Genomic DNA, 55,916 nt, shown 5'->3' with positions numbered 1-55,916 from the left:
GGCCTTGGCGGAGGGGTCGGCTGGACCGGTCAGCGCCCGGCCCTGGAGTCGCTCCCGGGCATATTTGACGGCGTTCTGATAGGCGATCTCACCCTGCGACAGGCCTTGCAGGCCAACACCCAGACGCGCCGCGTTCATCATGATGAACATGGCGGCCAGGCCCTTTTCGGCTTCGCCGATCAGATAGCCGGTGGCGCCGTCATAGTTCAGCACGCAGGTGGCGTTGCCGTGAATGCCCATCTTCTTCTCGATCGCGCCGCAGGTCACGCCGTTGCGCGCGCCCAGCGTGCCATCGTCGTTGACAAGAAACTTCGGCACGATGAACAGCGAGATGCCCTTCACGTTGTCGGGCGCGCCGGTGCGCTTGGCCAGCACCAGGTGGATGATGTTCTCCGCCAGATCATGCTCGCCGGCGGAGATGAAGATCTTGGTGCCAGTGATCCTGTAGCTGCCGTCCGGCTGTTCTTCCGCCTTGGTGCGCAGCAGGCCAAGGTCGGTGCCGCAATGCGGTTCGGTGAGATTCATGGTGCCGGTCCAGGTACCGGCGATCATGTTCGGGAGATACTTGCGCTTCTGCGCGTCCGACCCCACCACCTGGATGGCGGCGATGGCGCCATGGGTGAGGCCGGGATACATGGCGAACGCCATATTGGCGGAAATCATGTATTCCTCGAACGCGGTGGCGATGACATGGGGCATCCCCTGACCGCCATACTCGGTCGGCGCCGACAAGGTACCCCAGCCGCCCTCGACGAACTGGGCATAAGCGTCCCTGAACCCCGGCGGCGTCGTCACCGAACCATCATCGGCCCGCTTGCAGCCATGCTCGTCGCCCACCTGGTTCAACGGGTGCAGCACCTCCTGCACGAATGCCCCGCCCTGCTCCAGAATGGCCCCCACCATGTCCGGCGTGGCCTCGGTGAAGCCCGGCAGGTTGGCATAGCGATCCAGATGCAGCACGTCGTTGAGAACAAACAGCGTATCCCGCACAGGCGCTGTGTAGACAGGCATGTATTCCTCCTCTGTACGAGGGCGCACCCTCAGATTGTCTTTGAACCCGGCAAGACAAGTGTTTCGAGGGTAACGCAGAATTGTTCCAGTTCCTCGATCATGTGATCGATGTCCCGGCGCTGCTCCTCCAGCGCGGCAATCCGCGCCCGACACTTGGCCAACGTCACCTGACGCTGGGTGACCCGACCGTCGCCCAGGTCGTAAAGGTCGATCATCTCATGAATCTCGGCCAGACTGAAACCGACGCGCTTGCCCCTCAGTATCCAGGCCAGTCGGGCATGATCACGCTTGGAGTATACCCGGTTCTGACCGCGCCGCTCGGGGTTGATCAGGCCCTGATCCTCGTAGAAACGGATCGCCCGCGGCGTAACCCCGAACTCCATCGCCAGGTCGGTGATGGTGAATGCCTGCCCCGCCGCGCACGACGACTCAGGAGACGACAATTCGGCGAAGGCGGAATCGGACGGCGGCTTCATGGACGGGACTCTAGTTGACGTTTACGTAAACGTCAACGCGTCCGCGCGACGATGGCGGTGCATTCACCTAGCGCGACCGCCCCAGCAACAGCATGCCGGCCGAGGCGAGCGCCAGCCCCGCCGCATGCAGGGGACCAAAGGGCTCGCCCAGCACCGCCACCGCCACCAGACTGGTGGCGACCGGGCCGCTGCAGCCCACCACGCTGGCGACAGGCGCCCCCACCCGACCGATCGCCGCCGACACCAGGAACACCGGCAAGATCGTGGAAAACAGCGCCACCAGCGCCACCCACGCCAGCGGCGTCGCACCGATCACAAAGCCAGCCGGGCCATCGATCAGCGCGATATGGCCGATCATCATCACGCAGGCGGCACTCATGCCGACGGCGGTGAACAGCGCGCTGCCCAGGCGGGCAATCTGCCGCCCACTCAACATGAGGTAGATGGCGTAGGCCACGGCCGAGGCCAGCACCAGCAGCGTGCCGCGCACGACATCCCGGCTACCCTCGGCACGCACGTCGCCGCCGAACAGCACCAGCAGACCGCCGTAGGTCAGCAGCAGCGCCAGCAGCGTGCGGCCGGCGATCCGCTGTCGCCCCAGTGCCGCGCTCGCCAGCACCACGATGCCCGGATACGTAAACAGCGTCAGCCGTTCGAGCTGGGCGGAGACATATTGCAGCCCCACCACATCAAGGTAGGAGGCGACGTAATAGCCGACCACCCCGACCCCCATCGCCGGCACCAGATCGCGCACGGCCGGCTTGACCTCCAGTCGCCGCCAGGCATGCACGCCGACCAGCAGGAACACCGGCAACGACAGCAACATACGGTAGGCCAGCACGGCATCGGCACTGGCACCCTCGGCGAAGGCGATCTTGATCAGCACCGGCTTGAGCGACAGCATCAGCGTGCCCGCCATCGCCATCAGCAGACCCAGCCGGTAGGCGCGGCGACGTTCAGGCGACTCGACAAGCATCGACAACATTCCCCGCGAGGCCCACACCGGCCCCGCCCGCCGGTTACATCAACTTGATCTCGCGCAGCCGCTGCTCAAGGTAGGCCTGCGCCGTGATCGGTTCTGGGTACCGGTCTGGATTGTCGGCGGCAATGCAGCCCGGCAGGGTCTCGATCAGGAAGTCGGGATTGAAGTGGAGAAAGAACGGCATCGAATAACGGGCAAAACGCATCCGCTCCGGCGCCGGGTTGACCACCCTATGGGTGGTCGATGGCAGCACATGGTTGGACAGGCGTTGCAGCATGTCACCGATATTGACGACCAGACAGCCCTCGGGCGGCTGGATCGGCAGCCAGCGCCCCTCGCGATCCAGCACTTCAAGGCCGCCCTCGTCAGCACCGAGCAACAACGTGATGACATTGATGTCCTCATGCGCGCCGGCGCGGACGTGGCCGGCCACCGCGCCGTCGGGCTGGGGCGGGTAGTGCAGGATGCGCAGCACGCTGTTGCCAAGGTCCACCTTGTCGTCGAACCAGTCCAGCGGCAACCTGAGAAAGCAGGCGATCGCCCGCAGCAGCCGGCGGCCGAAGGCATCCATCGCCTGGTAAAGGCCGTAGGTGTTGGCGCGGAAACCGGGGATGTCGTCGACCCACAGGTTGTCCGGCATCCACTGGCGATAGGGGTGGCCGGCCGGCAGTTCCCGGCCGACATGCCAGAACTCCTTGAGATCATGGGCAGTGGCCCCCTTGGCGGTCTCGACGCCGAACGGCGTGTAGCCGCGCTGGCCATGCCCGCCCGGCACATGGTAGCGGCGCTTGGCCGCCTCCTCGCGCGCGAAGAACTGGCGGAAGCAGGCCAGCGTGCCGTCGATCAGCGCTGGCGGCAGGTCATGACCGGCCACGACCGCGAAGCCGCATTGCTGATAGGAACGGCCGAGCGCGGTCGCGAACGCCTCCAGGTCGGTATCCATCAATGCGAGATCGACAGGGGTAATGGTCATGCGGGCCTCCGGACACACTCCCTCTACGACAGGCTCCGGCGATGAAGCAATCGTGCCGGCGGTCGACAGCCACCCCCGGGAACGGCTATCCGGAACCCGACTGGCAATTGGGGCGTATGATGAGCGACGACGTTGAAATCCTGGGCACTGGCCGCTTCCTGCGGCTGATACGGCGTGGCAAATGGGAGATCGCCGAACGGACGGTGGGCACCGCCGTCGTTGGCGTCATCGCCGTCACCGACGCCGGCGAGCTGGTGCTGGTTGAGCAGTACCGCCCGGCGGTGGCCGCGCCGTGCATCGAACTGCCCGCCGGACTGGTCGGCGATGACGACGCCGCCGAGGGTCTTGAGGTCGCCGCGCGGCGGGAACTGGAGGAAGAGACCGGCTTCGAGGCCCGCCACTGGACCTACCTCTACGAGGGCGCTTCCTCGGCCGGCCTGACACCGGAGACCATCCACCTGTTCCTGGCGACCGGATTGCGCCGCGTCGGCCCCGGTGGCGGTGACGCCAGCGAGGACATCATGGTCCATGTGGTGCCGCTGGAGGGCATCGAGGCCTGGCTCGCCGGGCGCCAGCGAGCCGGCTGCTGCGTCGACATCAAACTCTTCGGGGCGTTGGGGCCGGCGCGGGCGGCCTTCACAACCCGCGCGTAACCCGCGCGGCGACCATGGCCGCCCCGGCCAGGAACAGCGCCGCCAGCAGGAACGCCGCCCCCGGCAGCGGGCCGATCAGGACCGAAAAGATGACAGTGAACAGTCCCGGCCCGATCAGCCCCGCGATGCCCGTGAGACTGCTCAGTGCGCCCTGCAGCCGCCCCTGCTCGTCCGCGTCGACCCGCCGTGACATCAGTCCCTGCACCGACGGCCCGGCCAGTCCCCACAACGCCATCAGGGGGATGCCGGCCCAGAACCACACCTCCGTCGCGGCAACACCATAAACGATGAAGCCCAGTATGCCGCACACCAGACCGGTGATCAGTGTCCGCCGCTCGCCGAACCGGGCAACGGCGACCCGCACCAGGCCTCCCTGCACCGCCATCATGCAGACACCCATCGCTGCCAGCGTCAGACCGACGGCCTTCTCGCTCCAGCCATAGCGATAGCTGGCGTAGAGAACCATGGTGCTGGGCAGCGCATGGTGCGCCAGATTGCCGAGGAAACTGATGCTGGAGAGCCCCAGCAAACGGCTGCGGGAACGCAGCAGCGCCAGTGCGCCGAGCGGATTGGCGCGACGCCAGCGAAACGGCGCCCGTTTGTCGACCGGCAGCGATTCGGGCAGGATGAACAGACCGTAACAGCCGTTGGCGAGGCTGAGACCCGCGGCCACCCAGAACGGCAGCCGCAGATCAATGGCGCCAAGCAGACCACCCACGGCCGGCCCCATCACGAAACCGACCCCGAAGGCGGCCCCCAGCATGCCGAAAGCACCCGCCCGCTTCTCCGGCGCCGTGACATCGGCGATATAGGCACTGGCGGTCGCCACGCTGGCGGCGGTGATACCGGAAATCACGCGGCCGGCGAACAGCCAGCCCAGCCCCGGCGCCAGTGCCATCAGGACATAATCGAGGCCGAGCCCGAAGTTGGAGAACAGCACGACCGGGCGACGGCCGAAGCGATCCGACAGCGCGCCCAGCACCGGCGAGAAGATGAGCTGCATCAGTGCCCAGGCAGTACCGAAGATGCCGAAAATGCGCGCGGCATGGGCCGTGTCATCCGCCACCATGCCAAGCACGATCTTCGGCAGCACGGGGATGATCATGCCCATCGCCAGCATGTCGAGCATGACGGTGATGAAAATGAACGCCACGGCGGCACGACGTGGTGTCCCCGTTGGGGCAGGCTCGGGGATGATCATGCCGTTGGCCGTCCGTCTGCTGGTATGGTCCGCGTTGCCCGTATACCCGTCAGCGGGCTCGCGTGCCGCGCGTCTGGTTCACATGATTGAGGACTTCACGCATCTTGAGCAATGTCCTCTCACGCTGCTGGTTATCCCGCATATGGCGCAGCCGGTCCTTGAGATCGACCATGATGGCGGCATATTCGTTCTGCCAGTCGTGCGCGGCCTCGGCCGGCGCGATGCGCATGCCGCCCAGCGACGTGGGTCGCTCGTTGGGCCGCAGACGGAAGCTCTCGCCAACCTGCGGACGGAACACCTGCGTGGGTTCAATGCCCTGCGCCGTGACCTTGGCCGCCAGGGCCGCAAGCGACTGTTCCTCGCCATGGCACAGGAACAGTCCTCCCCGGATCGGCTGGCGGGCATTGATCCAGGCGAGCAGTTCGCCCTGGTCGGCATGGGCGGAATAGGAATCGATACGACGGATACGGGCCCGCACCGCGACATCGGTGCCCGAAATGCGCACCCGCCGCGCACCCTCCAGGATGGTGCGCCCCAGCGTGCCCTGGGCCTGATAGCCGACGAACAGCACTGTCGACTCCGGCCGCCACAGATTGTGCTTGAGATGATGGCGCACACGCCCCGCCTCGCACATGCCTGACGCCGCGATGATGATCGCGCCCGACATGACGTTGAGCTGCATGCTGTGCTGGGCGGTCTCGACGAAATGGAAGGCCGGAAAGCCGAACACGTCGATGTCGCCCAGATCCTCAAGCTTGCCGGCATGCCGGCGGAACACGCTGGTCGCGTTGCTGGCCAGCGGCGAGTCAATGAACACCGGGGTACGGGCCAGCTTGCCCTGTGCCATCAGGATCGCCAGATCGAGCAGCAGTTCCTGGGTTCGCTCGATAGCGAAGGCCGGGATGATGAGGTTGCCCCCGCGCGCCAGCGCCGTCTCGACTTCCGCCAGCAGCAGCTGGCGACGGCCCTCCAGCGACAGTTCCGACTTCTCCCGATCACCATAGGTGCTCTCGCACACCACCACGTCGAACCCGGCCGGCGCGTTTGGCTCGGGGTGAAAAGCTTTCTCATCCGGCCCCAGGTCGCCCGAGAACAGCAGCCGCATCTCGTCGTTGAGGCATATCTCGACCGACGCGGAACCGAGGATATGACCAGCGTTCCACAGCCGGAAACGCCAGCCATGACCCAGCTCGCGCCACTGTTCCAGCGCGACCGGTTCGGTCTGTTCCAGCACGCGGCGGGCGTCGGCCTCGGTGTAGAGCGGTTCATAGGGCTCGCGACCTTCGCGGGCACGCCGGCGAGCACCGCGATCGGCCTCCGCTTCCTGGATCCGGCCGGCATCCGGCAGCGTGAAACCCAGCAGGTCGGCGGTCGGACGGGTGCAGTAGATCGGCCCCCGGAAGCCCTCCTTCACCAGACGCGGTAACAGGCCGCAATGATCGATGTGCGCATGGGTGAGCAACACGCCGTCGATGTCGCGCGGGTCGAAGGCGAACGGCGCCCGGTTGAGTTCCTCAAGACTGCGCGAGCCCTGGAACAGACCGCAGTCGATCATCCAGCGCTGGCCCGCCGCCTCCAGCACGGAGCATGATCCGGTCACGGTGCCAGCAGCGCCGTGGAATGTCAGCTTGGCGTCAAAGGTCATAATGCGTCCCCAGAATATCCCACGCCTCGTCGGCGGTCTCCACGAAACGGAACAGGTCGAGATCACCGGGGGATATCGTCCCCTCCTCGGCCAGTGCCTCGAAATTGACGATGCGATCCCAGAAGGTACGGCCGAACAGCAGCACCGGCACGGGCGCCATCTTGCCGGTCTGGATCAATGTCAGCGTCTCGAACAGTTCGTCCAGCGTCCCGAACCCGCCGGGGAACACCACCACCGCCCGTGCCCGCATCAGGAAGTGCATCTTGCGCAGGGCGAAATAGTGAAACTGGAAGCTGAGCGCGGGCGTGACGAACGGGTTGGGATATTGCTCGTGCTCCAGCACGATGTTGAGCCCCACCGATGGGGCACCCGCGTCCCACGCGCCACGATTGGCGGCCTCCATGAAGCTGGGGCCACCGCCCGACACCACGACGAAGTGCCGTTCGCCGTTGCGCTGCGGCAGGCTGGAACAGCGCCGTGCCAGTTCGCGCGCCTGACCATAGTAATGGGACTTCTCGACAATGCGTGCCGCCACCCGGCGCTCCCAGTCGGTGGTCGCGGCCGCCAGCTTCGCCTCGGCATCGCCGGGCTCCGGCACCCGCGCCGAGCCGTAGAACACCACGGTCGAGGCAATGCCGTGTTCCTGCAGCACCATCTCGGGCTTCAGCAGTTCGAGCTGCAGCCGCACCGGCCGCAGCTCCTCGCGCAGCATGAAGTCGTTGTCGAGGAACGCCAGCCGGTAACTCGGATGGCTGGTCTGCGCCGTCTCCTCCACCTGACAGGCGAACCCCGCGTCCTGACTGGCGGTGGGGAACACCCGGGACGGCTTGGACGGGCGATGAGGTGAATCGGTCATGGGCATCCCTGACGGACGAACGTGAACGGGCCTGCCTGCTTGCCGTCTATCCGGCAACGGCGCAAGGTCGAACCATGCCATGCGGCCGGATATCGGTCACCCGCTTGCCAATTTGCGGCAAGTCGTTCAAACCAATCGATATCTTGTCAGACGCCGCCCCTTGGATTTCCCTCACGATGCCCCCACCCGGCAACGCCTCCTCGTCCGTCCGTCTGGCCTTTGTTGGTGACATGGGTTTTACATGGCGGCTGGGAGAGGCAATCGACGCTCAGGGCATCGACTGGTTCCTGTCACCTTTGGGCAATGACCTGCGAGGATTCGATGCCATCGTCGGCAACCTGGAATGCGCGGTCATGCCGACCGGCACACAGACCCCGCCAAGCGGGCGGATTCAGACGCTTCCCTGCATTCTCCCCGCTCTCAAGGCCATGGGGATCGACGCCGTAACGCTGGCCAATAATCATGTGCTCGACGGCGGGCCGGACGGCCTGGCCTCGACCCGGGCGTTGCTCGCGCAGCACGGCATCGCGGCCTTTGGGGCCGGTGCGGACATCGACCAGGCCCGGGCGCCTCTGATGATGGAAGTCGGTGGTATCAAGCTGGCACTGCTGGGGGTCTGTGATGCCCCCTATGCCTACGCCACAGCCACCCGCGGCGGCGTCGCGCCGCTGGACCGCCGGTGGCTGCTCGAAGAAGTGGCCCGTCTGCGCGGCACGGGGGCGACAGTCATCGTCGTGCTGCATGCCGGCACCGAGTTTGTCTTTCACCCTGAGCCCGCGCGTATCCGTTTGTCTCGCGGCCTCATCGACGCCGGTGCCGCGCTGGTGATCCAGCACCACCCTCACGTCGTGCAGGGAATCGAACGCCATGGCGACGGCCTGATCGCCTACTCACTGGGCAATTTCATCTTCCGTCTCAGCGATAACCGCTATCAGCGCGATATCGCCGGTGTTCACGACGGCTATGTACTGGCAGTGTCATTATCGACGCTAGCGCCCCACCGGGTTGAAACGGTTGACCTGCTGCCAACCCGCATCGACCCCGAGGATCGCCCCGCCCTGCTCGCCGGTGACGCCCGCCTGAAGGCACAGTCCCGTCTCGACCAGCTATCCCGGGACATCGAGGACGATGCCCTGATCGCCCGGCGCTACAGGGCGACCTGCCGGCGGGAAGTCCGTGGCGGCCTGCTCGACAGCTACTACACGTTGCGGCGGCGCGGCCTCGCCGAGGGTTGGGCGCGCCTGAGGACCGAGATGATGCGCGGCGACCGGCGTCGCTACTATCTCGGCCTCATCGGCCTGAACGCCCTGTAGCCAATGCCTCTCTGTCAGGCGCGCCGCCGGCGCAGCCGCGCGGCGATGACCGACACCAGGGTTGCGTCCGGCCCCGACGGCCGGCCACCGAGCACCCACGCGGCCAGCGTGACCAGGGTGAACACTGCCGCGCCAATCACCGACTCGCCGAGCAGATGGGTGAGATCGTCAAGGCGGGCCCAGTCAGGACTGGCCTGCAACAGCCGCACGGCGGCAATCATGCCGACGCAGCCGAGCATCACACGCCAAAGGCGGGCAAACAGCGGCCGAACGACTGGCACCCCGATGTAGTTGAGGGCGTAGCAGGTGCCGCCGATACTGATCGTCGCCGCGAAAACCGATGCCCACGCCAGACCGTTGAGACCACCGTACATGTAGCCGAGGATGATCATCGGCAGCCGGGTGACAATGCCGAAAGTCGTCGTCTTGGTCAGCAGGTCAACCCGACCGGCGGCAATGAAGGCCGACCCGGAATTGGCGTTGATGACCCGCAGGATGCCGCGCAGCGCCAGAATCTCCAGAAGCGGTGCCATCGGCAGCCAGGCCAGGCCGAGCAGAACCGTCACCAGACTGTCCGCCACCAGCACCAGCCCGAGGCCGGCGGGCAGGGCGACCGTCAGCGCCAACGCCATGAAACTGATGAACATCTCATTACGCCGGAGCTGATCGTCGCCGGTCTTCATCATCCCCGGCAACACCGCGCGCACGATCGGCATGGCGATCTCGGTGGACGGCGTGCCACCGATTTCATTGGCGCGATTGTAGAAGGCGACTTCCGTCGGCGTCGCCATTTTCAGCAGGATCAGACCCTCCAGCTTGGACGAGAACGCCTGGATCGTCTCGTAGGCGAACATCCATTTGACGAAATGGAACAGATCCCGCCACGCGGCCAGCGTCAGGCGCGGACGCATCGGCGACATGAGAAAGCTCATCACCAGACCGACGACAGCGGCGGCCAGCGTCGCCATCACCATGGCCCAGGCCGTGCGCCAGATGAAGGCGATCGCCAGCGCCACCACGAACATGGTGATGCGCCGGTAGAGCAGAAAGCGGAATTCCTTGTCGAACTCCAGATCGCGCCGGAAATCGACCATGCCGATATTCTCGAAGCCCCGCAGCAGCGTCGCCAGCGCCAGCACCGCCAGCATGGCGCCCACGCCCGGCGCCTGGAACCAGGCATCGGCGAACGGCACCAGCGCGAGAATGGCCAGCGCCGTCACCAGTCCGCGCAGAATGTTCAGCGTCCAGGCGGTGTCGTAATGCACCTGCAAACGGTCACGCCGGCCAACCAGCGCCGTTTCCAGCCCCATGGCGGTCAACATGTCGAGGAAGCCGGTGATGATCACCGCCTTCTCGAACACACCGACCTCTTCCGGCCCCAGCAGGCGGGCGATGACAATGGAACTGACGATGCCCATCGACTGCAGCATCAGCCGGGTCATCACGGTCCAGACGGCGGAAATGCCGACACGGCGGTTCAGGGAAGGATCAGTCATGAATGTCGCATGTCGCCCGATCGTCGTTACGGTCGCGCCGGCGACCATAAAACGCCTTTAGCGGCAAGACCATGATGAGATGATTAACGCCCCCGGCCGGGCGGTCAGGCATGACGGAACCGTTCGGCGATGGCATCCACCGGACCAAGCTCGCGAATCTCGATCTGATGGGTGTCCCGCAGGTGGATAATGCCCTGGCGCTTCAGCTCGCTGATGGTGCGGCTCACCGTTTCCACCGTCAGCCCGAGGAAATCGGCAATGTCGGTGCGGGTCATCGGCACGTCGACGACCAGCGGCGCCTCATGCGCCCTGCCCTCGCGATCGGCCAGATGCAGCAGCAGATAGACCACGCGCTCCCGCGCCGTCATCCGTCCCAGCACGCACAACTGGTCGAGCACGGCGGCCAGCACCCGGTTCATGATGCGATGAATGGCGTCATCAACCTTGGGATGCTCGCGCACCACGTGACGCAGCTTCTCATAGGGGTAGCGCAGCACCCGGGTCGGTTTCAGCGCGACGGCCGACTGCATGTAGGCGCCATTGAGCGGAATCCCGAACATGTCTTCCGGAAACTCGAAGCCGACCACCTGGCGGGCGCCGTCGCTGGCCACCCGTTCCAGCATCACCAGACCGCTCTCGACGATGCACAGATGAAGACCGGGGTCGCCCTCGTCATAGATCGAGCGGCCGGCGTCCAAACTGGACCGCAACGCTATGGCATCCAGCGCCGCCCGCTCCTCTGGCCCCAGCAGGCCGCGCAAGCCTCCCCGGATAGGCGGAATCGAACGCGATACGAGCTTGATGACCTGTCCAACCATGCCCCTGTCCATGTCTCATGCGCGTGTCATTTGCAATCAAATCCCGCGAGCGTGCCGCACCCGCGAACAGGTTGTTCGCACCGCGGGACTCGACGGCCATGGGGTTGTTCTGCCAAAGGAGCCCAACGCAGATAGGCCACATCATGTCATCGCCCTCTCCCGCCGCCTCCGAAGCCCCGGCGCCCGCCGCGCCATCCGCCTTCGGATATCGTGATTTCCGCTTGTTCTGGTTTTCCCGCCTGACCGGTTCGCTGGCGGTCAACATGACGGCGGTGGCGGTCGGCTGGCAGGTCTACGAGATCGCCCGGCAAAGCCACAGCATCAAGGAAGCCTCGCTCTACCTGGGCCTCATCGGCCTGGTGCAGTTCGTCACCCTGGCCGGTTGCAGCCTGGTCGCCGGCTACATCAGCGACCGCTTCGACCGCCGCTGGATCGCGCGTGGCGCCCTGAGCGTCGACCTGCTGTCGATCGGCCTGCTGTTCGCCCACGCCCGGTGGGGCGACCAAAGCCTGCTGCCAATCTTCATGGCGGCCAGCCTGCTGGGCATCGGGCGCGCCTTCATGGCGCCCTCCATGCAGGCGCTGGCACCCAATCTCGTGCCGGTCACCATTCTGCCCTCGGCCATCGCCTGGAACTCCATCGCCTGGCAGATCGCCGCCATCGGCGGTCCGGCGGCCTGCGGCTACCTGATCGCGGGCGGTGCCGCCTGGGTTTACGGCACCTGCCTGGCGCTGCTTACCGTGTCGCTGACCTGCATCTCGTTCATCCGGCCGGTCGCGCAGACCCCGCGCACCGCCGGCCGGCCGCTGCGCGCCATTCTCGACGGCCTGTCCTACATCCGCACCAACCGGATGGTGCTGGGGGCGATCTCGCTCGACCTGTTCGCGGTGTTGCTGGGCGGCGCGACCGCCATGCTGCCGGTCTACGCCCGCGACATCCTTGCCGTCGGTCCGGAAGGTCTCGGCAACCTGCGCGCGGCCCCGGCGGTAGGCGCGGCGCTGGTGGCGCTGGTGCTCACCCGCTTCACCCTGCGCAACCGGGTGGGCCTGTGGATGTTCGCCTGTGTCGGCGTGTACGGACTGGCCACCGCCATCTTCGGCCTGTCGACTTCCTACACCTTGTCGCTGGCCATGCTGGGCGTGCTGGGTGCTGCCGACATGATCAGCGTCTACGTCCGCTCGTCGCTGATCCAGATCCATACCCCCGACGACATGCGCGGCCGCGTGGCATCGGTGAGCACGCTGTTCATCAGCGCCTCCAACGAGCTGGGCGAGTTCCAGTCCGGCATCGTCGCCCGCCTGATCGGCGCGGTGCCAGCGGTGGTGGTCGGCGGCGTTGGCGCCATCGTCGTCACCGTGTTGTGGGCGATGTGGTTCCCCGAGCTGCGCAAGGCCAACCGGCTGGCCACGGAAAGCAGCCGCAGCTAAGCTGCGTCTCGCGACAGAAATTCTATCTTGTCTACTTTTCGGGTGGGCATAACGTTCACTGTACGGACGAACCACCGGTATTGGAGGGGAACCATGAAGGCCGCGACGATTCTCGACACCATTGGCAATACGCCGCACATCCGTATCAACCGGCTGTTTGGCGCGGCCCATGAAGTCTGGGTGAAGTCGGAACGCGCCAACCCCGGCGGCTCGATCAAGGACCGCATTGCCCTGGCGATGGTTGAGGCGGCGGAAGCCTCGGGCGCGCTCGGGCCCGGCGGCACCATCATCGAGCCGACCTCGGGCAATACCGGCATCGGCCTCGCGATGGTGGCCGCGGTCAAGGGCTACAAGCTGATCCTGGTGATGCCGGAGAGCATGTCGGTGGAGCGTCGGCGCCTGATGTTGGCCTACGGCGCCAGCTTCGTGCTGACTCCGCGCGAGAAGGGCATGAAGGGCGCGGTCGAGAAGGCAGGCGAACTGGTGGCGACGACGTCCGGGGCCTGGATGCCGCAGCAGTTCGAGAACCCCGCCAACATCAAGGTTCACGTCGAGACCACGGCGCAGGAGATTCTCGCCGATTTCCCCGAGGGGCTGGACTATCTGGTCACCGGTGTCGGCACCGGCGGCCACATCACCGGCGTCGCCGAGGTCCTTAAGGACCGCTTCCCCGCCCTCAAGGTGTTCGCGGTCGAGCCCACCCTGTCACCGGTGATCTCCGGCGGCCAGCCCGGCCCGCACCCGATCCAGGGCATCGGCGCCGGCTTCATCCCCGCCAACCTGCACACCCGCCTGCTCGATGGCGTGATCCAGGTCGATCCCAACGACGCCAAGGACTATGCGCGCCGCGCCGCCCGCGAGGAGGGCCTGCTCGTCGGCATCTCTTCCGGCGCGACACTGGCCGCAATTGCCACCAAGTTGAGGGACGCTCCGGCCGGCAGCCGGGTGCTCGGCTTCAACTATGACACCGGCGAGCGCTACCTGTCGGTGCCGGACTTCCTGCCCGCCGAGGAGTGAGCACCAGCGTCAAGGAGCCGCCGGCACGGGCATAGCCCATTCGGGCTATGCGGCCGTCATTTCAAGGCGCTAAGCATAATTTAAATGCGCGAGCCTCATCATCGGGGACGCGCACCGGCTGGTGCTTGAGCATGGCTTGGGCTAAAATCCGGCCTATTGCGCTGATCGTTGACTGAGGGGAATAGTAGATGAACTGGATGCCCATGGCCCGCGCGGCCCTGACCTGCACGGCGTTGACCGCCGTCGCGCTGACCGCCACCGCGCCGGCTGCCGCCAAGACCGCGCAGGAAAAGCGGGCTGAGAAAACCGCCGAGATTCCGATCTGCGCCAAGAAAATCGGCTCGCTTGCCGTGATCGAGCCGGAAAGCCAGTGGTGGCGTCAGTACGAACTGGGCTCACCTGAAGCGCTCATCAAGATTTTCGTCAATAAATCCAAATGCTTCTCCCTTGTCGATCGGGGCAAGGGCATGGCCGCGCTGCAAGCGGAGCGGGCTTTGGCCTCCGGCGGCGAGCTGCGGGGTGGCTCCAACATCGGCAAGGGCCAGATCAAGGCTGCCGACTATGTGCTGGTGCCGGACCTGATCTCCTCCAACAGCAATTCGGGCGGGAACAATATCGGCGGCATGCTCGGTGGCATGCTCGGCGGCCGTACCGCCGGCGCACTGCTGGGCGGCATCAGCCTGAAGAAGAAGACCGCAGACGTGGTGCTCACCGTCACCGACGTTCGCTCCTCCGAGCAGGTGGCGATGGTCGAGGGCCACGCCAAGAAAACCGATCTGGGCTGGGGCGCCGGTGGCGGCCTGTTCTCGGGCGGCTTCCTGGGCGCCGGCGGCGCCAGCGGCTATGCGAACACCGAAATTGGCCAGGTCATCACGCTGGCCTATCTGCAGGCCTACACCGATCTGGTGGCCGAACTCGGCGGCCTGCCGGAAAATGCCTCGGCCGCCAACGCCACGCAGGCCGTCACCATGGCGAAGCCGGGCCGGATGTATGCCGATGCCGGCGCCAGCGGCAAGGTCGTTCGGACGCTCGACCCGGGCATGATGCTCTACCCGACCGGCGAAAAGAAGGACGTGATGTGGGAAGTCTCCGACGAACTCGGCAACAAGGGCTGGGTGTCGTCACTGCTGTTCCAGCTGGCCAAATAGGCTGACCGTCATCAGCGAAACATCGAGGGGGAGCGCGTGCTCCCCCTTTTCGTTTGCGCGCCGCTCGGGCACAACAATGGCATGACCGTACAACTGCTCGATGTGCCCGAGGGCCATATCGCGGCGGTCGTCACCTGCCTGGAGATGACCGAGCGACCCAAGCCCAAACCCCTGCCCGTGATGATGTCGGCACGGCTGATGCCGGTCGCCGAACCCGACCCGGCGTCATACCGCCGGCTGTTCCGGGCGGTCGGTGCGCCATGGCTTTGGTTCGGCCGGCTGATGATGGAGGACGACGCGCTGGCGGCACTGCTGCATGACCCCGACATCCTGCTCTACACCGTCCGGCAGGGCCCCGAGGAAGTCGGCATGGTCGATCTGGACTGTCGCGCCGACGGCGAGGTGGAGATCAGCTACTTCGGCGTTTTGCCCAACCTGGCCGGGCGCGGCCTCGGCGGCTGGCTGATGGCCCAGACGCTGCAGATCGCCTGGGGACGACGCCCCAGGCGGGTGTGGGTCCGCACCTGCACGCTCGATCATCCCGGCGCGCTGGGCTTCTATATCCATCATGGTTTCCGCCCCTATGCCCGCAAGGTGGAGATCGTGCCCGACCCGCGACTGGCCGGCCTGCTGCCGAGGGACGCGGCACCCCAGGTGCCACTGCTGGGAGACCTCGCATGACCATCGATTTCAACCGCGTCCGCGCGCTGTCCTTCGACTGCTACGGCACGCTGATCGATTGGGAAACCGGCATCCTCACGGCGCTGGCGGACTGGGTCGCCCAGGTCGGCGCGCAGCGGGTGCTGAGCGGCTTCGGCGCCATCGAGCCGGACATCGAACACGCCCACCCGACCTGGCCGTACCGGCAGATTGTCGCCGAGGTCCATGTCGAGATGGCCCGCGAACTCGGGCTGGCATCAAGCCGGACCGCAGCGACGCGGTTCGCCGAGTCGATCGGCGGCTGGCCGCCCTTCGCCGACACGGTCGACGCATTGCGCCGGCTCAAGTCCCGCTACCGGCTGTACATCCTCTCCAACGTCGATGAGGTGTCGATCGCGGCCACCCTGCGCCAACTGGGCGTGCCGTTCGATGGCGTGTTCACCGCGGAGCGCATCGGCTCCTACAAACCCGACCCGCGCAACTTCGACTATCTGCTGGCCCGGCTGGCCGATGACGGCATCCAGAAGCACGAACTGGTTCATGTGGCGCAATCGCTGTTTCACGACCACGGGCCGGCTCAGGCCGCCGGCCTCCACACCGTCTGGATCGACCGCAACTCGGGACGGCCTGGCGCCGCCCGTCTGCCCGACCCGGTGCCGCACTTCGACCTGCGCTTCCCGAGCCTCGGCGATTTCGCGGCGGCCGCCGTCACCACGCACTGATTGTCCCCGCCGGGACCGGCGGCAACAAACCGCGCGGGGACCGACGACGACCAACCGTGATGCTGGCGAACGCGGACGGCCCCGGTGAGCCCGGCCACCGGGCGGACGATCAGGCTTCAGCGCCCAGCATCGCCTGCAGTTCGCCCGCCTCGAACATTTCCATCATGATGTCCGAACCGCCGACGAATTCGCCCTTGATGTAGAGCTGGGGGATGGTCGGCCACTGGGAGAAATGCTTGATGCCCTCGCGCAGCTCCGGGTCTTCCAGCACATTGTAGCTGGCGAAACCGCTGCCAAGGCGATCAAGGATCGCCACCGCCCGCGAGGAGAAGCCGCACTGCGGGAAATCCGGCGTGCCCTTCATGAACAGCACGACGTCATTGCTGCCGACGATCTGCTGGATACGATCGAGAACCGAGTCAGACATGGGGGGCCTATTCCTAAATTGGACCTGCGTTGTCTTCTTATGTAGGGCAACTGGTGGTCAACGCCAAGGCGTGCAGTTCGCCCCCCATGCGCCCGCCCAGGGCGGCGTAGACCAGTTGGTGCTGCTTCACCCGCGTCAGCCCCCGGAAGGCCCCCGACACCACGGTCGCCGCATAGTGATCGCCGTCTCCCGCCAGATCCTGGATCGTCACCTGCGCATCCGGCAGTGCCGCCTTGATCAGGCGCTCGATCTCGCTGGCCGGCATCGGCATGGGTCAGACCCCTTCGATGAACTGGCGACGGGCCTCGACCATCTTGTCGTCCATCGCCTTGCGCACCTGATGCTCGCTGACATCGACACCGCGGGCGGACAGATCGCCATAGACCTTCCGGAACACGTCTTCCTCGCCAACTTCCTCGAAGTCCGCGTGAACCACCTGCTTGGCATAGGCCTCGGCCTCTTCCGGCGTCAGCTTGAGCAGTTCGGCGGCCCACAGGCCCAGCAGCTTGTTGCGCCGCGCGGTCACCTTGAACTGCAGCTCGGCATCTCGCGCGAACTTCTCTTCAAAGGCTTTCTCACGGTTGTCGAACGTGGTCATGGTGGCCCCTTGGCATCCGTTGCTGAATATTGCTGCGTACATAAGGGGCCCGGCAATCCGGATCAACCGTTCGCATTGTCGCGCGATACAACATTCGGCCGCCCGCCCGTGTGACAATCTTCAATTGTTCCCAGCAAGGCGATAGAGTATGGTCCGCGCCGAATCAAAGGGCGGCATCCCCGGTGGCGCCGCCCGTTTTCGTCATTCTCAAGATATAGTGGTCCGCCCATGTCTCGCCGTCGACAGATTTACGAAGGCAAGGCCAAGATCCTTTACGAAGGACCCGAGCCCGGCACCCTCATCCAGTACTTCAAGGATGACGCGACTGCCTTCAACGCCCAGAAAAAAGGCACGATTTCCGGCAAGGGCGTGCTTAACAACCGGATTTCCGAGCATATCTTCACCCTGCTCGCCGGCATGGGCGTGCCGACCCACTTCATCCGCCGCCTCAACATGCGCGAACAGCTGATCCGCCAGGTCGAGATCGTGCCGATCGAGGTGGTGGTGCGCAACGTCGTCGCCGGTTCGCTGGCCAAGCGCCTGGGGCTGGACGAAGGCATGGTGCTGCCGCGCACCATCATCGAATATTATTACAAGAACGATGCGCTGGGCGACCCGATGGTCACCGACGAGCACATCGCCGCCTTCGGCTGGGCGAGCCAGGAGGAGATGCACGACATCGCCGACCTCGCCATCCGCATCAACGACTTCATGTCGGGCCTGTTCGCTGGCGTCGGCATCAAGCTCGTCGACTTCAAGCTGGAGTTCGGCCGGCTGTGGGAGGGCGAGTTCTCCCGCATCATCCTGGCCGACGAGATCAGCCCCGACGGCTGCCGCCTGTGGGACGCCTCGACCGGCGAAAAGCTGGACAAGGACCGCTTCCGCCGCGATCTCGGTGGCGAGGTGGAAGCCTATCAGGAAGTGGCCCGCCGGCTGGGCCTGCTGCCCGAGGGCGAGGTCTCGACGGTTCTCGATCTGGAAACCCACCGCAAGGCACGCGAGGAAGGGCGCTCATGAAGGCCAAGGTTTATGTGACGTTGAAGAATGGCGTGCTCGACCCGCAGGGCAAGGCGATCGCCGGGGCGCTGCATGGCCTGGGCTTCGACACGGTCGCGGACGTGCGTCAGGGCAAGTTCATCGAGCTGGATATCGCCGAAACCGACGCCGACGCCGCCAAGGCCAGGATCGACGAGATGTGCCGCAAGCTGCTGGCCAACACGGTGATCGAAAACTACCGGATCGAGCTGGCCTGAACGGCCCGCCATTCTGGCGCTTATCGCCTGAACAACAACAGGTTGTAGCGATAAGCTCATTATCTGGACGAGCAAGCATAAGGTCCGCCATGAAGTCCGCCGTCATTGTCTTTCCCGGCTCCAACTGCGACCGCGACATGGCGACCGCGCTTGAACAGATCGGCGGCACCCCGCCGGCCATGGTCTGGCACGGCGACCACGACCTGCCTGATGGCCTCGACCTCATCGCCCTGCCCGGTGGCTTCTCCTACGGCGACTATCTGCGCTCCGGCGCCATGGCCGCCCAGTCGCCGGTGATGCGGGAAGTAGTGAGGGCGGCAACGCGCGGCGTGAAGGTGCTGGGCGTGTGCAACGGCTTCCAGATCCTCACCGAGGCGGGCCTGTTGCCCGGTGCGCTGATGCGTAACGCCGGGCTCAAGTTCGTCTGTCGCGATGTCCGGCTGAGGGTCGAGAACGCCGCCACCGCCTATTCCAGCGGCTATGCCGCCGGCCAGGAAATCCGGGTGCCGGTGGCGCACCACGATGGCAACTACTTTGCCGACGACGCGTTGCTGGAGCGGCTGGAAGGCAATGGCCAGGTGGTGTTTCGCTATCTCGACAACCCCAACGGGTCGCGCCACGACATCGCCGGCATCATCAACGAGGCCGGCAACGTGCTCGGCATGATGCCCCACCCGGAGCGACTGATCGAGCCGATCCAGGGTGGCACCGATGGCCGCCCGCTGTTCGAAAGCGTGCTGGCGACCGGCCGATAGTCCGCTCGCCCTGCCTCGCACGGGCGCAAGCCGCCACCTCCGCCCACGCGCGGCGACGCTCTGCCCCCGGCAACACGTCGTGAACCATTTTTCGCTAACACCAGCCGGGCGCGCGCGATAAAACGCGCCAGGGGGCGGGCGTGACCGAAACGCGCCGGCAGGCGCGCAGGCGCAAGGGGCATTCGAGGCAGGGCATGACATCTTGGGCGAGGATGAGGGGCCATTTCCGGCTGATGGCGGCATCGACCCTGCTGGTGGCGGCAGCACCGGCCGACACCCCGCCCGCCACGCCGGCCACTCCCGCCGCGACATCCGGCACGGCCGCGGCCGACGCCCGGCCGCGCGGCCTCACCATCATCGGCAACGAGCTCTACCTGGCCTTGCTGGAAGAGCGCTCGCCGGACGTGATCGCCCACCTGCTGCGGGAGGGACTGACACACGCCGGCCATGACTGCGAACAGCTGCGCGACTACCAGATATTCCGTTACGGCAGCGGCTCGCGCACGCTCAAGGTCAAGTGCATCAACCAGCCACTTTACGTGGTCACGGTAGGCAGCCAGAAAGGCGTACAGATTGCCGGCGGCGACGGTTCGATCCAGCCGTTCTCCACCCTCGATGGGCCGATCGAGACCGTGTTTGGTGTCCGTGCGGAGCAGTATTTCAACAGCAGGAAAGCCGGCGCCACGGGTGCCGAACCGGCGACCGCATCACCGGCACCGCCTGCCACGGCACATGGCGATGACGTCGACATCGCCACCGGAGAGGCGGATGGCCTGCCATCCTGGGCACCGATCGTCGGCATCAACCTGATCATCCTGCTGGTGCTGGGCATCGCGCTGCTGCGGGCGTTGCGCGGACGGGACAACGACGAGGACGACCGCTACAGCAGTGACGAGAAGGATCTGATGATCGAACAGGCGGAAGAAATCCTGCCTGGCATCTATCGTCATCCCGAGGGCTTTTTCATTGCCCGGGGCCGGCACGGAAAGCGAAGGCTTTTCCGGGTGCTGCTGCTCGCCTATTTCTACCGCCAGTTCGGGATCAAGCTTCTCGAAATGCGCTGAAACGACACTCCGGCCGCCGCCCATCAGGCCACGGCATCGGTCCGCTGATAGCGATCAAGGTCGATCTTGCGATCGACATAGGCGGTCAGCCACTGACGATGCGCCACGGCGGAGGCACCACCGGCCGCCTCGATCCGGGCCGATGCCGCCGACTGGCCGATCTGCGAGTTCAACAAGGTGCGCGCCCGCTCCGGACTGATGCGGCCATCCAGAAACCGCGAGGCATCGCCCGCCCCGAGGTGGTGCGCAAGATAAGCGACCTTCGCCAGCGTCTCGGGGGAAGCATTGGCGCCGACATGGCCCTGACGGCGCAGCTGGTCGAGATTGGCGTCGGCATAGTCAGCCGCCGCCTCGATGGAGGCGCGCGGATCGAACCGCAGCGACAGCAGCGCGCCCTCCGCCTGCGCGCGGACGCGGCCATCGGCATCCAGCCAGCCACTGCGACTGGCGACGCCGTTGAGATAGGTGCCAGATCGCTGGGCCTCGGTGATCCAGGTGCTGGAGAGGAACTGGGTCAGGCCGGCGGCGCTGGAGCGCGGATTGCGCGAGGCGGGATCCCAGACGCCATCACGGCTGGCGGCCTCGGCGCCGATGATTGCCGCCAGCATCGCCGGCGACAGGCCGGTACGCCGGGCGGCGGCGTTGATGTCGTCGGCATAGATGGCGTTGGGTCCAAGTGACAGGCCGCCATCGTCGCCGTTGCCAACGGCTGCGCCGGCCGGCGGGGGCGGCGTCTCCCTGGCCTCACCCTGCATCGCCAGCAACGCTTCGAGATTGAACCCGGCCAGGGACTGGTCGAACCCGGGAGCCGACAGCGAGACACCGCCGTCCATTCCCTCGCCTTCGGCACTGCCCAATGCGGTCTGCCAGAGCTGGCGCAGCAACGTCTGGCGCATCTCGGCCACGGCCAGGCTGGCGCGGCCGGCCGCCGACAGCGAGGGCTGGGTCTGGGTCTCAAGACGTGGATCGACGCTCATGCCGGCCTGCGGATTGCTGAAGCTGTGGTTACCATGCCGCAAGTTCGGTGAACAAATGGTTGATAGCCCCTGTACGCCGCCAGCGCGACCGATACACTGTCGTCAAGAATCACAATGGAGGGAGACTATCGCATGACGGCACCCGATGAGGGCGAGATCACCACGGAAGCGCGCGGCGCGGTCTGGCTGATGGGCATCAACCGCCCGCACAAGCTCAATGGCTTCACACCGGCCATGTTCGACCAGCTGGCCGCCGCCTATGAGCGGCTGGAGAGCGACCCCGACCTGCGGGTCGGCGTTCTGTTCGCCCACGGCCCCCACTTCACCGCCGGTCTCGACCTGCCGATGTTTGCCGGCCGCTTCGCCGACGACAGCGACTTCGCCGGCGTGACCGGCGACCGGGTCGACACCTTTGGCCGCCGCGCCCCCTGGCGGCGCAAGCCGCTGATCACGGCCGTCAAGGGCATCACCTTCACGGCGGGACTGGAGCTGGCGCTGGCATCCGACATCATCATCGCCGCCAACGACGTACGGCTGGCGATGATGGAGCCCAAGCGCGGCCTGATGGCCTGCGGCGGCGCCACCTATCGCTTCGTCGAGCGCGGCGGCTGGGGCAACGCCATGCGCTGGCTGCTCACCGGCGACGAGTTCGGTGCCGAGGAAGGCTACCGCATCGGCATCATCCAGGAGATCGTCGCGCCAGGCTTCGAGCTCAACCGGGCAATCGCGCTGGCCGAGAGCATCGCCACCCGCGCCCCGCTGGCTGTACAGGCAACGCGGGCCAACGCGCTGACCTACGCGCTCGACGGCGAGGCCGCCTGCGCCGCCGAATTTGGCGACATCTCCAACCGGCTGGCCAACAGCCAGGACTTCCAGGAGGGCGTGGCGAGCTTCCGGGAAAAGCGGGCGGCGAACTTCACCGGGCGCTGAACAATCCAGCTCCCGCGGACAATCCACGTTCCTGCCGGGGCGGCGCACGCCGGCCCGGCAGGGCGAGGTCATCCCGGCGTGCGGGCCAGCACCACCGCCGCAACCACCACGACCAGCAACGACAAGACGCCGCCGACCCGCGCGTAATCGGTGAAGCGATAGCCCCCCGGGCCCATCACCAGCAGATTGTTCTGGTGCCCGATGGGCGTGAGAAAATCCGACGACGCGCCGATCAGCACCGCGATCAGAAACGCGTCCGGACTGGCGCCCAGGCTCGCCGCCACCTGCAACGCCACCGGGCCCATGATGACCGCGGTCGCCACGTTGTTGAGGAAAATCGACAGCAGCAGGGTCGCCACCGTCATGGCTCCCAGCGCCACCACCAGGGGCGCCGCCGCCAGCACATGGCTGAGCACCTGCGCCACCGCCGCCGCCGCGCCGCTGCTCTCGAACGACTGCCCGACCGGGATCATCGCCCCCAGCAGCACAACCGCCGGCCAGTCAATCGAGCGATAAATGTCGCGCGCCGGCAGGAATTTCAGCGCCGCGAACAGCGCCGCCGCCGCCGCGAAGGTGATCGCCGTGGAGACGCCGCAACCGACTGCCACCACCACGGCCGCAAGATAGATCAGCCCCGCCGCCACCGCCCGCCCGGATGCCGCCGGCGCGACGTCATGACGGCCGACTTCAAGCAGGCGTGCGTAACGCACCAGCCGGCCGATCGCCATCGCCGGACCATGCAGGACCAGCTGGTCGCCGGGCTGGATTTCCAGCATTCGCAGCGGTTGGCGCCTCTCCGCCGCGCGTGGACCAGCCGCCACCACCCGCACCTCGCCATCACTGAGGACTTCCACCATGTCATGCGGGTGACCCACCAGCGGGGAGCCATGGGCCACCACCACCCGGGCGGTCGCCGCGTCGGGAGCCTTGGCGCGCGGCGCAGGGGGCAGGCCGGTCAGCTTGGCTATCGCCCAGGGGTCTTCGCGCGCCGTCAGCAACAGCCTGTCGGTGGCGCGCAGGATCACGTCCGGCAGCGCGACAAGGGCCTTGCCGTCGCGAATGACGGCGACACACTGGGCGTGGGCCGGCTGCAATCGGTCCTGCATCTGGGCCAGCGTCGTGCCGTCGGTCAGGCCGCCACCGTCCAGGCGTTGTTCAAAGACGAACAGCGAGGTTTCCGGGGCGGCGTCCGCGCGCCCCGATTGCCGCCGGCGTGGGGTCAACCGCCAGCCGATCAATGCCAGATACAGCAGCCCCACCAGCGTGACCGCGACACCGGCCGGTGCCATGGCGAAGAAGCCGAGTGGCGCCCCCAGCGCATCGTGGCGGAACGACGACAGGATCAGGTTCGCCGGCGTGCCGATGAGTGTCGTCATGCCACCCAATATGGTCGCGAACGCCAGCGGCATCAGCGCCGCCCCCGCCGACAGCCGGTGCCGCCGGCAGATGGCGATGGCCGCCGGCATGGTGATGGCGAGCGCGGCAATATTGTTCATGAAGGCCGAGAGGGCCGCACCCACCAGCATCAATATGGCCAGCTGCACCGAGAACGGTGCCCTGCCGGGCATGATCCGCTCCGTCAGCGCGGTGACCGCGCCGGTGAGCTCGATGGCGCGACCAATGATCAGGACGGCCGCGACAGTCACCACCGCCGGATCACCGAAGCCCGAAAAGGCGTCAGCGGGGTTGACCAGGCCAAGCACCACGCAGGCCAGCAGGGCGGCAATCGCCACCAGGTCATGGCGGACGCGCTCCGAGGCAAACAGCGCGAGCGCCAGCAACAACACCCCGGCACTCAGCCAGGCGTCACTCATGACCCAGGCGCCGCTCATCGCCTCCTCCGATCCGGACTAGCGCCCGAAGGACCGCGCCCTGCCCGGTCAGTCCCGCAGCGACGGCTTCGGCCAGTCCACCTCGCGCATGATGTCGAAGTGGGACAGGATTTCACCATGCAACGGCGAGTTGGGGAAATCGATACCCACCAGCTGGGTGGCGGTATGACGGGCCAGCGTCATCGCCGGAATGAGATCGGTATCGGCGGCGACCAGGATGATGCGGTCGGCGGCCCTGCGCTCGAACATGCCGGCGAGATCGAGACCGATCTTGAGATCGATACCCTTCTGCTCGAAATCCGGACGGAAGTCGTGATCACTCAGTCCGCTGGCCGGCAGCGGAATCGACTTGGGTTTCCATCCCCGGAACTTCAGCAGGCCGGTACGGACGCAGAAATAGTCACGGCTTGCCAGTTCGTCGAGCCAGCCGCCGCCGGATTTGAACTGGAACAGGTCGCCTGATACCGGCAACGGTGTCTCGCCCTGGTAGGGCCGGCAGTCATAATAGAAGACCCGGCTCAGTTCCTCTCCCTTGGCGACCACGGCATGGGCGAAATCCTCGATGAAATCGACGGTATACTCGATGCCGTCGCGACGCGCCTGGGCACGCAGGTGTCCGCCGTCGATCTGCACGACCACTCGCTTCATCAATGCACTCCCATCAAGGCTACAATATTATGACATGGCGTGAATCGAGGCACCTTAGCGGCGAAGGCGGAGCGGCGCCAGAGCACCGCCCCGCCTCGGACCAGATTATTCGCCTGCCGAGATGCGAGGATTCCCCTACGTCATCCAGATCGCGCACGACCGTTCAGCCGGATGTCCGCGCGGTCCGGTCGCTGGCGTTGCTGGCCTGGATCGCCGAGCGCGCCGCCTGCCATTCCGGGTCACCCCAGGCGGAGAGCGCATGGAAATTGCCCGCTGTGGCCAGCCACTGACCGCCGTCGATGGCGATCACCTCGCCGGTGAGATATTCCGTATGCTCCGACATCAGGAAGGCGGCGAGATTGCCGAGTTCCGCGTGCTCGCCGACCCGGCGCATGGGAATGCTGGCCGCCGTCAGGCTCTCCAGCCCGCTGCTGCCGGCGCCGGTCTGCGGCATCAGGCGCTCCCACGCGCCCTTGGTGGGGAACGGCCCCGGCGCGATGGCGTTGGCGCGGATGCCCTTGGGGCCCCACTCCACCGCCAGCGACTGGGTCATGGCGGCGACGCCGGCCTTGGACATGGCCGACGGCACGGTGAACGGCGAGCCGGTCCACACCCAGGTGGTGACGATGGACAGGATGTTGCCCTTGTGCCCACCGGCGATCCAGCGCTTGCCAGCGGCGTTGGTGGTGTTGAAGGTGCCGTGGAAGACGATCGAGGCGATGGCGTTGAAGGCGTTGGGGGACAGGTCCTCGGTGCGCGAGATGAAGTTGCCGGCGGCATTGTTGACCAGCCCGGTCAGCGGCCCGCCGGTGAACGCCCGCTCCATCGCCTCGTCGATGGCCATCGGGTTGCGGATGTCCACCGCGTCGACATCGCAGCTGCCGCCGGTCTTCTCCCGCAGCTCGGCGGCGGTTTCCTCCAGCACGCCGCCGCGCCGGCCCCAGATGATGCAGTGTGCCCCCAGCTCCATGAAACGTTCGGTCATGGTGCGGCCAAGCCCGGTGCCGCCGCCGGTGACAAGAATTTTATGACCCTTGAGCAGATCCTTGGCGAACATGAACAACTCCCCGATAATTGTTGTATGAAGCGGGTGAGGCTAGACCGCACCCGCGCAGACGCCAACCACCAATCGCCATACCCCCAACCGGAAGCGAGCCGGAGATGAGCCCCGCGATGCCCCCTGTGCCCCCACCCCCACCCGGCGCGCCCGCTGGCGATGGCGCCGGCGTCCGGGTGGACGCGCGCGGCCTGCGCTGCCCGATGCCGGTGCTGCGGCTGCGCCGTGCAGCGGAAGGTCTGGCCGCGGGCCGTCGGATCGAACTGCTGGCCACCGACCCGGCGGCACTGAGCGATGTGCCGGCTTTTTGCGGCGAACGCGGCTGGACGCTGGAGGCCCGCGACACGGATGCCGCCGGCCTCAGCCGCTTCCTGATCCGCGTCTAGCGGGCGCCGGCGGCGGAACGTACTGTTCGCGACACTTTCAAGCCGCTCGACATCGATTATATTGCAGACGATGGAACCCGCATCACCTCCGCCCGCTCAAGCCCTCGACGACCTGCCGTCATCGGAACTGCTGTTGCTCGACCGGCAGCTCTGCTTCGCGGTCTACGCCGCCAGCCACGCCTTTGCCCGCGCCTACCGGCCGCATCTGGAGCGGCTGGGCCTGACCTATCCGCAGTATCTGGTGATGCTGGTGCTGTGGGAGCAGGACGACATGACGGTTGGTGACATTGGCCGTCGGCTGTTTCTGGAGTCGAGCACCCTGACACCACTGCTCAAGCGGCTGGAAGCGGCAGGCCTGCTGCACAGGGTGCGCGACGCCGAGGATGAACGGCAGGTCCGGGTTCGACTCACCGAGGCCGGCAGGGTCCTGCACGACGCCGCTCTCGCCGTGCCACGCGCAATGCTCTGCGCCACGGGGACGGACATCGAACGTCTGGCGCGCCTGCACGCCGACATGGTGGCGCTGCGGGCGGGATTGGACGCCCAGACAGCGCGGCAGTCCACCGCAGCCAACTGAGTCGCGCTTAATATCTTGCGCGCCCGCTCCTCGGGCGGCACTCTTCAGCCCGTCAGGCGCCGGCAGAACATCAGGATAGCGGCGCCTCGGGGGAGAGATGCCATGACCGCTCGTCACCGGGCCCGCGCCGGGTCCGCCGCCTTGTGCCTGCTGATCGCCACCGCCATGCCGCCACTGGCCGCCGCGAAAACCCCGCCGCCGCCGGTGTCGCCGCGCGCGGCATCGCCCGCCACTGTCCAGGCCCAGCAGGCGCTGGCCGCCACCCTGCCCTTCGCCGACCGGCAAGACATCGAGTTCGCCAGCCGCGGTTTCCTCGGCACGCTGCCGGATGGCAGGATCCGCAACGCCGCTGGCGCGCTGGTACGCGACCTCAACGACTCCGCCATCCCCGCCGGCGAGGCGCCGCCCGAGGTCAACCCCAGCCTGTGGCGCAATGCCCAGCTCGTCTCGAAGCACGGCCTGTTCCAGGTCGCCGACGGCCTCTGGCAGGTGCGCGGCTTCGATCTCGCCAACATGACCATCATTCGCGGCCAGAGCGGTTATATTATTGTCGACCCGCTCACCATGGCGGAAACCGCGCGGGCGGCGCTGGACCTGGTGCGGGCGACTCAGGGCGATCGACCGGTGGTGGCGGTGATCTACACCCACAGCCATGTCGACCACTATGGCGGCGCGCGTGGTGTCGTCGACCCGGCCGACGTCGCCGCCGGCCGGGTTCAGGTGATCGCACCCAAGGGGTTCCTGGAGCACGCCGTCAGCGAGAACGTCATTGCCGGCAACGCGATGAGCCGGCGGGCGGCCTATATGTTCGGCTACGGCCTGGCGGTGGGCGCCACCGGCACGGTCAGCGCCGGCATCGGCCCGGCTTTCACCCGCGGCACGGCGCCAGGCACCATCTCGCTGGTGCCGCCGACGCGGGAAATCAGCCGGACCGGCGAGACCGTGACCGTGGATGGCGTCACCATCGAGTTCCAACTGACGCCGGACACCGAGGCACCGGCGGAGATGAACTTCTATCTGCCGGCGTGGAAGGCGCTGTGTCTGGCCGAGAACGCCAACGGCGCCATGCACAATATCCTGACCCCGCGGGGCGCGCTGGTGCGTGACGCCAAGGGCTGGGCGGACTATCTCACCCAGGCGCTGCGGCTCTATGGCGACCGGGCGGAACTGGTGTTCACCTCCCACTACTGGCCGCGCTGGGGCAACGCCGTGCTGCGCGACTACATCGCCAGCCACCGCGACGCCTACAAATACCTGCACGACCAGAGCGTGCGGCTGATGAACATGGGCTTGAACGGCACCGAGATCGCCGAGACCATCCGCCTGCCCGACAGCCTGGCCCGTCGCTGGTTCAACCGTGGCAACTACGGCACCATGAGCCACAACGCGAAGGCGGTCTATCAGCGCTACATGGGCTGGTACGATGGCAACCCGGTCAATCTGGAGCCGCTGCCGCCGGAAGAGGCCTCCCGCCGCTACGTCGCGGCGATGGGTGGCGCGCGTGCCGTACTGGCAAGCGCTCGCAAGGCGCATGCCGCCGGTGACGACCGCTGGGCGGCGGAACTGCTGGGCCGGCTGGTGTTCGCCGAGCCGGCCAACCGCGCCGCCCGCGACCTGCTGGCCGACGCGCTGGAGCAGCTCGGCTACCGCGCCGAAAGCGGCCCGTGGCGCAACATCTATCTCTCCGGCGCCTGGGAGTTGCGGCAGAACCGCACGGTGCCGACGTTCCAGGCCGGTGGCGACGCCGCCCGCGCCCTGCCCGTCGCCTCGGTGCTCGACCTGCTGGCCGTGCGGCTGAACCCGGAGCGGGCGACAGATCAGACGCTCAGCTTCAATCTGGTCATCCCCGCCGCCCACGAGCGCCACCTGGTGCGCGTCGCCAACAGCGTGCTGGTGCATGAAAGCGATGCCGACGATCCGCAAGCCGATGCCACCATGGTGCTGGAAGGCCCGATGGGCCGGCTGGCCTTCCTTGGCCTGATCTCGGGCCAGACCACGGCGGCCCAGCTGATGGAAAGCGGCGTGCTGAAGATCGACGGCGACCCGACGGTGCTGGCCCGCTTCGCCACGCTGTTCGACAAGCCCCCGGCCGATTTCGGGCTGGTGATGCCCTGACATCGCCGGAACCCGACCGCTCCTCTGGTGAGATGTTGCCAAACCGGCGACACTGAAATTCCCGCGCCCCCCCTTGCCCGCACGCCGGGCAGGGGCGATGTCGGGCGGACTGGATTGCCCGAGGCCCTGATGCGATGACGACTGCCCTTCAGCCCACCCTGTTCCTCAGCCACGGCGCGCCCGATCTGGTGCTGACGCCGGCCCCGGCGCGGGCGTTCCTGTCCGGTCTCGGCACGACTCTGGTGCGCCCGCGCGCCATCCTGGTGGTGTCGGCCCACTGGATGACCGACAGCCCCGCCGTCGCCGCCACCGCGCGGCCCGCGACCATCCACGATTTCCATGGCTTTCCCGAGCCGCTGTACCGGCTGCGCTACCCCGCCCCCGGCGACCCGGCGCTCGCCGGGGAGATCGCCAGCCTGCTGGCCGCCGCCGGCCTGCCCGCCGCCCTTGATGCCGACTGGGGCCTCGATCATGGCGCCTGGGTGCCGCTGCTGCTGATGTACCCGCAGGCGGACCTGCCCGTGCTGCAACTGGCGATCCAGCCGCACCGCGACCCGCGGCACCATTTCGCGCTGGGCCGGGCGATCGCCCGGCTGCGGGAGGAGAATGTGCTGGTGCTGGCCAGCGGCAGCATGACCCACAATCTGCGCATCATCGACCGGCGCGGCATCGACGCGCCGGAGGCCGACTGGGCGCGCGCCTTTGCCGATTGGATGGCCGAGCGGCTGACCACCGGCGACATCGAGGCGGTGCTCGACTATCGCGCCCGCGCGCCCTTCGCCGTGCAGGCCCACCCGTACGACGACCATCTGCTGCCGCTGTTCACGGCGCTGGGTGCCGCGACCGGCGCCGACGGCACGCCGCCACGGGCGACGCGGCTGCACGCCAGCGTCACCTACGGCACGCTGCGCATGGATGCCCTGCGCTTCGACTGAAGCGATGGAAGCGCTGCGCTTCGACTGAGCCGGGGCTGTCCGCCCTGACCGCAGGTCAGGCCATCAGGCCGGGCAGCCACTCCTCGTGCGCCAGTTCGAGGTCAGCCAGCGCGACGTCGGCGAGCGTGCCGATGACCACGCGATCGCCAGCGGTGCGGCCGATCACCTGTGCCGGCACCCCGGCCTCCTGTGCCGCGCCCAGCAGGGCCAGCGGCTCGGTGGTGGTGACCAGATAGCGGCCCTGATCCTCGCCAAACAGCCAGGCGTGCGGATGCTCGACATCGCCCGGCACCTCAATGACAGCGCCGATCTTGCCCGCCAGCGCCATCTCGACCAGCGCACCGGCCAGACCGCCGTCCGACAGGTCGTGCACGGCGCTCAGACCACCGCCGAGAATCTGCTGACGCACCAAGTCGCCGGCGCGCCGCTCGGCCACGAGATCGACCGGCGGCGGCGGACCGTCCTCGCGGCCGAGAATCTCCCGCAGATAAAGCGACTGGCCAAGGTGGCCGAGCGTCTCGCCCACCAGCACCACGGTCTCGCCTTCGGCCTTGAAGGCGATGGTCGCCATCCGATCCCAATCGTCGAGCAACCCGACGCCACCGATGGCGGGCGTCGGCAGGATGCCGGTGCCGTTGGTCTCGTTGTACAGGCTGACGTTGCCGGAGACGACCGGGAAGTCGAGCGCGGAGCAGGCCTCCGCCATGCCCTCGATGCAGCCGACGAACTGGCCCATGATCTCGGGCCGCTGCGGGTTGCCGAAGTTCATGCAGTCGGTCACCGCCAGCGGCCGGGCGCCGACCGCGGTGATGTTGCGCCACACTTCCGCGATCGCCTGTTTGCCGCCCTCGACCGGGTCGGCGAAGCAGTAGCGCGGCGTGCAGTCGGTGGAGATGGCCAGTGCCTTGCTGGTGCCGTGCACACGCACCACCGCCGCGTCGCCGCCGGGGCGCTGGATGGTGTCGGCCATCACCATGTGGTCGTACTGCTCCCAGATCCAGCGGCGCGAGGCCATGTCCGGCGAGCCGATCAGCCTGAGCAGCGCGGCGCCATAGTCGTTGGGCTCGGCGACCTGATCGGCCGGCAGGGCCGCCCGCTTGGGCGTCGGCACCCACGGCCGCTCGTACATCGGCGCGTTGTCGCCCAGCGGCCCCAGCGGAATGTCGGCCGCCGTCTCGCCCTTGAACTTCAGCACCAGCCGGCCGGTGTCGGTGATGGTGCCGATGACGGCGAAGTCCAGCCCCCACTTGTGGAAGATCGCCTCCGCGAAGGCTTCCCGGCCGGGTTTGAGAATCATCAGCATGCGCTCCTGGGATTCGGAGAGCATCATCTCGTAGGGCACCATGCCTTCCTCGCGGCAGGGCACCTTGTCGAGGTCGAGTTCAAGGCCGACGCCGCCCTTGGAGGCCATCTCGACCGACGACGAGGTCAGGCCGGCGGCACCCATGTCCTGGATGGCGACGATGGCGTCGGAGGCCATCAGTTCCAGGCAGGCCTCGATCAGCAGCTTTTCAGTGAACGGATCGCCCACCTGCACGGTCGGGCGCTTCTCTTCCGAATCCTCGGTGAACTCGGCCGAGGCCATGGTGGCGCCGTGGATGCCGTCGCGGCCGGTCTTGGAACCGACATAGACCACCGGATTGCCGAGACCGGCGGCGGCCGAGTAGAAGATCTTGTCGGTGCGGGCCAGGCCGACGGTCATGGCGTTGACCAGGATGTTGCCGTTGTAGGCCGGGTGGAAGTTCACCTCGCCGCCCACGGTCGGCACGCCGACGCAGTTGCCATAGCCGCCGATGCCGGCGACGACGCCGGAGATCAGGTGGCGCATCTTCGGGTGGTCGGGCGCGCCGAAGCGCAGCGCGTTCATGTTGGCGACGGGGCGCGCGCCCATGGTGAACACATCGCGCAGGATGCCGCCGACGCCGGTCGCCGCGCCCTGGTAGGGCTCGATGTAGCTGGGGTGGTTGTGGCTCTCCATCTTGAAGATGGCGGCATCACCGTCGCCGATGTCGATGACGCCGGCGTTCTCGCCCGGCCCCTGGATCACCCACGGCGCCTGGGTCGGCAGCTTCTTCAGATGCACCCGGCTCGACTTGTAGGAGCAGTGCTCGGACCACATCACCGAGAAGATGCCCAGCTCGGTGATGTTGGGTTCACGCCCCAGGCTTTGCAGGATGACGTCGTACTCCTCGGTCGTCAGGCCATGCTCGGCGACGACTTGCGGCGTGATCTGGGTGGCGTTTGCAGACATGGGAAGGGCACCTTTCGTTGGCGGCGCTTTTAGCGTCCCCGGACCGCCATGGCTAGACGCTCGGTTGGGGGTCGCGCATGTCCCGGCGGGGCGCTTGAGGGCCGCCCTTGCCGAGCCCCCGGGACAGGATTATAGACCGCCTCTTAATGACATCCGCATCTCCCGCCCCTGCCTCCCATCGCACGCCGCCGGGCCTGCATCCGTTCCCCTATACGAACCTGCTGGGCATCACCGGCCTGCAGCCGTGGGAGATCGCCTATCTGCTCGACGAGGCGGAACAGTGGATCGAGTCGAACCGCTCGACCCACAAGCGTCACGACCGGCTGGCGGGCCTGACCCAGGTCAACGCCTTTTTCGAGAATTCCACCCGCACGCTGCTGTCGTTCGAGATCGCCGGCAAGCGGCTGGGCGTCGATTGCGTCAACATGGTGCCCGGCACCTCGTCGCTGAAGAAGGGCGAGACACTGCTGGACACGGCGCTGACGCTGGCCGCCATGCACCCGGACATCATCGTCATCCGCCACCAGGACTCCGGCGCGGTGCAACTGATCGCCGAGAAAGTGGACTGCACCGTCATCAACGCCGGCGACGGCCGCCACGAACACCCGACCCAGGCCCTGCTGGACGCGCTCACCATCCGCCGCCGCAAGGGCCGCATCGAGGGGCTGACCGTCGCCATCTGCGGCGACATCCTGCACAGCCGGGTCGCCCGCTCGAATTTCCAGCTGCTCAATGCACTGGGGGCGCGGGTGCGCGTGGTCGCGCCGCCGACCCTGCTGGGCGCCGGCATCGAACGGCTGGGCGTCGAGGTGTTCACCGACATGGACAAGGGGCTCGACAGCGCCGACGTGGTGATGATGCTGCGCCTGCAGAAGGAACGGATGCAGGGCGGCTACATCCCCTCCACCCGTGAGTTCTTCCACTTCTACGGCCTCACCGGGGAGCGGCTGAAGCGTGCCAAGCCGGACGCGCTGGTGATGCACCCGGGGCCGATGAACCGGGGCGTCGAGATCGACACGGCGGTCGCCGACGATCTGGTGCGCTCGGCCATCGCCGAACAGGTGGAAATGGGCGTCGCCGTGCGCATGGCCTGCCTCGACGTGCTGACCCGCAAACGACGCGGCATCGCCGGCTGGGCCGACGGCAGCATCGGTGCGACGGGAGGCCGGGCATGAGCCGCATCGCCTTCATCAACGCGCATCTGCTCGATGCCGCCTCCGGTCTCGACGGCCTGGGCGGCCTGCTGGTGGAAGGCGGCCGCATCGCCGAGGTTGGCGCCATCGCCACCCCCGCCGACGCCACCGTCATCGACTGCGACGGCCGCCTGCTGGCCCCGGCGCTGATCGACACCCGCGTGTTCAAGGTCGAACCGGCCGCCGCCATCGCCGGCGGTGTCGTCAAGGTCTGCCTGATGCCGGACCAGTCGCCGGTGCTCGATGGCCCGGCCGCCATCGAGCGGGTCCGCCGACTGGGCCAGGACGTGGTCAAGGTCCGGCCGCTGGCCGCCGCCACCCGGGCGCTGGAAGGCCGCAAACTGGCCGAGATCGGCCTCGCGCTGGAGGCGGGCGCCTGCGCCGTCGCCACCGGCCGGCGCGGCATCATGGATACCGGCGTCATGCTGCGGCTGCTGCAATATGCCAGCGGCTTCGACGCGCTGGTGGTCGCCCACGCCGAGGACGAGACGCTGACCGACGGCACCTGCGCCACGGAAAGCGACTACGCGCTGCGACTCGGGCTGCCGGCGGCCTCGACGCTGGCGGAAAGCCTGATGGTGGAACGCGACGTCCGGCTGGCGGAAGCAACCGGCGCCCGGCTGCACATCGCCCAGGTGACCTGCGCGGCCTCGATCGACGCCGTGCGGCGGGCCAAGCACCGTGGCGTGCGGGTCTCCTGTGGCGTGACGCCAGCACATTTCCTGCTCAACGATTTCGCCATCGGCGACTATCGCACCTTCGCCCGCCTGTCGCCGCCCTTGCGCACCGAGGCCGACCGGCTGGCGGTGGTCGAAGGCCTGCGCGACGGCACCATCGACGTCATCGCCTCCGGCCACGATCCGCGCACCCAGGAAGACAAACGCCTGCCCTTCGCCCAGGCGGAAGCCGGCATGGTGGGTGTGGAGACGCTGCTGGCCGCCAGCCTGAGCCTGGTGCACAACGACATCCTCGATCTGCCGACGCTGATGACCAAGCTCACCAGCAAACCGGCGGCTCTGTTCGGCCTCAATGGTGGCCGACTGGACGTCGGCCAGGCCGCCGACTTGCTGCTGTTCGATGCCGGCGCGCCCTGGCAGATCGACGCCGAAACACTGAGGTCAACGGCCAAGAACACGCCGCTCGACCGGTTGCTGGTGCAGGGGCGGGTGCGCGGCGTCTGGCGCGACGGGCGGGATGTCCTGACGAATTGAGCTATGACGTCAACAGCCGCCGGCGGGACCGGCGGCTGCTTTATAGGCTCATGCGGCCGACGAACTTCAGAGCGCCGTGGCGTCGGGTGCGCGCGACACCATCTGGGTCGCCGGTTCCGCCGGCATATGCCGGACGAAGCATGAACCGCCCTCCTGGCGCAGCGCGGCGCACAGGCGATAGGCCTGCTTGCGGCTGCTGAACTCTCCCACGACCAGACGACGCAAGCCACTGGCGCCAGCGGCGGTCAGCGTCGGCTCATAGGTCGCCAGCGTGGCCGGATGGGCATTGCGCAGGCTCCGCCAGCCCCAGGTGAAGCTCGCCTCATGACGATAAGCTGCCAGCTGGACGGTCCAGCCACCGGCGGGCGCCTTGGCGGTCACCGGGCCGGACACCGCGACCTTCATCGATACCGGCGGATGCGGCGTCGCCACCGGCGGCGGCGCCGGCCGGGGTTCGACGGCTGCCGGAGTCGCAGCAACCAGATTGACCTTGACGGTGGCTGGCGCCGACGCAGCGTCGTTGCGGGCGATCAACTTCGGCGGTGATGGCACGAATGCCGGCTTGGCGGCGACCGGTGCCACAGGTTCAGCGGCAACGGCGGCAACTGCCACGGTCGTCGGTTCAACCGCCACGGCGACGACCGGCGCCGGCACCTCGGCGGGCTCAGCGACCGCGGTGGCGACGGCGGCCACGGGCGCCGCCGCCTGTGCAACCTCGGCGGACCTGGCGATCTCGGCCGGTTTGGCCAGCAGGGCCGGCGCCTGCGGCGCGGCAGCGGTCAACAAAGCCGGCGCCTGCGGCGCGGCAGCGGTCAACAAAGCCGGCGCCTGCGGCGCGGCAGCGGCCAGCATCGGCGAATCGCCAGCGGGCACGACACCCATCAACGTCGCCAGCCGGTCACCGGGCCGGGCTGCGGCCAGCGCGGCCCATTGCTGCAGTCTGCCGGACACGTCCTGACCGATGAGGTCGACCGCCGCCATCGCCCGGGCTCGCGCCCAGTCATTGGCAAGCGCATAGGACAAGGCAAGGTTCTGGCGTGTCCGCACGGTGGCACGCGGATCCCGCACGGCGGCCTCCAGCACCATCAGCGACCGGCGGTGTTCACCCGACAGCGCCAGCGCCAGGCCGACATCAGCAGCGAGGGCCGGATCACTGGCCGCCAGGGGCTCCAGCCCGGCCAGCAACGGCATCGCCCGGGTAACGTCGCCGGACCCCAGATGCGCCAGCGCCAATGTGACCTGGATGCGCGGGTTGGCGGCATCAATGGCGCCAGCCTGCGCCAGCGGCGTCAACGCGTCCATGAACCGTCCGGCCGCGACATAGGCCTGGCCCAGGGCCACCAGCGCCGCCGCATCCTGCGGTGCGGCCATCACGCCGAGCTGGGCCAGCCGGACCGCGGCCTCGGCGTCACCATTGCTGAGCGCGCCAGCCACCAGCCCGGTCATCGCCGACGAGGAGGGCGCGGACGCGGACGGCGGCGCGGCACGCCCCGCCGCCGGTGCGACATTGTTGAAAGTGGCGGCGGTCCGGGTGCTGCCGCAGGCGGCCAGCACCGCGATCAGGCTCAGCGAACCCAGCAGGGTCGGGCGGCCAATCAGCATAGGCGACATCATGCCCAATCTCCCTGAATCCAGGCGGTCTCAGTCCTGCGCGATCGCGCGGCACACGCAGGTATTGGCCGCCGGCAAATCCGCGGCGCTGGCGGCGAGATAATGATCCAGCGCCTCGATCAGCAGTGCCTGCGACGACTTGTGCTTGTGCGCCGACAGCAGTCGCAGCTTGAGATGACGTTCGCCATCAAGCCGCAGCGTGAACGCCGACTTAGGCTTGCTGCCACGCTCCGCGCGCGGCCGGGGTGTGGCCTCGGGGGCGGCGGCGGCTGATGCGGCAACCGCGACGGCAACCGGTTCGGGCTCGGCGACCGGCTCGTCGGCGACAACCGGCGCCGTGACGGCGACCGGCGCCACCTCGTCGACGGCGGCGGCGGCGGCCAGGCGCTCGGCGATCTCCGCCTGGACAGCGGCGACCGGGGAGGAGTCGGCTGGCGGGATCGGCAGCGTTTCGCGTTCGGAGATCACCAGCCGGGCGCGGGCACGGTTCGGCGTCGGCGCCGGGGTGCTCATGCCAAGGTCATAATCGGCGGCCACCTGTTGCGGCCGGATGGCGGGGCGGGCGTGACCCTTGCGGGCCAGCAGGCCGGCCGTCAGGGAAGCCGCGGGCTTGGAGTCATACATGGGCCGTCTCCGTTATTCGCCGAACGCGGCTTTGCGGCCGAAGCCGCCGGCACGCTGTCCGCCGGCGGCAGCCAGGGGCACGCGCGGCGCGAACACGGTGCGGCGGAAGTTCTTTTCCAGCCGGTCCGACAAGTAGGTCCACAGCGTCTCGATCTCGCCCGCCGACTTGCCGTTGGGATCGACTTCCATGACGGTGCGGCCGTCGATCATCGAGGCCGCGAAATCGGTGCGATGATGCAGCGTCACCGGCGCCACGGTGCCATGCTGCGACAGGGCGATGGCGGCCTCGAAGGTGATCTTGGCACGCGGCGTGGCGGCGTTGACCACGAATACCAGCGGTTTGCCCGCCCGCTCCACCAGATCGACGGTGGCACCGGCGGCGCGCAGGTCATGCGGGCTCGGCCGGGTCGGCACCACCACCAGGTCGGCGACAGCGACAACACTCTGGATGGCGACGGTGATGGCCGGCGGCGTGTCGATGACCGCGAGCTTGAAGCCCTTGGCGCGCAGATCCTCCAGATCCGTCATCAGCCGGCTGACCGTCGTGTGGGCAAAGGCCGGCGTCTCCGCCTCGCGTTCGTTCCACCAATCGGACAGCGAGCCCTGGGGATCGATATCAATGAGCACGACCGGACCCGCGCCGGCCCGTTCGGCCTGCACGGCGATATGACCGCTAAGCGTGGTCTTGCCCGAACCACCTTTTTGTGAGGCAAACGCCAAAACGCGCATGAGCTGCTGTCCTCTCGATTGCAGAGCACCACAGTCAGCATCACCCGGCGGGCTTTAACATAGGGTTACCAACTTCTTGTGCCGACGAAACAAGTCGAGTGCGACGGCGACAGGCACGGCCGGGAGCGACCGCCGCCTGGCGCCGGACCCGCCCTCCCCTCCCCCGCCTTGCGGTTAACAATGCCGTAAACATTCGCCCCTTAATGCTCTACGCGTTAACCATGGCGGCCTGACGGGGCCGCGGCAGGTGTTGGGACTGAACGTGATGAAACGCATTACCGCGCTGGCACTGGGTTTGACCGCGAGTTTCATGACCCTGTCCGTCGCTGTTCATGCCGATGTGCAGACCGGGGTGCAGAAATATCAGGCCGGTGACTATGGTGGCGCCATCGCCGAGTGGCTGCCCTACGCGGCGCAGAACGAACCCAACGCGCTGTTCAACCTTGGCCAGGCCTATCGTCTGGGGCGTGGCGTGGCGCCCGATCTGAAGATCGCCGTCGACTATTATGAACGCGCCGCCGCCCTGGGCCATGTATCGGCCCAGGCCAACCTGGGCTCGATCTATTATTTCGCCGAGCCGCCGCTGGCCAACCGCAAGCGGGCGATCGAACTGTGGCAGGCCGCCGCCGCCAGGGGGGAGCCCCGCGCGCTCTACATGCTGGGCGTACTCCATTTCAACGGCGAGGCCGTCGCGCGCGACTGGCCGCGCGCCTACGCCTACACCGAGGCCGCCGCGAAGGCGTCGTTGCCGGAAGCCGAAGAAGCACTGGCGGAAATGAGCCGCCACGTCTCGGCCGACGACAAGCGTCGGGCCAGCCATATCGTGGTCGCCACCGCGCCGGAAGAACCGGCCCTGCCATCCCCGCCGCCGCCGCACGGCGTCAGGGTTGGCTACGGCGACGAGCCCACCTCGCCGGCGGCGACGCCTGCCGACAAGCCTCCCACGGTCGCTGTCACCTACGGCACCGATGCCCCTGCCCTTCCCGCGGCAGTCGCCGCGCCATCACCCCGCGCCGCCCCCCCGCCGGGGCGCACGGCGGCATCGGCCACCCCCGACGGCGCAACCGCGGCCGCCGGAGACTGGCGCTTGCAGGTGGGCGCGTTCCGCTCGCGGGACAGCGCGGCGCAGGGATGGGCACAGCTGCAGGCCCGGCACCGCGACTCGCTGCGCGGCCTGGCCCCCACCTACGCGCCCGCGCCCGACGGCAGCGTCGTGCGCCTGCAGGTGGGACCGTTCGCCGGACGCGCCGAGGCAAACGCCCGGTGCGCCATCCTCAGCCGGGCCGGGCTGGCCTGCTTCGCGCTTCGCGTCACGAGCAATTGACCGCCTGAAGCGCCGGCGCGGCCCTGACTCACGGCAGGTTGCAATATACCGGATGCGAACCGGAGTCGTGGGCTCGCCGGAATTCCGTATCGCCACCGATTCGATCCCCGACGCGGCTCGCAGCTGCCACGACTCGAGGAGACCGACACCGGCACGCCCGAGTCGAGAATACGCTTTCAGGTTGATTTCAACGAGTTGGCCCCGGAACGGGAGTACGCGGCTTCGGGAATGCCGGGCTGAGCCCGCTCTCAACCGAAGCCGCGTTCACGAGCCCCCCGTTGCCCGTGATGCCTTAGCGTTAATCGAGCGTTCAGCTTTGTGCAAGTCCCTGACTTCAGTGACGCCCTGGCACCCCGGCCGATCGCCTGACAGCCGGACGCGGCAGCCCCGGCAGGCACTCCCGCGTTAACCAATTCTTGGTCATCCGCGTCCTAATGGGGTAGAACGCTGAAGCTCTTGATGAGAGACAACAGGATGGCGGAGGGATTGAGCGGTGTCTTGACCGAACGCCGGGAGACACCCCGATACAGGATTTGGAGCCATTGCGCCCTTGAGCTGCCGGATGGCCATCTGGCCGCGCGCCTGTGCGACATCTCGGCGGCAGGCGCCTTCGTGGAAACGCCAACCATGGTGCCAGCCGGCACCGTGCTCACCCTGCATCACCCGACCGCCGGCGCCATGACCGCCACTGTCGCCCGACAGGCAGACAATGGCCTGGCGCTGGCCTTCATCCTGGGCGAGCCCGCCGTAACATTTGCCCTGCGTGTCATCGCGGCCGACATGACGGCCGGTCATGGCACGCCAGCCGTCCGTCACCACTGATGACCGGGGAATGAGTTGAGCCGTGGCCAAGGCAGCTACCAAGACCGCCAAGAAAATCCCCTTCGGGCTCCGCCTGAAGGCGTGGTGGGAAGGCTATGACGCGGACGAGCTGGCGCGACGCGCCAACCTGGGCCAGACCAGCGCCCCGGCGCCGGAACGCGCGCCCAAGCCGGTCGAGACCACCGAGATCGTGGCAACGCCATTGCAGGGCGAGACCTCGAACATCACCGAGGAAGGCGAACTACCCATTGATCCCTGGGATCAGAACCGTATCGATGTCGCCCAGCTCATCTGGGGGCGTGGCTTCTGCGGGCCGGGCGGACCGGAATATGTCGTGGCGATGTCCAAGCTGCTGACCCTCAGCCCCGAGATGAGCATGATGCATCTGGGCGCCGGCCTCGGCGGCCCGGCACGGACGCTGGCCGAGCATTTCGGCGTCTGGGTGACCGGCTACGAGAGCTCGCCATCGCTGGTCGCCGGCGGCAACCAGCTCTCGACCATGGCCGGCATGGCCAAGAAGGCCGCGCTTGCGTTGCTCGACCTGACGGCGGAGAAGCCGTTCGAACGCAAATACGATCGCCTGCTGGCCGACAATTTCATCTCGCTGGTCGCCAACAAGCTCGATCTGCTGCGGCGCATCGAGGACAGCATGAAGCCCGACGGGCTGGCGCTGTTCACCGAGTTCTTCATGTCCAACGACAGTGTACTGATGGCGCCGGAGTTCAGGGACTGGATCGCCAACGAGCCAAGCCGGATCATGCCGATCACCCACGCCGAGTTCCTGCAGCAGCTCACCCAGTCAAACTATATCGTGCGCGTCGACGACGATATCTCCGAAGACTATGTTCACCTGATCGACAAGGCCTGGGCAGGCGCCGACAAGATCGTGCTTGATCTCTACAACCAGCCGGGCCAGGCCCATCTGGTGGGCATCGTACTCAAGGAAGCCGAGCTGTGGAGCCGTCGCGCCCAGCTCATCCGCAAGGGCCTGCTTTCCTACCGTCGCATTCTCGCCGCCAAGAAGGACAAGCACGCCGGCTGGTAACCGCCGGACGCGAACCTCAGCCTTCCACCCAGTCCGCGCGCCGGTAGCCCTGCGCGAACAGCAGCGCCGACAGGTCGCCGTGGCGGATGGCGGCATTGGCCGCCGCCTGGGTCTTCGGCTTGGCGTGGAAGGCAACGCCCAGCCCCGCCGCCTCGATCATCGGGATGTCGTTGGCGCCATCGCCCACCGACAGGCAGTCGGCCGGCGCGATGCCGCGCGACACCGCCTCGTCGAGCAACGTGCGCCGCTTGACCTCGGCGGTGACGATCGGCCGATGCACGATGCCGGTGAGCGCGCCGTCGGCGATCGCCAGCACATTGGCCCTGGCCAGCCGGAAGCCGAGCGTCGCGGCCACCCGGTCGACAAAAAAAGTGAAGCCGCCGGAAACCAGGACGGTCAGGGCGCCATGGGCGTTCATGGTGCCGATCAGCGCCTTGCCGCCGGGCGTGAAGCGCACGCGCTCGTCGTAGCACAGTTGCAGCACCGATTCCGGCAGTCCCTTGAGCAGCGCCACCCGGCCGTCGAGCGCCTGTTCGAAGTCGAGTTCGCCGCGCATCGCCGCCTCGGTCACCTGGGCGACATGCGCCTTGACCCCGGCATAGTCCGCCAGCTCGTCGATGCACTCGATGGTGATCATGGTGGAGTCCATGTCGGCCACCAGCATCCGCCGGCGACGATGCGCCTCCGGCTGGACGATGACATCCACCAGCGCCGCCCCCAGCGCGCCCTCGACCGCCGCGCGCGCCACCGGCTGTTCCAGGCCGTTGAACCGGATGTCGGCGGCGCGGCCCGGCTCCAGCCAGTCCGACGCGACATCCCGGGCACCGGCGGCCGCCAGCGCCGCCTCGCCGGCGCGCAGCTGCGCCATTTCGAGCATCGGGCCTTCCCAGGGGGCAACGAGCGTGGCAACCAGCATGGACATGACGACTCCTCTCAAACCGCTGGTGCTTATTGCCGGACCGACGGCCAGCGGCAAGTCCGCGCTTGCGCTCCATCTCGCCGAGCGGTCGGACGGCGTCATCATCAACGCCGACGCGCTGCAACTCTACGCCGACCTGCGGGTGCTCTCCGCCCGCCCCTCGCCCGAGGAGGAAGCACGCGCGCCGCACCGCCTCTATGGCGTGCTCGACGGCAACGACATCAGCTCCGCCGCCTGGTGGGCCGAGGCGGCACGCCGGGAGATCGAGGCCGCCTGGGCCGCGGCACGACTGCCGATCGTCATTGGCGGCACCGGGCTTTATCTGCGCACGCTGATGGACGGCATCGTGGCCGTGCCCGACATCCCCGAGGCGGTGCGCGCCGACGTACGCACCCGCATGGCGGCGCTCGGCCCCGAGGCCCTGCACGCCGAGCTGGCCCGGCTCGACCCGGCGTGCAGCGCCCGACTGATGCCGCGCGACCGCCAGCGCATCTCCCGCGCGCTGGAGGTGGTGCTGGCCACCGGCCGGCCGCTGAGCGACTGGCAGGCCGAGCCCCAGGGCGGGCTGGCGGGCAAGCCCGGCCTCGGCCCGGTTGGCCGCATCATCCTGCTGCCGGCGCGCGACTGGCTGTACGCCCGCTGCGACCGCCGCTTTGCCCAGATGATCGAGGCCGGCGCCGCCGACGAGGTGGCCGCGCTCATCGCCCGCAACCTGCCCGCCGACCGGCCGGTGATGAAGGCCGTGGGGGTGCGCGAACTGGCCGCCTGGCAGGCCGGCCAGCTGTCAAAGGACGCCGCCATCGATGCGGCGGCGCGGGAAACCCGGCGCTACGCCAAGCGCCAGTATACCTGGCTGCGCAACCAGTTCGGCGACTGGGCGGCCGTCACGTTGCACGATAATGACGATCAGATAAGAGAATTTATAATTAAATTACAATCAATGGGCTTGACTTTGAAATAAACACACCCTACCCCTGCCACTCCTTTTGCAGTGCGACACAGTCGAGGAGTCCATCATGTACGGCGAGCCGATCCCCGGCGCGGAAATCATCGTCCAGGCCCTGATCGACCTGGGCGTGGAGGTGGTGTTCGGCTACCCCGGCGGCGCGGTACTCCCGATCTACGACGCCATCTTCAAGCAGAACCGCATCCGCCACATCCTGGTCCGCCACGAGCAGGGCGCGGCGCATGCGGCGGAAGGCTATGCCCGCGCCACCGGCAAGCCCGGCGTCGTTCTCGTCACCTCCGGCCCTGGCGCCACCAACGCCGTCACCGGCATCGCCGACGCGATGATGGATTCGATCCCGATGGTCGTGCTGACCGGCCAGGTCGCCACCCACCTGATCGGCAACGACGCCTTCCAGGAATGCGACACGGTGGGCATCACCCGCCACTGCTCGAAGCACAACTACCTGGTGAAGGACGTCGACCGGCTGGGCGATGTCATCCACGAGGCGTTCTACATCGCCACCAACGGCCGGCCCGGCCCCGTGGTGGTCGACATCCCCAAGGACATCCAGATCGCCCGGGCGACCTATCGCAAGCCGGCGAAGATCGAGCACAAGACCTACCGGCCGACCATCAAGGGCGAGCTGGCCGACATCGAGGCGGCGATCGAGCTGATGGCCAACGCCCGGAAGCCGATCCTCTATACCGGCGGCGGCATCATCAATTCCGGCCCGCAGGCCGCCCAGCTGCTGCGCGAGCTGCAGCGCGTCACCGGCTTCCCGGTGACCTCGACGCTGATGGGCCTGGGCGGCTTCCCCGCCACCTCGCCGGCGTTCCTTGGCATGCTGGGCATGCACGGCACCTACGAGGCCAACCTCGCCATGCACGACAGCGATGTCATGGTCTGCCTGGGCGCGCGCTTCGATGACCGGGTCACCGGCCGCACCGACGCCTTCGCGCCCAACGCCAAGAAGATCCACGTCGACATCGACCGCTCGTCGATCAACAAGAACATCATGGTCGATATCGGCATCGTCGGCGACGTCGGCCGGGTGATGGAAGACATGATCCGGATCTGGAAGTCGAAGGGGCTGACCGCCCGCAAGCTCGACGACTGGTGGGGCCAGATCAACCAGTGGCGCGCCCGCCAGTGCCTGGCCTTCCGCCAGGAGGGCAGCGAGATCCTGCCGCAGCACGCCATCGTCCGCCTGTTCGAGGCGACCAAGGCGCGCGAGCCGATCATCACCACCGAGGTCGGCCAGCACCAGATGTGGGCGGCCCAGTATTTCGGCTTCGACAAGCCCAACAAGTGGCTGACGTCGGGCGGGCTCGGCACCATGGGCTATGGCCTGCCGGCGGCGATCGGCGCCCAGCTGGGCAACCCCAACGCGCTGGTGATCGACATCGCCGGCGAGGCCTCGATCCTGATGAACATCCAGGAGATGTCCACCGCCAAGCAGTTCGAGCTGCCGGTCAAGGTGTTCATCCTCAACAACGAGTATATGGGCATGGTCCGCCAGTGGCAGGACCTGACCTATGAGGGCCGCTATGCCCACAGCTACTCGGAAGCGCTGCCCGATTTCGTCAAGCTGGCCGAGGCCTATGGCTGGACCGGCCTGCGCATCAACGACATCAGCGAGCTGGACGCCGGCATCAAGACGATGATCGAGACCCCCGGCCCGGTGATGGTGGACTGCCGCGTCGCCAAGCTGGAAAACTGCTTCCCGATGGTGCCCTCGGGTGCCGCCCACAACGAGATGCTGCTCGGCCCCGAGCAGGTGGTGGGTGCGCTTTCGGAGGCAGCCCAGGCCCTCGTCTGACATCGACCGCCCCGTCCCTGCGCGGACGGGGCTCTCCCAGCCTCGTGCCCGGCCCGCCGGACCCGACAGGACCTTGCGAACGGTAATCGACCATGTCCAAAGCCCACACCCTCACCATCACCGGAATCGAGCGGCACACGCTGTCCATCCTCGTCGACAACGAGGCCGGCGTGCTCGCCCGTGTCATCGGCCTGTTCTCCAGCCGCGGCTACAACATCGACAGCCTGACGGTGGCGGAAGTCACCCATGATCGCGGCATCAGCCGCATCACCATCGTCACCTCCGGCACCCCGGCGGTGATCGAGCAGATCAAGGCCCAGCTGGAGCGGCTGGTGCCGGTCCATTCGGTCGCCGACCTCACGGTGCAGGGGCCGCACGTCGAGCGCGAGATGGCGCTGGTCAAGGTCGCCGGCGCCGGCGACAAGCGGGTCGAGGCGCTGCGGCTGGCCGACATCTATCGCGCCCGGGTGGTGGACGCCACCACCAGCAGCTTTGTCTTCGAGGTCACTGGCTCCAGCGAGAAGGTCGATACCTTCATCGATCTGATGCGGGAGCTGGGCCTGATCGAGGTGGTCCGCACCGGCATTGTCGCGATTGCACGCGGCGCCAGCGGCCTTTAAGAGCGTTTCGATTTTCCAGGTTAGAGAAGAGGACTGAACACCATGCGCGTCTATTACGATCGCGATGCCGATGTGAACCTGATCAAGACCAAGAAGGTCGCCATTCTCGGCTATGGCAGCCAGGGCCACGCCCATGCCCAGAACCTGCGCGACAGCGGCGTGGCCGAGGTCGCCATCGCCCTGCGTCCGGGTTCGGCCAGCGCCAGGAAGGCCGAAGGTGCGGGCTTCAAGGTCATGAGCAACGCCGATGCCGCCGCCTGGGCCGATGTGCTGATGATCCTGGCCCCCGACGAGCATCAGGCGGCGATCTACAATGACGACATCAAGGGCAATCTGCGCCCCGGCGCGGCGCTGGCCTTCGCCCACGGCCTGAACATCCATTTCGGCCTGATCGAAGCGCCCAAGGACATCGACGTCATCATGATCGCGCCCAAGGGGCCGGGCCACACCGTCCGTTCCGAATACCAGCGTGGCGGCGGCGTGCCCTGCCTGATCGCCGTGGCGCAGGACGCCACCGGCAATGCCCACGACATCGCCCTGTCCTATGCCTCGGGCGTGGGCGGCGGCCGTTCGGGCATCATCGAAACCAACTTCCGCGAGGAATGCGAAACCGATCTGTTCGGCGAGCAGGCCGTGCTGTGCGGCGGCGCCACCGCGCTGGTCCAGGCCGGTTTCGAAACCCTGGTCGAGGCCGGCTACGCGCCGGAAATGGCCTATTTCGAGTGCCTGCATGAACTGAAGCTGATCGTCGACCTGATGTATGAAGGCGGCATCGCCAACATGCGCTATTCGATCTCGAACACCGCCGAATATGGCGACATCAAAACCGGCCCGCGCATCATCACCGAGGAAACGAAGAAGGAAATGAAGCGCGTTCTGGCCGACATCCAGTCGGGCCGCTTCGTCAAGGACTTCATCCTCGACAACCGCGCCGGCCAGCCGGAACTCAAGGCCTCGCGCATCGCCGCGCAGCGCCACCCGATCGAGGAAACCGGCGCCAAGCTGCGCGCCATGATGCCCTGGATCGGCGCCAACAAGCTGGTTGACAAGGAAAAGAACTAAGCCTTCCCCCACCAGGGTACGGATCGCGGGCGCCGTCGCATCGACGGCGCCCGTTGTCGTTTGGGACCGGACGCGCTGTCAGCCGACCGGCACGCCGTCGCGATCGATGATCGCCCGGAACGCCGGGCTGGCGGTGGCACGTCAGACACGGCGCGGACCATCATTCAGCCTGTCCAGCAGCGACACCGCCGCCGACGATCGCCCGCAGCAGCCCTTCCGCACCGGCGCGCACCAGCCGGTATGTCTCCTCGAAATCCTCGGGGCCGCCATAATAGGGGTCGGGCACCGCCTCACCGGCCCGGCCGGGCACGAAATCGAGCAACAGGTTGACCCGCGCCTCATGGCGTTCCGGTTCCCAGGCGCGTATGTTCTCGCGGTTGCTGTCGTCCATGACGATGATGTGGGCAAAGCGGCTGAAATCGTCGGCGGTGAGCTGGCGGGCGCGCAGGCCGGAGATGTCGACGCCGTGGCGGGCGGCCACCGCCTGCGAGCGCGGGTCGGGCGCGTGGCCGATGTGCCAGTCGCCGGTACCGGCGGAATCGATCAGCAGGTCGAGGCCGGCCGCGCCGGCGAGCTGGCGGAACACGCCCTCGGCCAGCGGTGACCGACAGATATTGCCCAGGCAGACAAACAACACCGACGACATGAAGCACCTTTCCGGAAACGACCGGCCCGCGCCGGCTTCCGGTCATGCATGCCTGCACGACGACGGGGGGGGCAAGCCGGAAATGGGGCCACTGCTGTTGCCACGGCACCTAGCAGCGGCTACCCCTGTTTTAAAGCCGGTGATTTAACGCCGCATGGGGAGAGGTGCATGAATCGTTCGGATGACGCGCCGGAGGCGCGCGGAGAGGTCGCGGGTGCGACACAGGATCAACCCGGCCACACGGTGGGCGGCGCCTACGCCTGGTACGTGCTGGGGGTTCTGATCGTCGTCTATACGCTGAACTTCATCGACCGCCAGATCATCACCATCCTCGCCGCCGATCTCAAGCGTGATCTCGGCCTCACGGACACCGAGCTTGGCCTGCTCTACGGCACCGTGTTCGCCATGTTCTACGCGCTGTTCGGCGTGCCACTGGGCCGGCTGGCTGACACCTGGGTGCGCACCCGGATGATGGCGATCGGGCTTGCCGCCTGGTCGGCCTTCACCACCGTCTCCGGCCTGGCCGGCAATTTCGCCCAGCTCGCCACCGCGCGGGTCGGCGTCGGCATCGGTGAGGCCAGCGCCAGCCCGGCCGCCTTCTCCCTGCTGTCGGACTATTTCCCGCGCGAGAAGCGCGCCACCGCGCTGGCGCTCTATTCCAGCGGCGTCCATATCGGCGGCGGTCTTTCACTGGTGATCGGCGGCGCCATCGTCGATGCCTGGGCGACCGCCTATGCCGACGGCAGCACGCCGTGGGGGCTGAAGGGCTGGCAGGTGGCCTTCTTCGCCGTCGGCATCCCCGGCATCCTGCTGGCGCTGCTGGTCGCCACCCTGCGCGAGCCGGTGCGCGGACTGGCCGACGGCCTGGCGCAGCCACGCGAGCCGCGCCCGTTCGCCAAGGCATGGCTGGAAATGACCGCGATCATCCCGCCGCTGACCTTCTGGCATCTGGCCCGCCTCAAGGCCGCCGGCGGCGAATGGGGGCGCAACCTGCTGGCGCTGGCCGTGGTGGTGGCGCTGGCCGCGGGCCTGACGGCGCTGACCAACGGCTTGGTGCCGGAGGCACGCCAGCGGGTGCTGTGGGAGCTTGGCGGGCTGCGCGTCACCGCCCACACCGTGCAATGGACCGCCATGGCCATTGGCGCCTATGGCGTGTTCTCGTGGATCCAGTCGCTGCGGCTGCGCGACCAGCCAAGCTTTCAGCTGATCTGGAAGACGCCGACCACGGTTGCCATCATCATCGCCAGCGCCGCCATCACCATCGCCGCCTATGGCATCGCCGCCTGGGCCGCCTATTACGCCGTCGTCACCTTCAAGGTGCCGCTCACCGAGGCCGGCACCATGCTCGGCCTGGGCGCGGCGCTGGGCGGCTGGATCGGCACCAGCCTTGGCGGCATCATCGGTGACCGGCTGCGCCGGCGCCGCCCCGCCGGACGGCTCTACGTCACCCTGTTCGCCGTCATCGTGCCGGTGCCGCTGGTCTATGCCCTGTTCAGCACCGGCGACCTTGACCATTATTATGTGTTGGCCTTCCTGGTGCAGCTGCTGATGACCCTGTGGCTGGCCGGCGCCGCCACCACCTGCCAGGATCTGGTGATGCCCCGGATGCGCGGCAGCATGACCGCCGCCTTCTTCCTCGGCACCACACTGGTCGGGCTGGGCATCGGGCCGTATTTCATCGGCTTCGTCAGCGATGTGACGGGCGACCTGCGCATGGCGATCTTCAGCGTCGGCCTGTTCGCCCCTGTCGCGTGGATTGCGCTTCTCGTCGCCATCCGTACAGTCGAGCCCGCCGAGCGCACGCGCCTTGAACGGGCGCGCGCGGCCGGTGAACCTGCCTGAAGCGCGCGTTGCGCGACCGGCCTGTTTTTCCCCATGGCTTCATTCACGTTCTTATCAGGGAGTAACCGATCCATGAGTTTCAAGATCAACGATCTCTTTTCCGTCGCCGGCAAGGTAGTGCTGGTCACCGGCGGCAGCCGGGGCCTGGGCGAGATGTTCGCCCGCGCCTATGTCGAGAACGGCGCCAGGGTCTATATCTCGTCGCGCAAGGCCGAGGCCTGCGAGGCGCTGGCGCGTGAGCTGTCGGCCCACGGCACCTGCCTGCCGCTGCCGGCCGACCTCAGCGAGATGAGCGAGATCGAGCGCATCGCCGAGGAGCTGGGCAAGCGCGAAACCCGGCTCGACGTGCTGGTCAACAACGCCGGCGCCTCGTGGGGCGCGCCGCTGGAGAGCTTCCCCGAGTCCGGCTGGGACAAGGTGATGGACCTCAACGTCAAGTCGGTGTTCTTCACCACCCAGAAGCTGCTGCCGCTGCTGAAAGCCGCCGCCAGCGAGGACAACTGGGCGCGCGTCATCAACATCGGCTCCATCGAGGGCCTGCATGTCTCGCATGACCTGGACTCGCCGTCCTACAGCGCCTCGAAAGCAGCGGTGATCCACCTCACCCGCGTGCTGGCGCACAAGATGGCGGCCTCGCACATCGCGGTCAACGCCATCGCGCCGGGCTACTTCCCGTCCAAGATGACCGCCGGCATCGAGGCCGAATTCGGCGACAACATCCGGGCGATGACGCCGATGCACCGCTTCGGCCGCGCCACCGACATGGCCGGCGTGGCGCTCTACCTGTCGAGCGCCGCCAGCGCCTATGTCACCGGCGCGGTGATTCCGGTCGACGGCGGCCTGGCGACGACGGCGTAACGCGCGAGCAACGCCGGCACGCCATTGCCATGACCGGGCTGACGGCAGCGGGGCAACCCGCTGCCGTTGTCGTTCGGGGGGCATTCGACGAGGCTTGGGGAACGCCCCTACAGCAGCGCGCGCAGCCGCTGCTGCAGCTGTACGACGTCGGTGTTGGCCGGCGAGATCTCGGCCAGCCCCTCGGGGTTGCGTTTCGCCCGCTTCTTGCCCAGCGCGATGGTCTGCACCACCTCGTCCTCGGTCAGCCAGGCCCGGTTGGGCGGCAGGTCGAGCAGCACGGTAGAGACCCGAGTGAGCGGAAACACCCGCTCGCTGCCATCGCGGTCCTGCCCCAGGATGCCGCCGCGCTGGCGGTCGGCGACGTCGTAGAAGCTCTCGACGTCGCTTCTGAACTGCTGTGCCAGCTGCTGCACGCGCGGGCGCACCTCGTCGAGTTCCATGTCGACGAAGCCGGCCACATAATCGTCGCCGCCCAGATGCGCCACCAGCACATCGTCGCGCCGCAGGTGCAGCTTCAGCAGGTTGGCGAACAACAGGATCACCCGGTCGCCCTGGCGGAAGCCGTAGGCGTCGTTGAACGGCTTGAAGTTGTCGAAGTCGAAATAGGCCATCACATAGTGGCGGCCGTGGTCGGCCAGCGCCTGGCGGAGGAAATCGAGGATGGCCCCGTTGCCCGGCAGGCCGGTGAGCGGGTTCTGGTCGCGCGCCTGGGCGACGTTGCGCTCGGCGATCATGCCGATCAGCGCCCGCGACGACAGAAAGCCGGCATATTGCCGGTCCCGCACGATCAGCAGCCCTTCCTTGCCCTCGTCGGTGACGTAATTGTTGACCAGCTGCTCCACCGGCGCGGTGATTTCCACCACCGGACAGCGCGAGGTGATGCGCAGCACCGAGCGGTCGACTCCCTTGTTGGCCAGCAGGTCGCGGCCATAGGGGTTGTAGATGAATGGCTTGATGTCCTGCTCGCGGATCAGCCCCACCGGCTCGCCAGCGGCATCCACCACCGGCACCACCGCATCGACGCCGGTCTCGGCGAACAGGGCGATGACCTCGGGGATGGTGGCGGTGTCGCGCACCGGCGCCAGTTCCACCAGCTCCTCGGCGATGCGCGTGACCAGCGACCCGTGATGCCCCTGGCGCTTTTCGGTGCGGATGCGGTCCTCGTAGCTCAGCTGCAGCTCGGTCAGCTCGATGGTCGGCCGGGCGATGAGATAGCCCTGCACCAGATCGCAACCGATCTCGCGGCAGGCATAGAGGTCGCGCGCCTCCTCCACGCCCTCGGCCACGACCAGGATGCCCAGCGACTTGGCGAGCGCTACGATCTTGGAGACGAACAGCCGGCGGCGCTGGTCGTCGGCGATGCCATGCACGAAGAAGCGGTCGATCTTGATGATGTCCGGCTCGCTGTCATAGAGCATGCGCAGGCCGCTGTAGCCCTGGCCGAAATCGTCGACGGCGATCTTGAAGCGCTCGTGGCGGTGCGAGCGCAGTATCTCGTTGAAGGCCTCCGGGTTGGCCGCGCCATGGCGCTCTGAAATTTCGATGCACAGCGCGCTGGGCGGCAGGTTGAGCGCCGTCAGCGCCTCCATGGTCTGGTCGATGCGATCATCGCCGCTCTCGAACGCCCGGTTGTCGACGTTGCAGAACAGCTTGACCCGGCCCGCGAACGGCAGCCGCGCGAACTTCTCCAGTGCCTTGCGCCGCAGCGCCGTCTCCAGCGACGGCAGCACGCCATCGGCATGGGCGGAGTCGAACAGCGCCGCGATGGAGTCGAACCCCGCCGCGCCGGTGTTGCGCAGCAGCGCCTCGAAACCATAGACCAGCGCGCTATGGGCATTGACGATCGGCTGGAAGGCGTGATCCACCGTCGCCAGCACCCCCGCCCACTTGTCCTTCAGCAACACACCCATTGTCCGACCCACAGTTTCCCTGCTTTGAGCCGAACAGATTTCACAAATTCGTGAACAATGTCCTAATAATCAACATATATTCAATGATTCAACTTAAATTCCGAAATATTATACAGTTAAATAAAATAGAATACACCCATGGGCAATCATGCATTTCATGAGAATAACAACAGGCATTGCGTTTCATTTTTGTTTCAATATTGTTACAATTATCAATAATCAAAATATCGGTGATCAATGATCCGCGGCGCATGACAACACGTCAACAACGCCCGTCAAACCCCGTTGAGTCAGGGCACACGTTGAGGCAGTGTCACGGCCGCCTCACCCCTTGCTGTTTCCTGCGCGCGCGACCATGACGGACACGGACGAAGACTCTCCCACCCGCCCCCTGTTCAAACGCCTGTCAGGTGTGCTGATCAGCGCCCTGCTCATCGTTGTCGGCCTCAGCGTGCTGTGGGTGGCGGCCTATCGCTGGATCGATCCGCCGACCACCTGGCTGATCCACCGTGATCGCGCCGGGGGCAAGGCCGTCCAGCAGACCTGGACGACCCTCGACGACATGCAGCTGCGCATCGGCTATGCCGCCATCGCCGCCGAGGACGCCCGCTTCTGCGACCATCACGGCTTCGACGTCGAGGCGATCACCAGGGCGATGGAAGCCAATGTCGAGGGCAAGAAGCTGCGTGGCGGCTCCACCATTTCCCAGCAGGTAGCCAAGAACGTGTTTCTGTGGCCGGAGCGCTCGTGGGTCCGCAAGGGGCTGGAGGCCTATTTCACGGTCCTGATCGAACTGTTCTGGTCAAAGCGGCGGATCATGGAGGTCTATCTCAACGTCGCCGAGTGGGGCGATGGCATCTACGGCGCCGAGGCCGCCTCCCGCCATTACTTCCACAAGAGCGCGGCGAAACTCAGTCGCACCGAGGCGGCCCGGCTGGTCTCCATCCTGCCGTCGCCGAAGAAATGGTCCCCCACCGACCCGTCGAAGCGGGTCAAGCGCAAGGCGCGCAACGTCCGCAAGGCGCTGGCGACGGTGATGGACGACGTCGGCAAGTGCCTGCGGAACGACTGAACAGTCGCCCTGACGGCCGCCACCGGGTCACGCCGCCGGCCCTGCCAGCCCCGGGCACCCTGCGGGCGCGCGCCCGCGTCGGCCCGCGCGCCTCCCCTCTGGCATTCCACGTGACGCCATGCCAATCTGAGTAAAACTCATGGGGAGTCGTTTTTTATGAATCTTGAATTTTCCGCTGACGATATTGCCTTTCGTGACGAGGTTCGCGCGTTCATCGCCGAGGCCTATCCCGCGCACCTGCGCGGCAAGATGGAGGAAGGCGAGGAACTCTCCAAGGAAGACTATCTCGCCTGGCACCGCATCCTCGCGGCCAAGGGCTGGGTCGCGCCAGGCTGGCCTGTCGAATATGGCGGCCCGGGCTGGACCGCCACCCAACGCTACATCTGGTCGGAGGAGCTGGCCCGCGCCGACACCATCCCGATCCTGCCGTTCGGCATCAACATGGTCGGCCCGGTGATCTACACCTTCGGCACCCCGGAGCAGAAGGCGCGCTTCCTGCCGCCGTCGCTGTCGGGCGACATCTGGTGGTGTCAGGGCTATTCCGAACCCGGCGCCGGCTCCGATCTCGCCAGCCTGCGTACCCGCGCCGAGCGGGACGGTGACTTCTACATCGTCAACGGCCAGAAGACCTGGACCACGCTGGGCCAGCACGCCGACTGGGGCTTCTTCCTGGTCCGCACCGACCCCGCCGCCAAGCCGCAGGAAGGCATCTCCTTCCTGCTCATCGACATGAAGACGCCGGGCATCACCGTGCGGCCGATCATCACCCTGGGCGGCGAGCACGAAGTCAACGAGGTGTGGCTGGAGAACGTCAAGGTGCCGGTGGAGAACCGCATCTTCCACGAGAACAAGGGCTGGACCTGCGCCAAGTTCCTGCTCGCCCACGAACGCACCGGCATCGCCGGCGTCGCCCGCTCCAAGCGTGGCATCGAGCGCATCAAGGCGATGGCCCGCGCCGAGGCCGGCGACGACGGCCAGCCGCTGATCCGCGACCCCGACTTCGCCCGCAAGATCGTCGAGCTGGAGATCGACCTCAAGGCGCTGGAGTTCACCGAGCTGCGCACGCTGGCCTCGGAGTCCGCCGGCAAGGGGCCGGGGCCGGAATCGTCGCTGCTCAAGATCAAGGGCACCGAGATCCAGCAGCGCATCACCGAACTGGCGCTGGAGGCCGCCGGTCACTACGGCGCGCCCTATTTCCGCGGCATCAACCAGGACGGCAACGCCTTCCCGATCGGTCCGGACTACAGCCGGCGGGTGGCGCCCACCTATTTCAACATGCGCAAGACCTCCATCTACGGCGGGTCGAACGAGATTCAGCGCAACATCATCGCCAAGATGGTTCTTGGTCTTTAATAAAAATATTCGATTGGGGAAATTTCATGGATTTCAATTTCACTGAAGAACAGTCGATGCTGCGTGACGCCCTCGCGCGTTACCTGGCGGACCGCTACGACTTCGAAACCCGCCGCGGCATCACCCGCACCGACGCCGGCTGGCAGCCGGCGGTGTGGCGCGCCTTCGCCGAGGAACTCGGCATTCTCGGCGCGGCCTTTTCCGAGGCCCACGGCGGCCTCGGCGGTGGCGCGGTCGAGAACATGATCGTCATGGAGGAGCTGGGCAAGGCGCTGGTGATCGAGCCCTACCTCGAAACGGTGGTGGTCGGCGGCGGCTTCCTCAAGCACGCCGGCGGCGCCGCCGCCGACGCACTGATCGGCCAGATCATCGCCGGCACCGCCACCTGCGCCTTCGCCCATGCCGAGCCGCAGGGCCGCTACAACCTCGCCGATCTCAAGACCACCGCCACCCGGGATGGCGCCGGCTGGCGACTGAGCGGCCACAAGGCGGTGGTGACGGCGGCGCCGTGGGCAAGCCACCTGATCGTCACCGCCCGCACCGGCGGCGGCCAGCGCGAGCGCGACGGCGTGTCGGTGTTCCTGGTCGAGAAGGGTGCCGCCGGCCTCACCACCCGCGACTACCCGACGGTGGACGGCCGGCGTGCGTCGGAAGTCTATCTGGAAAACGTCGCGGTGGGCGCCGAGGCACTGCTGGGGAACGAAGGTAACGGCCTGCCGCTGGTCGAGCGGGTTGTCGATGAAGCCACCGCCGCGCTGTGCGCCGAGGCGTCCGGCTGCCTGAAGAAGCTGCACGAGGGCACGCTGGACTATGCCCGCCAGCGCAAGCAGTTCGGCACCCCGATCGCCAGCTTCCAGGTGCTGCAGCACCGCATGGTCGACATGTTCATGGCCGCCGAGCAGGCGGTATCGATGACCTACATGGCGACGCTCAACCTCGATGCCGAGGCGCGGGAGCGGGCAATCGCGGTGTCGTCGGCCAAGGCGTTCATCGGCAAGGCCTGCCAGTCGGTCGGCCAGAGCGCGATCCAGATCCACGGCGGCATGGGCATGACCGACGAGTTGGCGATTGGCCATTATTTCAAGCGGGCGACGCTGATCGAGGGGCTCTACGGCTCGGTGGCCTACCACCTGCGCCGCTGCGAGGCGCTGTCGTTGGCCGACGCCGCCTGACATCGCGCCGATCACGACGACGCGGGGCGGTGCCGGCCGGCGCCGCCCTGTTTCGTTGTGGACGGCCGCGTGCGCGTCACCCCTCTTGCCGACCTCCGGCCCGGCGGTTACGCAGGCGACCATCGATTCATCCCGCTCGCACAGGAGTCACGCCATGACCATCACCCGCCTCGACATCGGCCCGCGCATGAGCCAGGCCACCATTCACAATGGCGTGATCTACACCGCCGGCCAGGTCGACGACACCGGCGCCACCGTCGCCGAGCAGACCCGCAACGTGCTGGCCAAGATCGACGCCCTGCTGGCCGCCGCCGGCACCGACAAGTCGAAGGTGCTGTCGGCCACCATCATCCTGCCGGACATGTCGGGTTTCGGCGAGATGAACAGCGTGTGGGACAGCTGGGTGGTGCCGGGCGCGACGCCGGCCCGGACGACGCTGGGCGGCGCGCTGGTGCTGCCGGCGTTCAAGGTCGAGATCGCGGTCATCGCCGCACTCTGAACCCCGCGCTGCGAACCCATGGCGAAGCGGTGACGGCCACGTCACCGCTAACCGCTTGCCGGAACCGCCTGTTGATACGACCAACCGCCGTCCGTTGCGACGGGCGACGGATGACGCGTGGCTATCATCTGTGATATGACAGTTTCACGACAGCACCCCCGATGATGCGCTTCCACACTGTCATGATGTTGGAACACAGCTGACCGTCTATCTGTCATCGACCGATCTTATCGTACCTCACGCCACAAGAGGTCACCATAATGGTCCGCGTCAAATGTCTCGTTCAGGAACCGCTGCGCGTCGCGCGTTAGCGTCCGCGCTCGTGGTGTAATTTCCGGTGTAGGCGATGGTGTATTCCGGGGTGGGGCATGCCCCACCCCGGAATGCGGCGTCGCTGGTGGCCACCGGGTTCATCGTTATGGTGGAGTTTGCA

54 protein-coding genes (1 of these 54 running past the window's edge) are annotated in these 55,916 nt (G+C 67.2%); 31 read left to right on the top strand and 23 right to left on the bottom strand.

Translation table 11 applies throughout. The features are described from left to right. The 4 genes from ABU113_RS12780 to ABU113_RS12765 all read right to left on the bottom strand — a co-directional run. A protein-coding gene (locus ABU113_RS12780) for an acyl-CoA dehydrogenase C-terminal domain-containing protein (RefSeq protein ID WP_454559882.1) crosses the window boundary here: on the bottom strand, window positions 1–1,011 show its 5' portion. It extends 783 nt beyond the left edge of the window; only the first 1,011 of its 1,794 coding nucleotides appear in the window; it begins with the start codon at window positions 1,009–1,011; its stop codon lies off the left edge, out of view. Window positions 1,012–1,040: 29 nt separating this feature from the next. Next, entirely contained in the window at window positions 1,041–1,394 is a 354-nt protein-coding gene (locus ABU113_RS12775; protein ID WP_454559895.1) for a MerR family transcriptional regulator, read from the bottom strand. 160 nt (window positions 1,395–1,554) lie between these two features. Then, window positions 1,555–2,463: a DMT family transporter gene (locus ABU113_RS12770; RefSeq protein WP_454559881.1), complete on the bottom strand. Its 909-nt coding sequence runs from the start codon at window positions 2,461–2,463 to the stop codon at window positions 1,555–1,557. Window positions 2,464–2,506: 43 nt separating this feature from the next. After that, window positions 2,507–3,442: an isopenicillin N synthase family dioxygenase gene (locus ABU113_RS12765; protein ID WP_454559880.1), complete on the bottom strand. Its 936-nt coding sequence runs from the start codon at window positions 3,440–3,442 to the stop codon at window positions 2,507–2,509. A 119-nt stretch (window positions 3,443–3,561) separates the two neighbouring features. On the opposite strand from ABU113_RS12765, the gene ABU113_RS12760 reads away from it, so the two are divergent. Next, a complete protein-coding gene (locus ABU113_RS12760) occupies window positions 3,562–4,095 on the top strand; it encodes an NUDIX hydrolase (protein ID WP_454559879.1) in 534 nt (177 codons plus the stop codon). Here the strand turns inward: ABU113_RS12760 and ABU113_RS12755 are convergent. From ABU113_RS12755 to ABU113_RS12745, 3 genes are all read right to left on the bottom strand, one after another. After that, window positions 4,079–5,248 (bottom strand): TCR/Tet family MFS transporter, encoded by a 1,170-nt coding sequence (locus ABU113_RS12755; RefSeq protein WP_454559878.1) that lies wholly within the window; start codon window positions 5,246–5,248, stop codon window positions 4,079–4,081. The two genes, ABU113_RS12760 and ABU113_RS12755, sit on opposite strands and share 17 nt — an antisense overlap. Window positions 5,249–5,345: 97 nt before the next feature. Continuing rightward, window positions 5,346–6,941 carry an MBL fold metallo-hydrolase RNA specificity domain-containing protein gene (locus tag ABU113_RS12750; RefSeq protein ID WP_454559877.1) on the bottom strand — a complete coding sequence of 532 codons (1,596 nt, stop codon included), beginning with the start codon at window positions 6,939–6,941 and terminating at the stop codon, window positions 5,346–5,348. Continuing rightward, window positions 6,931–7,797 (bottom strand): LOG family protein, encoded by an 867-nt coding sequence (locus ABU113_RS12745; protein ID WP_454559876.1) that lies wholly within the window; start codon window positions 7,795–7,797, stop codon window positions 6,931–6,933. The genes ABU113_RS12750 and ABU113_RS12745 overlap by 11 nt, the downstream gene beginning before the upstream one ends. A 74-nt stretch (window positions 7,798–7,871) precedes the next feature. Between ABU113_RS12745 and ABU113_RS12740 the strand changes: the two genes are divergently transcribed. Then, window positions 7,872–9,110, top strand: coding sequence for a CapA family protein (locus tag ABU113_RS12740; protein ID WP_454559875.1), 1,239 nt, complete (start codon window positions 7,872–7,874; stop codon window positions 9,108–9,110). A gap of 14 nt (window positions 9,111–9,124) precedes the next feature. Here ABU113_RS12740 and ABU113_RS12735 read toward each other — a convergent pair whose 3' ends face one another. Beyond that, window positions 9,125–10,606 carry an oligosaccharide flippase family protein gene (locus ABU113_RS12735; RefSeq protein WP_454559874.1) on the bottom strand — a complete coding sequence of 494 codons (1,482 nt, stop codon included), beginning with the start codon at window positions 10,604–10,606 and terminating at the stop codon, window positions 9,125–9,127. Window positions 10,607–10,710: 104 nt separating this feature from the next. Next, window positions 10,711–11,424, bottom strand: a complete 714-nt coding sequence (locus ABU113_RS12730) for a Crp/Fnr family transcriptional regulator (protein ID WP_454559873.1) — start codon at window positions 11,422–11,424, stop codon at window positions 10,711–10,713. Window positions 11,425–11,567: 143 nt separating this feature from the next. On the opposite strand from ABU113_RS12730, the gene ABU113_RS12725 reads away from it, so the two are divergent. From ABU113_RS12725 to ABU113_RS12705, 5 genes are all read left to right on the top strand, one after another. Further along, window positions 11,568–12,851 carry an MFS transporter gene (locus ABU113_RS12725; protein WP_454559872.1) on the top strand — a complete coding sequence of 428 codons (1,284 nt, stop codon included), beginning with the start codon at window positions 11,568–11,570 and terminating at the stop codon, window positions 12,849–12,851. Between the two features lie 93 nt (window positions 12,852–12,944). Continuing rightward, the gene (gene cysK / locus ABU113_RS12720) at window positions 12,945–13,868 is read left to right on the top strand and encodes a cysteine synthase A (RefSeq protein ID WP_454559871.1); all 924 of its coding nucleotides are present in this window, start codon (window positions 12,945–12,947) and stop codon (window positions 13,866–13,868) included. A 188-nt stretch (window positions 13,869–14,056) separates the two neighbouring features. Beyond that, window positions 14,057–15,016, top strand: coding sequence for a CsgG/HfaB family protein (locus ABU113_RS12715; protein WP_454559870.1), 960 nt, complete (start codon window positions 14,057–14,059; stop codon window positions 15,014–15,016). Between the two features lie 81 nt (window positions 15,017–15,097). Next, the gene (locus tag ABU113_RS12710; protein ID WP_454559869.1) at window positions 15,098–15,697 is read left to right on the top strand and encodes a GNAT family N-acetyltransferase; all 600 of its coding nucleotides are present in this window, start codon (window positions 15,098–15,100) and stop codon (window positions 15,695–15,697) included. Then, a complete protein-coding gene (locus ABU113_RS12705; RefSeq protein ID WP_454559868.1) occupies window positions 15,694–16,398 on the top strand; it encodes a haloacid dehalogenase type II in 705 nt (234 codons plus the stop codon). The genes ABU113_RS12710 and ABU113_RS12705 overlap by 4 nt, the downstream gene beginning before the upstream one ends. A gap of 109 nt (window positions 16,399–16,507) precedes the next feature. Here the strand turns inward: ABU113_RS12705 and grxD are convergent, their stop codons facing one another. The 3 genes from grxD to ABU113_RS12690 are packed head-to-tail and all read right to left on the bottom strand — an operon-like array spanning window position 16,508 to window position 17,423. Beyond that, a complete protein-coding gene (gene grxD / locus ABU113_RS12700; RefSeq protein WP_454559867.1) occupies window positions 16,508–16,825 on the bottom strand; it encodes a Grx4 family monothiol glutaredoxin in 318 nt (105 codons plus the stop codon). Between the two features lie 37 nt (window positions 16,826–16,862). After that, entirely contained in the window at window positions 16,863–17,096 is a 234-nt protein-coding gene (locus ABU113_RS12695; RefSeq protein WP_454559866.1) for a BolA family protein, read from the bottom strand. Between the two features lie 3 nt (window positions 17,097–17,099). Beyond that, window positions 17,100–17,423, bottom strand: coding sequence for a DUF1476 domain-containing protein (locus tag ABU113_RS12690; protein ID WP_454559865.1), 324 nt, complete (start codon window positions 17,421–17,423; stop codon window positions 17,100–17,102). Between the two features lie 228 nt (window positions 17,424–17,651). On the opposite strand from ABU113_RS12690, the gene purC reads away from it, so the two are divergent. The 4 genes from purC to ABU113_RS12670 all read left to right on the top strand — a co-directional run bounded on the left by purC (window position 17,652) and on the right by ABU113_RS12670 (window position 20,495). Next, entirely contained in the window at window positions 17,652–18,440 is a 789-nt protein-coding gene (gene purC / locus ABU113_RS12685) for a phosphoribosylaminoimidazolesuccinocarboxamide synthase (protein WP_454559864.1), read from the top strand. Continuing rightward, entirely contained in the window at window positions 18,437–18,676 is a 240-nt protein-coding gene (gene purS, locus ABU113_RS12680; protein WP_454559863.1) for a phosphoribosylformylglycinamidine synthase subunit PurS, read from the top strand. Before purC ends, purS begins: the two co-directional genes overlap by 4 nt. Window positions 18,677–18,765: 89 nt before the next feature. Then, complete coding sequence (gene purQ / locus ABU113_RS12675) at window positions 18,766–19,431, top strand: phosphoribosylformylglycinamidine synthase subunit PurQ (RefSeq protein ID WP_454559862.1); 666 nt, start codon at window positions 18,766–18,768, stop codon at window positions 19,429–19,431. Window positions 19,432–19,643: 212 nt separating this feature from the next. Further along, window positions 19,644–20,495, top strand: a complete 852-nt coding sequence (locus tag ABU113_RS12670) for a hypothetical protein (protein ID WP_454559861.1) — start codon at window positions 19,644–19,646, stop codon at window positions 20,493–20,495. A 23-nt stretch (window positions 20,496–20,518) separates the two neighbouring features. Here the strand turns inward: ABU113_RS12670 and ABU113_RS12665 are convergent, their stop codons facing one another. Continuing rightward, window positions 20,519–21,472 (bottom strand): peptidoglycan-binding protein, encoded by a 954-nt coding sequence (locus tag ABU113_RS12665; RefSeq protein WP_454559860.1) that lies wholly within the window; start codon window positions 21,470–21,472, stop codon window positions 20,519–20,521. Window positions 21,473–21,604: 132 nt separating this feature from the next. On the opposite strand from ABU113_RS12665, the gene ABU113_RS12660 reads away from it, so the two are divergent. Then, window positions 21,605–22,402, top strand: coding sequence for a crotonase/enoyl-CoA hydratase family protein (locus ABU113_RS12660; protein ID WP_454559859.1), 798 nt, complete (start codon window positions 21,605–21,607; stop codon window positions 22,400–22,402). Window positions 22,403–22,470: 68 nt separating this feature from the next. Here the strand turns inward: ABU113_RS12660 and ABU113_RS12655 are convergent, their stop codons facing one another. From ABU113_RS12655 to ABU113_RS12645, 3 genes are all read right to left on the bottom strand, one after another. Continuing rightward, window positions 22,471–24,234, bottom strand: coding sequence for an SLC13 family permease (locus ABU113_RS12655; RefSeq protein ID WP_454559858.1), 1,764 nt, complete (start codon window positions 24,232–24,234; stop codon window positions 22,471–22,473). A gap of 48 nt (window positions 24,235–24,282) precedes the next feature. Continuing rightward, window positions 24,283–24,882, bottom strand: coding sequence for an NYN domain-containing protein (locus ABU113_RS12650; RefSeq protein WP_454559857.1), 600 nt, complete (start codon window positions 24,880–24,882; stop codon window positions 24,283–24,285). Between the two features lie 163 nt (window positions 24,883–25,045). Next, on the bottom strand, window positions 25,046–25,939 hold the full coding sequence (locus tag ABU113_RS12645; protein WP_454559856.1) for an SDR family oxidoreductase: 894 nt from the start codon (window positions 25,937–25,939) through the stop codon (window positions 25,046–25,048). Window positions 25,940–26,055: 116 nt separating this feature from the next. On the opposite strand from ABU113_RS12645, the gene ABU113_RS12640 reads away from it, so the two are divergent. The 4 genes from ABU113_RS12640 to ABU113_RS12625 all read left to right on the top strand — a co-directional run bounded on the left by ABU113_RS12640 (window position 26,056) and on the right by ABU113_RS12625 (window position 29,952). Next, window positions 26,056–26,325 (top strand): sulfurtransferase TusA family protein, encoded by a 270-nt coding sequence (locus ABU113_RS12640; protein WP_454559855.1) that lies wholly within the window; start codon window positions 26,056–26,058, stop codon window positions 26,323–26,325. Between the two features lie 70 nt (window positions 26,326–26,395). After that, complete coding sequence (locus ABU113_RS12635) at window positions 26,396–26,902, top strand: MarR family winged helix-turn-helix transcriptional regulator (RefSeq protein WP_454559854.1); 507 nt, start codon at window positions 26,396–26,398, stop codon at window positions 26,900–26,902. A gap of 102 nt (window positions 26,903–27,004) precedes the next feature. Further along, complete coding sequence (locus ABU113_RS12630) at window positions 27,005–29,017, top strand: alkyl/aryl-sulfatase (protein WP_454559853.1); 2,013 nt, start codon at window positions 27,005–27,007, stop codon at window positions 29,015–29,017. A gap of 134 nt (window positions 29,018–29,151) precedes the next feature. Beyond that, window positions 29,152–29,952 (top strand): dioxygenase family protein, encoded by an 801-nt coding sequence (locus ABU113_RS12625; RefSeq protein WP_454559852.1) that lies wholly within the window; start codon window positions 29,152–29,154, stop codon window positions 29,950–29,952. 55 nt (window positions 29,953–30,007) lie between these two features. Here the strand turns inward: ABU113_RS12625 and purL are convergent, their stop codons facing one another. Next, window positions 30,008–32,203 (bottom strand): phosphoribosylformylglycinamidine synthase subunit PurL, encoded by a 2,196-nt coding sequence (purL, locus tag ABU113_RS12620; RefSeq protein ID WP_454559851.1) that lies wholly within the window; start codon window positions 32,201–32,203, stop codon window positions 30,008–30,010. A gap of 146 nt (window positions 32,204–32,349) precedes the next feature. Between purL and ABU113_RS12615 the strand changes: the two genes are divergently transcribed. Beyond that, window positions 32,350–33,378 carry an aspartate carbamoyltransferase catalytic subunit gene (locus tag ABU113_RS12615; protein WP_454559850.1) on the top strand — a complete coding sequence of 343 codons (1,029 nt, stop codon included), beginning with the start codon at window positions 32,350–32,352 and terminating at the stop codon, window positions 33,376–33,378. Continuing rightward, entirely contained in the window at window positions 33,375–34,607 is a 1,233-nt protein-coding gene (locus ABU113_RS12610; protein WP_454559849.1) for an amidohydrolase family protein, read from the top strand. Before ABU113_RS12615 ends, ABU113_RS12610 begins: the two co-directional genes overlap by 4 nt. Window positions 34,608–34,673: 66 nt before the next feature. On the opposite strand, the gene ABU113_RS12605 is transcribed toward ABU113_RS12610, so the two are convergent. Genes ABU113_RS12605 through ABU113_RS12595 form a run of 3 tightly spaced genes read right to left on the bottom strand, consistent with a single transcriptional unit; the run spans window position 34,674 to window position 37,571 of the window. After that, a complete protein-coding gene (locus ABU113_RS12605; RefSeq protein WP_454559848.1) occupies window positions 34,674–36,221 on the bottom strand; it encodes an SPOR domain-containing protein in 1,548 nt (515 codons plus the stop codon). A 27-nt stretch (window positions 36,222–36,248) separates the two neighbouring features. Then, entirely contained in the window at window positions 36,249–36,842 is a 594-nt protein-coding gene (locus ABU113_RS12600) for a hypothetical protein (protein ID WP_454559847.1), read from the bottom strand. Between the two features lie 12 nt (window positions 36,843–36,854). Then, on the bottom strand, window positions 36,855–37,571 hold the full coding sequence (locus tag ABU113_RS12595; protein WP_454559846.1) for an AAA family ATPase: 717 nt from the start codon (window positions 37,569–37,571) through the stop codon (window positions 36,855–36,857). A gap of 265 nt (window positions 37,572–37,836) precedes the next feature. Here ABU113_RS12595 and ABU113_RS12590 point away from each other — a divergent pair, with 265 nt between their 5' ends. The 3 genes from ABU113_RS12590 (at window position 37,837) to ABU113_RS12580 (ending at window position 40,762) form a co-directional block, all read left to right on the top strand. Beyond that, window positions 37,837–38,895, top strand: coding sequence for an SPOR domain-containing protein (locus tag ABU113_RS12590; RefSeq protein ID WP_454559845.1), 1,059 nt, complete (start codon window positions 37,837–37,839; stop codon window positions 38,893–38,895). A gap of 498 nt (window positions 38,896–39,393) precedes the next feature. Then, window positions 39,394–39,717 carry a PilZ domain-containing protein gene (locus tag ABU113_RS12585; RefSeq protein ID WP_454559844.1) on the top strand — a complete coding sequence of 108 codons (324 nt, stop codon included), beginning with the start codon at window positions 39,394–39,396 and terminating at the stop codon, window positions 39,715–39,717. A gap of 22 nt (window positions 39,718–39,739) precedes the next feature. Continuing rightward, entirely contained in the window at window positions 39,740–40,762 is a 1,023-nt protein-coding gene (locus ABU113_RS12580) for an SAM-dependent methyltransferase (protein WP_454559843.1), read from the top strand. A gap of 16 nt (window positions 40,763–40,778) precedes the next feature. Here ABU113_RS12580 and serB read toward each other — a convergent pair whose 3' ends face one another. Beyond that, entirely contained in the window at window positions 40,779–41,678 is a 900-nt protein-coding gene (serB, locus tag ABU113_RS12575; RefSeq protein ID WP_454559894.1) for a phosphoserine phosphatase SerB, read from the bottom strand. Window positions 41,679–41,682: 4 nt separating this feature from the next. Here serB and miaA point away from each other — a divergent pair, with 4 nt between their 5' ends. From miaA to ilvC, 4 genes are all read left to right on the top strand, one after another. Continuing rightward, window positions 41,683–42,642 (top strand): tRNA (adenosine(37)-N6)-dimethylallyltransferase MiaA, encoded by a 960-nt coding sequence (gene miaA, locus ABU113_RS12570; RefSeq protein WP_454559893.1) that lies wholly within the window; start codon window positions 41,683–41,685, stop codon window positions 42,640–42,642. A gap of 55 nt (window positions 42,643–42,697) precedes the next feature. Continuing rightward, complete coding sequence (locus tag ABU113_RS12565) at window positions 42,698–44,449, top strand: acetolactate synthase 3 large subunit (protein WP_454559842.1); 1,752 nt, start codon at window positions 42,698–42,700, stop codon at window positions 44,447–44,449. A gap of 92 nt (window positions 44,450–44,541) precedes the next feature. Beyond that, window positions 44,542–45,069 (top strand): acetolactate synthase small subunit, encoded by a 528-nt coding sequence (gene ilvN / locus ABU113_RS12560; protein WP_454559841.1) that lies wholly within the window; start codon window positions 44,542–44,544, stop codon window positions 45,067–45,069. Between the two features lie 42 nt (window positions 45,070–45,111). Then, entirely contained in the window at window positions 45,112–46,131 is a 1,020-nt protein-coding gene (gene ilvC / locus ABU113_RS12555; protein ID WP_454559840.1) for a ketol-acid reductoisomerase, read from the top strand. A 160-nt stretch (window positions 46,132–46,291) separates the two neighbouring features. Here the strand turns inward: ilvC and ABU113_RS12550 are convergent, their stop codons facing one another. After that, complete coding sequence (locus ABU113_RS12550; RefSeq protein ID WP_454559839.1) at window positions 46,292–46,777, bottom strand: low molecular weight protein-tyrosine-phosphatase; 486 nt, start codon at window positions 46,775–46,777, stop codon at window positions 46,292–46,294. A gap of 168 nt (window positions 46,778–46,945) precedes the next feature. On the opposite strand from ABU113_RS12550, the gene ABU113_RS12545 reads away from it, so the two are divergent. Then, window positions 46,946–48,619, top strand: coding sequence for a spinster family MFS transporter (locus ABU113_RS12545; RefSeq protein ID WP_454559838.1), 1,674 nt, complete (start codon window positions 46,946–46,948; stop codon window positions 48,617–48,619). Window positions 48,620–48,691: 72 nt separating this feature from the next. Next, window positions 48,692–49,477: an SDR family oxidoreductase gene (locus ABU113_RS12540; protein ID WP_454559837.1), complete on the top strand. Its 786-nt coding sequence runs from the start codon at window positions 48,692–48,694 to the stop codon at window positions 49,475–49,477. Window positions 49,478–49,584: 107 nt separating this feature from the next. On the opposite strand, the gene ABU113_RS12535 is transcribed toward ABU113_RS12540, so the two are convergent. Next, the gene (locus ABU113_RS12535) at window positions 49,585–51,387 is read right to left on the bottom strand and encodes an EAL domain-containing protein (protein ID WP_454559836.1); all 1,803 of its coding nucleotides are present in this window, start codon (window positions 51,385–51,387) and stop codon (window positions 49,585–49,587) included. 355 nt (window positions 51,388–51,742) lie between these two features. Here ABU113_RS12535 and mtgA point away from each other — a divergent pair, with 355 nt between their 5' ends. The 4 genes from mtgA (at window position 51,743) to ABU113_RS12515 (ending at window position 55,483) form a co-directional block, all read left to right on the top strand. Beyond that, window positions 51,743–52,459, top strand: a complete 717-nt coding sequence (gene mtgA, locus ABU113_RS12530; protein ID WP_454559835.1) for a monofunctional biosynthetic peptidoglycan transglycosylase — start codon at window positions 51,743–51,745, stop codon at window positions 52,457–52,459. Between the two features lie 156 nt (window positions 52,460–52,615). Next, a complete protein-coding gene (locus ABU113_RS12525) occupies window positions 52,616–53,812 on the top strand; it encodes an acyl-CoA dehydrogenase family protein (protein WP_454559834.1) in 1,197 nt (398 codons plus the stop codon). Window positions 53,813–53,838: 26 nt separating this feature from the next. After that, complete coding sequence (locus ABU113_RS12520) at window positions 53,839–54,984, top strand: acyl-CoA dehydrogenase family protein (RefSeq protein ID WP_454559833.1); 1,146 nt, start codon at window positions 53,839–53,841, stop codon at window positions 54,982–54,984. Window positions 54,985–55,138: 154 nt separating this feature from the next. Further along, window positions 55,139–55,483 (top strand): RidA family protein, encoded by a 345-nt coding sequence (locus tag ABU113_RS12515; RefSeq protein ID WP_454559832.1) that lies wholly within the window; start codon window positions 55,139–55,141, stop codon window positions 55,481–55,483. Window positions 55,484–55,916 lie beyond the last annotated feature (433 nt).

The organism is Parapedomonas caeni (genome assembly GCF_041060555.1).
Classification (GTDB): Bacteria; Pseudomonadota; Alphaproteobacteria; order Sphingomonadales; family Sphingomonadaceae; genus CAUJIW01.
The sequence above is the reverse complement of the archived record's forward strand: the minus strand, read 5'-3'. Positions and strand labels throughout refer to the sequence as shown.

What these genes read in the sequence shown, in the direction of transcription:
- ABU113_RS12775 (WP_454559895.1), bottom strand. Translation starts at nt 1,394, where the DNA reads ATGGAGTTCGGGGTTACGCCGCGGGCGATCCGTTTCTACGAGGATCAG.
- ABU113_RS12770 (WP_454559881.1), bottom strand. Translation starts at nt 2,463, where the DNA reads ATGCTTGTCGAGTCGCCTGAACGTCGCCGCGCCTACCGGCTGGGTCTG.
- ABU113_RS12765 (WP_454559880.1), bottom strand. Translation starts at nt 3,442, where the DNA reads ATGACCATTACCCCTGTCGATCTCGCATTGATGGATACCGACCTGGAG.
- ABU113_RS12760 (WP_454559879.1), top strand. Translation starts at nt 3,562, where the DNA reads ATGAGCGACGACGTTGAAATCCTGGGCACTGGCCGCTTCCTGCGGCTG.
- ABU113_RS12750 (WP_454559877.1), bottom strand. Translation starts at nt 6,941, where the DNA reads ATGACCTTTGACGCCAAGCTGACATTCCACGGCGCTGCTGGCACCGTG.
- ABU113_RS12745 (WP_454559876.1), bottom strand. Translation starts at nt 7,797, where the DNA reads ATGACCGATTCACCTCATCGCCCGTCCAAGCCGTCCCGGGTGTTCCCC.
- ABU113_RS12740 (WP_454559875.1), top strand. Translation starts at nt 7,872, where the DNA reads ATGCCATGCGGCCGGATATCGGTCACCCGCTTGCCAATTTGCGGCAAG.
- ABU113_RS12735 (WP_454559874.1), bottom strand. Translation starts at nt 10,606, where the DNA reads ATGACTGATCCTTCCCTGAACCGCCGTGTCGGCATTTCCGCCGTCTGG.
- ABU113_RS12730 (WP_454559873.1), bottom strand. Translation starts at nt 11,424, where the DNA reads ATGGTTGGACAGGTCATCAAGCTCGTATCGCGTTCGATTCCGCCTATC.
- ABU113_RS12725 (WP_454559872.1), top strand. Translation starts at nt 11,568, where the DNA reads ATGTCATCGCCCTCTCCCGCCGCCTCCGAAGCCCCGGCGCCCGCCGCG.
- cysK (WP_454559871.1), top strand. Translation starts at nt 12,945, where the DNA reads ATGAAGGCCGCGACGATTCTCGACACCATTGGCAATACGCCGCACATC.
- ABU113_RS12715 (WP_454559870.1), top strand. Translation starts at nt 14,057, where the DNA reads ATGAACTGGATGCCCATGGCCCGCGCGGCCCTGACCTGCACGGCGTTG.
- ABU113_RS12710 (WP_454559869.1), top strand. Translation starts at nt 15,098, where the DNA reads ATGACCGTACAACTGCTCGATGTGCCCGAGGGCCATATCGCGGCGGTC.
- ABU113_RS12705 (WP_454559868.1), top strand. Translation starts at nt 15,694, where the DNA reads ATGACCATCGATTTCAACCGCGTCCGCGCGCTGTCCTTCGACTGCTAC.
- grxD (WP_454559867.1), bottom strand. Translation starts at nt 16,825, where the DNA reads ATGTCTGACTCGGTTCTCGATCGTATCCAGCAGATCGTCGGCAGCAAT.
- ABU113_RS12695 (WP_454559866.1), bottom strand. Translation starts at nt 17,096, where the DNA reads ATGCCGATGCCGGCCAGCGAGATCGAGCGCCTGATCAAGGCGGCACTG.
- ABU113_RS12690 (WP_454559865.1), bottom strand. Translation starts at nt 17,423, where the DNA reads ATGACCACGTTCGACAACCGTGAGAAAGCCTTTGAAGAGAAGTTCGCG.
- purC (WP_454559864.1), top strand. Translation starts at nt 17,652, where the DNA reads ATGTCTCGCCGTCGACAGATTTACGAAGGCAAGGCCAAGATCCTTTAC.
- purS (WP_454559863.1), top strand. Translation starts at nt 18,437, where the DNA reads ATGAAGGCCAAGGTTTATGTGACGTTGAAGAATGGCGTGCTCGACCCG.
- purQ (WP_454559862.1), top strand. Translation starts at nt 18,766, where the DNA reads ATGAAGTCCGCCGTCATTGTCTTTCCCGGCTCCAACTGCGACCGCGAC.
- ABU113_RS12670 (WP_454559861.1), top strand. Translation starts at nt 19,644, where the DNA reads ATGAGGGGCCATTTCCGGCTGATGGCGGCATCGACCCTGCTGGTGGCG.
- ABU113_RS12665 (WP_454559860.1), bottom strand. Translation starts at nt 21,472, where the DNA reads ATGAGCGTCGATCCACGTCTTGAGACCCAGACCCAGCCCTCGCTGTCG.
- ABU113_RS12660 (WP_454559859.1), top strand. Translation starts at nt 21,605, where the DNA reads ATGACGGCACCCGATGAGGGCGAGATCACCACGGAAGCGCGCGGCGCG.
- ABU113_RS12655 (WP_454559858.1), bottom strand. Translation starts at nt 24,234, where the DNA reads ATGAGCGGCGCCTGGGTCATGAGTGACGCCTGGCTGAGTGCCGGGGTG.
- ABU113_RS12650 (WP_454559857.1), bottom strand. Translation starts at nt 24,882, where the DNA reads ATGAAGCGAGTGGTCGTGCAGATCGACGGCGGACACCTGCGTGCCCAG.
- ABU113_RS12645 (WP_454559856.1), bottom strand. Translation starts at nt 25,939, where the DNA reads ATGTTCGCCAAGGATCTGCTCAAGGGTCATAAAATTCTTGTCACCGGC.
- ABU113_RS12640 (WP_454559855.1), top strand. Translation starts at nt 26,056, where the DNA reads ATGCCCCCTGTGCCCCCACCCCCACCCGGCGCGCCCGCTGGCGATGGC.
- ABU113_RS12635 (WP_454559854.1), top strand. Translation starts at nt 26,396, where the DNA reads ATGGAACCCGCATCACCTCCGCCCGCTCAAGCCCTCGACGACCTGCCG.
- ABU113_RS12630 (WP_454559853.1), top strand. Translation starts at nt 27,005, where the DNA reads ATGACCGCTCGTCACCGGGCCCGCGCCGGGTCCGCCGCCTTGTGCCTG.
- ABU113_RS12625 (WP_454559852.1), top strand. Translation starts at nt 29,152, where the DNA reads ATGACGACTGCCCTTCAGCCCACCCTGTTCCTCAGCCACGGCGCGCCC.
- purL (WP_454559851.1), bottom strand. Translation starts at nt 32,203, where the DNA reads ATGTCTGCAAACGCCACCCAGATCACGCCGCAAGTCGTCGCCGAGCAT.
- ABU113_RS12615 (WP_454559850.1), top strand. Translation starts at nt 32,350, where the DNA reads ATGACATCCGCATCTCCCGCCCCTGCCTCCCATCGCACGCCGCCGGGC.
- ABU113_RS12610 (WP_454559849.1), top strand. Translation starts at nt 33,375, where the DNA reads ATGAGCCGCATCGCCTTCATCAACGCGCATCTGCTCGATGCCGCCTCC.
- ABU113_RS12605 (WP_454559848.1), bottom strand. Translation starts at nt 36,221, where the DNA reads ATGATGTCGCCTATGCTGATTGGCCGCCCGACCCTGCTGGGTTCGCTG.
- ABU113_RS12600 (WP_454559847.1), bottom strand. Translation starts at nt 36,842, where the DNA reads ATGTATGACTCCAAGCCCGCGGCTTCCCTGACGGCCGGCCTGCTGGCC.
- ABU113_RS12595 (WP_454559846.1), bottom strand. Translation starts at nt 37,571, where the DNA reads ATGCGCGTTTTGGCGTTTGCCTCACAAAAAGGTGGTTCGGGCAAGACC.
- ABU113_RS12590 (WP_454559845.1), top strand. Translation starts at nt 37,837, where the DNA reads ATGAAACGCATTACCGCGCTGGCACTGGGTTTGACCGCGAGTTTCATG.
- serB (WP_454559894.1), bottom strand. Translation starts at nt 41,678, where the DNA reads ATGCTGGTTGCCACGCTCGTTGCCCCCTGGGAAGGCCCGATGCTCGAA.
- miaA (WP_454559893.1), top strand. Translation starts at nt 41,683, where the DNA reads ATGACGACTCCTCTCAAACCGCTGGTGCTTATTGCCGGACCGACGGCC.
- ABU113_RS12565 (WP_454559842.1), top strand. Translation starts at nt 42,698, where the DNA reads ATGTACGGCGAGCCGATCCCCGGCGCGGAAATCATCGTCCAGGCCCTG.
- ilvN (WP_454559841.1), top strand. Translation starts at nt 44,542, where the DNA reads ATGTCCAAAGCCCACACCCTCACCATCACCGGAATCGAGCGGCACACG.
- ilvC (WP_454559840.1), top strand. Translation starts at nt 45,112, where the DNA reads ATGCGCGTCTATTACGATCGCGATGCCGATGTGAACCTGATCAAGACC.
- ABU113_RS12550 (WP_454559839.1), bottom strand. Translation starts at nt 46,777, where the DNA reads ATGTCGTCGGTGTTGTTTGTCTGCCTGGGCAATATCTGTCGGTCACCG.
- ABU113_RS12545 (WP_454559838.1), top strand. Translation starts at nt 46,946, where the DNA reads ATGAATCGTTCGGATGACGCGCCGGAGGCGCGCGGAGAGGTCGCGGGT.
- ABU113_RS12540 (WP_454559837.1), top strand. Translation starts at nt 48,692, where the DNA reads ATGAGTTTCAAGATCAACGATCTCTTTTCCGTCGCCGGCAAGGTAGTG.
- ABU113_RS12535 (WP_454559836.1), bottom strand. Translation starts at nt 51,387, where the DNA reads ATGGGTGTGTTGCTGAAGGACAAGTGGGCGGGGGTGCTGGCGACGGTG.
- mtgA (WP_454559835.1), top strand. Translation starts at nt 51,743, where the DNA reads ATGACGGACACGGACGAAGACTCTCCCACCCGCCCCCTGTTCAAACGC.
- ABU113_RS12525 (WP_454559834.1), top strand. Translation starts at nt 52,616, where the DNA reads ATGAATCTTGAATTTTCCGCTGACGATATTGCCTTTCGTGACGAGGTT.
- ABU113_RS12520 (WP_454559833.1), top strand. Translation starts at nt 53,839, where the DNA reads ATGGATTTCAATTTCACTGAAGAACAGTCGATGCTGCGTGACGCCCTC.
- ABU113_RS12515 (WP_454559832.1), top strand. Translation starts at nt 55,139, where the DNA reads ATGACCATCACCCGCCTCGACATCGGCCCGCGCATGAGCCAGGCCACC.